The organism is Ruegeria sp. D7 (assembly GCF_056534355.1).
Genome location: NZ_JBQFPG010000008.1, coordinates 1 through 55,213, shown reverse-complemented (window position 1 = coordinate 55,213; position 55,213 = coordinate 1). Strand labels below are relative to the sequence as shown.

General features: G+C 57.7%; 57 protein-coding genes (1 of these 57 cut by a window edge). 30 read left to right on the top strand and 27 right to left on the bottom strand.

Annotated features, from left to right (window positions below):
- On the top strand, positions 1-216 hold the final stretch of the coding sequence (rpoH, locus tag ACRZ9U_RS12690; protein WP_170393423.1) for an RNA polymerase sigma factor RpoH. 681 nt of this gene lie to the left of the window's left edge; 216 of the gene's 897 nt are visible here — the last part of the coding sequence; its start codon lies beyond the left edge, outside the window; its stop codon occupies positions 214-216.
- 46 nt (positions 217-262) lie between these two features.
- On the opposite strand, the gene ACRZ9U_RS12685 is transcribed toward rpoH, so the two are convergent.
- Complete coding sequence (locus ACRZ9U_RS12685; protein ID WP_480901990.1) at positions 263-1,330, bottom strand: fasciclin domain-containing protein; 1,068 nt, start codon at positions 1,328-1,330, stop codon at positions 263-265.
- A gap of 339 nt (positions 1,331-1,669) precedes the next feature.
- Between ACRZ9U_RS12685 and ACRZ9U_RS12680 the strand changes: the two genes are divergently transcribed.
- Genes ACRZ9U_RS12680 through ACRZ9U_RS12670 form a run of 3 tightly spaced genes read left to right on the top strand, consistent with a single transcriptional unit; the run spans position 1,670 to position 3,879 of the window.
- A complete protein-coding gene (locus ACRZ9U_RS12680; RefSeq protein WP_170405077.1) occupies positions 1,670-2,644 on the top strand; it encodes a Gfo/Idh/MocA family protein in 975 nt (324 codons plus the stop codon).
- Positions 2,645-2,700: 56 nt separating this feature from the next.
- Positions 2,701-2,970, top strand: a complete 270-nt coding sequence (locus ACRZ9U_RS12675; RefSeq protein WP_170405080.1) for a DksA/TraR family C4-type zinc finger protein — start codon at positions 2,701-2,703, stop codon at positions 2,968-2,970.
- A 15-nt stretch (positions 2,971-2,985) separates the two neighbouring features.
- Entirely contained in the window at positions 2,986-3,879 is an 894-nt protein-coding gene (locus tag ACRZ9U_RS12670) for a DMT family transporter (protein WP_170393415.1), read from the top strand.
- A gap of 27 nt (positions 3,880-3,906) precedes the next feature.
- Here ACRZ9U_RS12670 and ACRZ9U_RS12665 read toward each other — a convergent pair whose 3' ends face one another.
- The 3 genes from ACRZ9U_RS12665 to ACRZ9U_RS12655 form a co-directional block, all read right to left on the bottom strand.
- Complete coding sequence (locus tag ACRZ9U_RS12665) at positions 3,907-5,727, bottom strand: M3 family oligoendopeptidase (protein ID WP_170405083.1); 1,821 nt, start codon at positions 5,725-5,727, stop codon at positions 3,907-3,909.
- Between the two features lie 79 nt (positions 5,728-5,806).
- Positions 5,807-6,778 (bottom strand): alpha/beta hydrolase, encoded by a 972-nt coding sequence (locus ACRZ9U_RS12660; RefSeq protein ID WP_170405086.1) that lies wholly within the window; start codon positions 6,776-6,778, stop codon positions 5,807-5,809.
- Positions 6,778-7,068, bottom strand: a complete 291-nt coding sequence (locus ACRZ9U_RS12655; RefSeq protein WP_170393409.1) for an SCP2 sterol-binding domain-containing protein — start codon at positions 7,066-7,068, stop codon at positions 6,778-6,780. The genes ACRZ9U_RS12660 and ACRZ9U_RS12655 overlap by 1 nt, the downstream gene beginning before the upstream one ends.
- A 30-nt stretch (positions 7,069-7,098) precedes the next feature.
- On the opposite strand from ACRZ9U_RS12655, the gene ACRZ9U_RS12650 reads away from it, so the two are divergent.
- The 6 genes from ACRZ9U_RS12650 (at position 7,099) to ACRZ9U_RS12625 (ending at position 13,003) form a co-directional block, all read left to right on the top strand.
- A complete protein-coding gene (locus ACRZ9U_RS12650) occupies positions 7,099-7,707 on the top strand; it encodes a tetratricopeptide repeat protein (protein ID WP_170405089.1) in 609 nt (202 codons plus the stop codon).
- Between the two features lie 23 nt (positions 7,708-7,730).
- The gene (locus ACRZ9U_RS12645; RefSeq protein ID WP_170735254.1) at positions 7,731-10,547 is read left to right on the top strand and encodes a helicase-related protein; all 2,817 of its coding nucleotides are present in this window, start codon (positions 7,731-7,733) and stop codon (positions 10,545-10,547) included.
- Positions 10,548-10,553: 6 nt separating this feature from the next.
- Positions 10,554-10,919: an RNA-binding S4 domain-containing protein gene (locus ACRZ9U_RS12640; protein ID WP_170393403.1), complete on the top strand. Its 366-nt coding sequence runs from the start codon at positions 10,554-10,556 to the stop codon at positions 10,917-10,919.
- A gap of 65 nt (positions 10,920-10,984) precedes the next feature.
- The gene (gene fdxA / locus ACRZ9U_RS12635) at positions 10,985-11,323 is read left to right on the top strand and encodes a ferredoxin FdxA (protein ID WP_010439399.1); all 339 of its coding nucleotides are present in this window, start codon (positions 10,985-10,987) and stop codon (positions 11,321-11,323) included.
- Positions 11,324-11,607: 284 nt separating this feature from the next.
- On the top strand, positions 11,608-12,117 hold the full coding sequence (locus ACRZ9U_RS12630; RefSeq protein WP_010439402.1) for a CarD family transcriptional regulator: 510 nt from the start codon (positions 11,608-11,610) through the stop codon (positions 12,115-12,117).
- 124 nt (positions 12,118-12,241) lie between these two features.
- Positions 12,242-13,003: an ion channel gene (locus ACRZ9U_RS12625; protein WP_170406404.1), complete on the top strand. Its 762-nt coding sequence runs from the start codon at positions 12,242-12,244 to the stop codon at positions 13,001-13,003.
- On the opposite strand, the gene cobS is transcribed toward ACRZ9U_RS12625, so the two are convergent.
- Positions 13,000-13,764 carry an adenosylcobinamide-GDP ribazoletransferase gene (cobS, locus tag ACRZ9U_RS12620; RefSeq protein WP_170405095.1) on the bottom strand — a complete coding sequence of 255 codons (765 nt, stop codon included), beginning with the start codon at positions 13,762-13,764 and terminating at the stop codon, positions 13,000-13,002. The genes ACRZ9U_RS12625 and cobS overlap by 4 nt on opposite strands.
- Before the next feature lie 79 nt (positions 13,765-13,843).
- Here cobS and cobT point away from each other — a divergent pair, with 79 nt between their 5' ends.
- Positions 13,844-14,854 (top strand): nicotinate-nucleotide--dimethylbenzimidazole phosphoribosyltransferase, encoded by a 1,011-nt coding sequence (gene cobT, locus ACRZ9U_RS12615; protein ID WP_170405098.1) that lies wholly within the window; start codon positions 13,844-13,846, stop codon positions 14,852-14,854.
- Here the strand turns inward: cobT and ACRZ9U_RS12610 are convergent.
- The gene (locus tag ACRZ9U_RS12610) at positions 14,851-16,734 is read right to left on the bottom strand and encodes a monovalent cation:proton antiporter-2 (CPA2) family protein (RefSeq protein ID WP_170393396.1); all 1,884 of its coding nucleotides are present in this window, start codon (positions 16,732-16,734) and stop codon (positions 14,851-14,853) included. The genes cobT and ACRZ9U_RS12610 overlap by 4 nt on opposite strands.
- A gap of 20 nt (positions 16,735-16,754) precedes the next feature.
- Positions 16,755-17,258: an Lrp/AsnC family transcriptional regulator gene (locus tag ACRZ9U_RS12605; RefSeq protein ID WP_370644441.1), complete on the bottom strand. Its 504-nt coding sequence runs from the start codon at positions 17,256-17,258 to the stop codon at positions 16,755-16,757.
- 99 nt (positions 17,259-17,357) lie between these two features.
- Between ACRZ9U_RS12605 and hppD the strand changes: the two genes are divergently transcribed.
- Positions 17,358-18,455, top strand: a complete 1,098-nt coding sequence (hppD, locus tag ACRZ9U_RS12600; RefSeq protein WP_170393394.1) for a 4-hydroxyphenylpyruvate dioxygenase — start codon at positions 17,358-17,360, stop codon at positions 18,453-18,455.
- A 56-nt stretch (positions 18,456-18,511) separates the two neighbouring features.
- Here hppD and ACRZ9U_RS12595 read toward each other — a convergent pair whose 3' ends face one another.
- Positions 18,512-20,398, bottom strand: a complete 1,887-nt coding sequence (locus tag ACRZ9U_RS12595) for a hypothetical protein (RefSeq protein ID WP_170405104.1) — start codon at positions 20,396-20,398, stop codon at positions 18,512-18,514.
- A 164-nt stretch (positions 20,399-20,562) separates the two neighbouring features.
- On the opposite strand from ACRZ9U_RS12595, the gene ACRZ9U_RS12590 reads away from it, so the two are divergent.
- Positions 20,563-21,258, top strand: a complete 696-nt coding sequence (locus ACRZ9U_RS12590; RefSeq protein ID WP_170405107.1) for an SIMPL domain-containing protein — start codon at positions 20,563-20,565, stop codon at positions 21,256-21,258.
- A 1-nt stretch (position 21,259) separates the two neighbouring features.
- Here the strand turns inward: ACRZ9U_RS12590 and ACRZ9U_RS12585 are convergent, their stop codons facing one another.
- The 3 genes from ACRZ9U_RS12585 to ACRZ9U_RS12575 all read right to left on the bottom strand — a co-directional run bounded on the left by ACRZ9U_RS12585 (position 21,260) and on the right by ACRZ9U_RS12575 (position 24,335).
- On the bottom strand, positions 21,260-21,970 hold the full coding sequence (locus ACRZ9U_RS12585; protein WP_170735250.1) for a GNAT family N-acetyltransferase: 711 nt from the start codon (positions 21,968-21,970) through the stop codon (positions 21,260-21,262).
- Between the two features lie 4 nt (positions 21,971-21,974).
- Positions 21,975-23,267, bottom strand: coding sequence for an O-acetylhomoserine aminocarboxypropyltransferase/cysteine synthase family protein (locus ACRZ9U_RS12580; protein WP_170405113.1), 1,293 nt, complete (start codon positions 23,265-23,267; stop codon positions 21,975-21,977).
- A gap of 72 nt (positions 23,268-23,339) precedes the next feature.
- The gene (locus ACRZ9U_RS12575) at positions 23,340-24,335 is read right to left on the bottom strand and encodes a hypothetical protein (protein WP_170405116.1); all 996 of its coding nucleotides are present in this window, start codon (positions 24,333-24,335) and stop codon (positions 23,340-23,342) included.
- Positions 24,336-24,487: 152 nt separating this feature from the next.
- On the opposite strand from ACRZ9U_RS12575, the gene ACRZ9U_RS12570 reads away from it, so the two are divergent.
- The 3 genes from ACRZ9U_RS12570 (at position 24,488) to preA (ending at position 27,964) form a co-directional block, all read left to right on the top strand.
- Positions 24,488-25,120, top strand: coding sequence for a cupin domain-containing protein (locus ACRZ9U_RS12570; protein WP_170405119.1), 633 nt, complete (start codon positions 24,488-24,490; stop codon positions 25,118-25,120).
- A 159-nt stretch (positions 25,121-25,279) separates the two neighbouring features.
- Complete coding sequence (locus tag ACRZ9U_RS12565) at positions 25,280-26,614, top strand: NAD(P)-dependent oxidoreductase (protein WP_480901980.1); 1,335 nt, start codon at positions 25,280-25,282, stop codon at positions 26,612-26,614.
- Between the two features lie 45 nt (positions 26,615-26,659).
- Positions 26,660-27,964: an NAD-dependent dihydropyrimidine dehydrogenase subunit PreA gene (preA, locus tag ACRZ9U_RS12560; RefSeq protein ID WP_170405125.1), complete on the top strand. Its 1,305-nt coding sequence runs from the start codon at positions 26,660-26,662 to the stop codon at positions 27,962-27,964.
- Positions 27,965-28,015: 51 nt separating this feature from the next.
- On the opposite strand, the gene ACRZ9U_RS12555 is transcribed toward preA, so the two are convergent.
- The gene (locus tag ACRZ9U_RS12555; RefSeq protein ID WP_480901977.1) at positions 28,016-28,237 is read right to left on the bottom strand and encodes an N-(5'-phosphoribosyl)anthranilate isomerase; all 222 of its coding nucleotides are present in this window, start codon (positions 28,235-28,237) and stop codon (positions 28,016-28,018) included.
- 37 nt (positions 28,238-28,274) lie between these two features.
- A complete protein-coding gene (locus ACRZ9U_RS12550) occupies positions 28,275-28,883 on the bottom strand; it encodes a TetR family transcriptional regulator C-terminal domain-containing protein (RefSeq protein WP_170393378.1) in 609 nt (202 codons plus the stop codon).
- A 171-nt stretch (positions 28,884-29,054) separates the two neighbouring features.
- Here ACRZ9U_RS12550 and ACRZ9U_RS12545 point away from each other — a divergent pair, with 171 nt between their 5' ends.
- The 10 genes from ACRZ9U_RS12545 to ACRZ9U_RS12500 all read left to right on the top strand — a co-directional run bounded on the left by ACRZ9U_RS12545 (position 29,055) and on the right by ACRZ9U_RS12500 (position 38,381).
- Entirely contained in the window at positions 29,055-30,305 is a 1,251-nt protein-coding gene (locus ACRZ9U_RS12545) for a Zn-dependent hydrolase (protein ID WP_170405131.1), read from the top strand.
- A 92-nt stretch (positions 30,306-30,397) separates the two neighbouring features.
- On the top strand, positions 30,398-31,852 hold the full coding sequence (hydA, locus tag ACRZ9U_RS12540; RefSeq protein WP_170393377.1) for a dihydropyrimidinase: 1,455 nt from the start codon (positions 30,398-30,400) through the stop codon (positions 31,850-31,852).
- Positions 31,853-31,907: 55 nt separating this feature from the next.
- A complete protein-coding gene (locus tag ACRZ9U_RS12535) occupies positions 31,908-32,705 on the top strand; it encodes an ABC transporter ATP-binding protein (protein ID WP_170405134.1) in 798 nt (265 codons plus the stop codon).
- The gene (locus ACRZ9U_RS12530; RefSeq protein ID WP_170405139.1) at positions 32,705-33,136 is read left to right on the top strand and encodes a GNAT family N-acetyltransferase; all 432 of its coding nucleotides are present in this window, start codon (positions 32,705-32,707) and stop codon (positions 33,134-33,136) included. The genes ACRZ9U_RS12535 and ACRZ9U_RS12530 overlap by 1 nt, the downstream gene beginning before the upstream one ends.
- Positions 33,133-34,050: an ABC transporter permease gene (locus tag ACRZ9U_RS12525; protein WP_170405143.1), complete on the top strand. Its 918-nt coding sequence runs from the start codon at positions 33,133-33,135 to the stop codon at positions 34,048-34,050. The genes ACRZ9U_RS12530 and ACRZ9U_RS12525 overlap by 4 nt, the downstream gene beginning before the upstream one ends.
- Positions 34,047-34,892 (top strand): ABC transporter permease, encoded by an 846-nt coding sequence (locus tag ACRZ9U_RS12520; RefSeq protein WP_170405146.1) that lies wholly within the window; start codon positions 34,047-34,049, stop codon positions 34,890-34,892. The genes ACRZ9U_RS12525 and ACRZ9U_RS12520 overlap by 4 nt, the downstream gene beginning before the upstream one ends.
- Before the next feature lie 59 nt (positions 34,893-34,951).
- Positions 34,952-35,941 carry an ABC transporter substrate-binding protein gene (locus ACRZ9U_RS12515; RefSeq protein WP_170393369.1) on the top strand — a complete coding sequence of 330 codons (990 nt, stop codon included), beginning with the start codon at positions 34,952-34,954 and terminating at the stop codon, positions 35,939-35,941.
- A gap of 161 nt (positions 35,942-36,102) precedes the next feature.
- The gene (locus ACRZ9U_RS12510; protein ID WP_170405149.1) at positions 36,103-36,816 is read left to right on the top strand and encodes an ABC transporter permease; all 714 of its coding nucleotides are present in this window, start codon (positions 36,103-36,105) and stop codon (positions 36,814-36,816) included.
- The gene (locus ACRZ9U_RS12505; RefSeq protein WP_170405152.1) at positions 36,809-37,543 is read left to right on the top strand and encodes an ATP-binding cassette domain-containing protein; all 735 of its coding nucleotides are present in this window, start codon (positions 36,809-36,811) and stop codon (positions 37,541-37,543) included. The genes ACRZ9U_RS12510 and ACRZ9U_RS12505 overlap by 8 nt, the downstream gene beginning before the upstream one ends.
- 22 nt (positions 37,544-37,565) lie before the next feature.
- Positions 37,566-38,381 (top strand): substrate-binding domain-containing protein, encoded by an 816-nt coding sequence (locus ACRZ9U_RS12500; RefSeq protein WP_170405155.1) that lies wholly within the window; start codon positions 37,566-37,568, stop codon positions 38,379-38,381.
- Between the two features lie 39 nt (positions 38,382-38,420).
- Here ACRZ9U_RS12500 and ACRZ9U_RS12495 read toward each other — a convergent pair whose 3' ends face one another.
- From ACRZ9U_RS12495 to ACRZ9U_RS12450, 10 genes are all read right to left on the bottom strand, one after another.
- Complete coding sequence (locus ACRZ9U_RS12495) at positions 38,421-39,293, bottom strand: helix-turn-helix transcriptional regulator (protein WP_170405158.1); 873 nt, start codon at positions 39,291-39,293, stop codon at positions 38,421-38,423.
- Positions 39,294-39,419 (bottom strand): hypothetical protein, encoded by a 126-nt coding sequence (locus tag ACRZ9U_RS12490; RefSeq protein WP_255612119.1) that lies wholly within the window; start codon positions 39,417-39,419, stop codon positions 39,294-39,296.
- A 13-nt stretch (positions 39,420-39,432) separates the two neighbouring features.
- Positions 39,433-40,695: a c-type cytochrome gene (locus ACRZ9U_RS12485; RefSeq protein WP_170405161.1), complete on the bottom strand. Its 1,263-nt coding sequence runs from the start codon at positions 40,693-40,695 to the stop codon at positions 39,433-39,435.
- A complete protein-coding gene (locus tag ACRZ9U_RS12480; protein WP_170405163.1) occupies positions 40,696-41,904 on the bottom strand; it encodes a formate dehydrogenase subunit gamma in 1,209 nt (402 codons plus the stop codon).
- A gap of 73 nt (positions 41,905-41,977) precedes the next feature.
- Positions 41,978-42,571 (bottom strand): formate dehydrogenase FDH3 subunit beta, encoded by a 594-nt coding sequence (gene fdh3B / locus ACRZ9U_RS12475; RefSeq protein ID WP_037307340.1) that lies wholly within the window; start codon positions 42,569-42,571, stop codon positions 41,978-41,980.
- A gap of 11 nt (positions 42,572-42,582) precedes the next feature.
- Positions 42,583-45,477, bottom strand: a complete 2,895-nt coding sequence (locus tag ACRZ9U_RS12470; RefSeq protein WP_170393362.1) for a formate dehydrogenase subunit alpha — start codon at positions 45,475-45,477, stop codon at positions 42,583-42,585.
- A gap of 105 nt (positions 45,478-45,582) precedes the next feature.
- Entirely contained in the window at positions 45,583-45,771 is a 189-nt protein-coding gene (locus tag ACRZ9U_RS12465) for a ubiquinol-cytochrome c reductase iron-sulfur subunit N-terminal domain-containing protein (protein ID WP_170393361.1), read from the bottom strand.
- Between the two features lie 56 nt (positions 45,772-45,827).
- Positions 45,828-46,439 (bottom strand): molecular chaperone TorD family protein, encoded by a 612-nt coding sequence (locus ACRZ9U_RS12460; RefSeq protein ID WP_170405167.1) that lies wholly within the window; start codon positions 46,437-46,439, stop codon positions 45,828-45,830.
- Positions 46,440-46,443: 4 nt separating this feature from the next.
- Positions 46,444-47,025 carry a DUF3306 domain-containing protein gene (locus tag ACRZ9U_RS12455; protein WP_170405170.1) on the bottom strand — a complete coding sequence of 194 codons (582 nt, stop codon included), beginning with the start codon at positions 47,023-47,025 and terminating at the stop codon, positions 46,444-46,446.
- On the bottom strand, positions 47,022-47,576 hold the full coding sequence (locus tag ACRZ9U_RS12450) for a DUF3305 domain-containing protein (protein ID WP_170393358.1): 555 nt from the start codon (positions 47,574-47,576) through the stop codon (positions 47,022-47,024). Before ACRZ9U_RS12450 ends, ACRZ9U_RS12455 begins: the two co-directional genes overlap by 4 nt.
- Positions 47,577-47,826: 250 nt before the next feature.
- On the opposite strand from ACRZ9U_RS12450, the gene ACRZ9U_RS12445 reads away from it, so the two are divergent.
- Entirely contained in the window at positions 47,827-49,782 is a 1,956-nt protein-coding gene (locus ACRZ9U_RS12445) for a 4Fe-4S binding protein (protein ID WP_170406408.1), read from the top strand.
- On the opposite strand, the gene ACRZ9U_RS12440 is transcribed toward ACRZ9U_RS12445, so the two are convergent.
- Positions 49,776-50,504, bottom strand: coding sequence for a cytochrome c family protein (locus ACRZ9U_RS12440; RefSeq protein WP_170405173.1), 729 nt, complete (start codon positions 50,502-50,504; stop codon positions 49,776-49,778). The genes ACRZ9U_RS12445 and ACRZ9U_RS12440 overlap by 7 nt on opposite strands.
- A gap of 132 nt (positions 50,505-50,636) precedes the next feature.
- Here ACRZ9U_RS12440 and ACRZ9U_RS12435 point away from each other — a divergent pair, with 132 nt between their 5' ends.
- The 3 genes from ACRZ9U_RS12435 to ACRZ9U_RS12425 are packed head-to-tail and all read left to right on the top strand — an operon-like array spanning position 50,637 to position 52,869.
- On the top strand, positions 50,637-51,698 hold the full coding sequence (locus ACRZ9U_RS12435; RefSeq protein WP_170405176.1) for an Mrp/NBP35 family ATP-binding protein: 1,062 nt from the start codon (positions 50,637-50,639) through the stop codon (positions 51,696-51,698).
- Positions 51,695-52,393: a biotin/lipoate--protein ligase family protein gene (locus ACRZ9U_RS12430; RefSeq protein WP_170405178.1), complete on the top strand. Its 699-nt coding sequence runs from the start codon at positions 51,695-51,697 to the stop codon at positions 52,391-52,393. Before ACRZ9U_RS12435 ends, ACRZ9U_RS12430 begins: the two co-directional genes overlap by 4 nt.
- A complete protein-coding gene (locus ACRZ9U_RS12425; protein WP_170405182.1) occupies positions 52,390-52,869 on the top strand; it encodes a DUF6505 family protein in 480 nt (159 codons plus the stop codon). The genes ACRZ9U_RS12430 and ACRZ9U_RS12425 overlap by 4 nt, the downstream gene beginning before the upstream one ends.
- On the opposite strand, the gene ACRZ9U_RS12420 is transcribed toward ACRZ9U_RS12425, so the two are convergent.
- From ACRZ9U_RS12420 to ACRZ9U_RS12410, 3 genes are all read right to left on the bottom strand, one after another.
- Positions 52,866-53,366 (bottom strand): flavin reductase family protein, encoded by a 501-nt coding sequence (locus ACRZ9U_RS12420; protein WP_170405186.1) that lies wholly within the window; start codon positions 53,364-53,366, stop codon positions 52,866-52,868. The two genes, ACRZ9U_RS12425 and ACRZ9U_RS12420, sit on opposite strands and share 4 nt — an antisense overlap.
- Positions 53,367-53,452: 86 nt before the next feature.
- Positions 53,453-54,865 (bottom strand): 3'-5' exonuclease, encoded by a 1,413-nt coding sequence (locus ACRZ9U_RS12415; protein ID WP_170405188.1) that lies wholly within the window; start codon positions 54,863-54,865, stop codon positions 53,453-53,455.
- 2 nt (positions 54,866-54,867) lie between these two features.
- A complete protein-coding gene (locus ACRZ9U_RS12410; protein WP_480901966.1) occupies positions 54,868-55,134 on the bottom strand; it encodes a hypothetical protein in 267 nt (88 codons plus the stop codon).
- Positions 55,135-55,213 lie beyond the last annotated feature (79 nt).

Genomic DNA, 55,213 nt, shown 5'->3' with positions numbered 1-55,213 from the left:
TTGCTCGCTGCTGCGCTGGATGTTCTGAATGATCGCGAGAAAGACATCCTGACTCAGCGCCGTCTGATGGACCAGGCTGTTACGCTGGAAGAGCTGAGCACGCAGTACAATGTCAGCCGTGAACGTATTCGTCAGATCGAAGTGCGCGCGTTCGAGAAGCTGCAAAAGAAGATGCGAGAGCTTGCGCGCGAAAAAGGTATGCTGGGTTCAAACTGACCCCAGACTGATATCAGCCCGCCATATGAGCGGGCTGATTTTTTTGTTATGCGAAAATGAAATCGGACTCGGACAGGTGGCTTGCCCAGACGCCTGACAGATAGATGCTGTCTCCGTCGTCCAACTCGATCTTGGTCCCGAAGAACTTACCGTCGATATCGTCTTCGATGTCCTCAAAGCTGTTGATGCCATCGTATTCGGACAGGTCGATCTTGTCCTTGCCGACGCGGAAATCGACAATCCAGTCGTGACCGTCGCCTTCATCGAATACAAACGTATCCTTACCGCGCCCACCAAAGAGTTTGTCATTGCCTTCGCCGCCGTCGATGATGTCTTTCCCACGACCTCCGAAGATTTTGTCATGGCCTTCATCGCCACGCAGAATATCCTTTCCGCGCCCCCCGAAGATTATGTCGTTCCCGGCACCGCCAAGCGCCACATCATTGCCCGAGCCGGTGTTGATCACGTCATTGCCACCATCACCGTGAACAAAGTCTTTGCCGCGTCCGGTAAAGATGAATTCATCGCTGCTGTCACCCAGGATAAAGTCCGTGTTCTTTTTGCCCAGAATGCCCGACACCGAGACGGGTAGAAGTACGCCGTCAAGTACGTGAATGATACCGTTTGACGCATCCACGTCGAACGCGATCAAGCCGGGATCGTCGATGCCCGGATCGGCATCGCCCAGGCTGGGAGGATCGCTTTCAAGGTTCAGTTCGACTGACGGCCCAAGCAGAGTTTGGATTTCAGCCCCGTCGCCTAGACCGACCACTGTGGTGCTGTCGAACTCACCATCGACCACGTGATACTTCAAAATGTTGGTTAGCAAAGGGATAGGGTCTCCGCCGCCAAGCAGGGTGAGCGCCTTGATGATGTGGCCCAATGCTCCAGCCTCGTCATCCCCTTGATACCCAAGTGTTTGTGCCAGAGCAATAAAGGCGGCGTCATTTGGGGCAAAGACGGTCAGTTCTGCCTCAGGATTGTCCAGCGTTTCCGCCAGCCCGGCTGCAATCACCGCTTCGCGGAGAATGTCGAAATCCTGATTGTCGCTGTCAAACGTTCCGGGATCACCGCTTTTTAGCACTGTTCCTGTAATCGTATGTGTTGCTGGCATTTCAGTAAGCCTCCCACCCTGTTTGCCGTTGCTCCGGATGTTGCCAGAGCACCATCCGAGCATGATTCAGTCGATGTTTGAGCTACGGCGGCAGTATCAGACTGGATCAACAAAACTGATTTGCGAGGGCAGGTTTGACGCTGATCGATTTTAGATTATCGATATAAAGTATAAGGTTATCGGGGTCTTTTAATCTCATCAAAAAATTTATTGAGGCGTATGATTTTCAAATAGATAGAGATAGGACTGACTTATTGGCAGGTGGTTGATAGACAGATCAGGAACTGAATTACATTGAGCTCGCCGTGGGCGGGTTACATCAATTTTTAGGGGGCGCGCATGCATAAACCGGTCAATTGGGGTGTTCTGGGTGCAGCCAGATTCGCACGACAACACATGGCGCCCGCCATCCATGCGGCAGAGGGCGCGCGGCTGGCGGGGTTGGCGACCTCGGATACGGCCAAGGCCGAGCCCTTTGCTAGATATTGCCCTGATTTGAATGTCTACAACAGCTATGAGGCATTGCTAGCCGATCCTGAGATTGAGGCGGTGTACATCCCGCTGCCCAACCATCTTCACGTCGAATGGAGCCTGAAGGCGCTGGATTCGGGCAAGCATGTGCTGTGCGAAAAGCCGATGACCATGCGGGCCGATGAGTTTGACGCGCTGATCGCAAAGAGGGACCAGACGGGTTTACTGGCTGCCGAAGCATATATGATCGTGCATCACCCTCAGTGGCTTCTGACCCATAAACTGATCGCGGACGGAGCGATCGGCCGGCTGGTCCATGTCACCGGGGCGTTCAGCTATGACAACCGGGCGGACACGGGCAACATCCGCAACCGTGCGGAAACCGGTGGGGGCGGGCTGCGTGACATCGGGGTGTATGTTATCGGCAGCGCTCGGTTTGCGACTGGGCAAGAGCCGGTCTCGGTCAGCGGTGCGATCCGGTGGGAAAATGACGTGGATGTCTTCACCGAAATACGCGCGCAGTTTCCCGAATTTACCTATTCCGCCTACGTCTCGACACGCATGCATCCACATCAGGAAATGGTGTTTCACGGAGAAGGTGGCATGATCCGTCTAACCGCTCCGTTCAATGCCCGTGTGTTCGGCGAGGCGCGGGTTGAACTGCACCGACCGGGCCTTGAAGTTCTGGTGCCCCGGTTTCCTGCGGACAACCACTATCAATTGCAGGTCGAAGCGTTCTGCCGATCGGTTCGCGAAGGGGTTGAATATCCCTGTTCGTTGGAATTCGTGAGGGGCACACAAGAGTTTATCGATCAGGTCTTTGACGCCGCCGTTTCGCTCTAGCTTGCCACCCCTGTGGTGTCTCGCGTATCCTGTCCCGACCGGATCAGGAGGGCTAAATGGCGGGCGGCTGGGCGCGCGATGGCGCGGTGAGTGAACAGATCGAAGCTTCGATTTCAGATGAACTGGCGCGGATGCAGGCACAAAAGCGACCTGTGGGCGAAAGCCTTACCCATTGTGCTGAATGCGAAGAACCGATCCCCGAAAAACGCCGCCTTGCTCTGCGCGGCGTAAAGCTGTGCCTGGATTGCCAGCAAGAGCGTGACAGCAGCTTCAAATCTCGCGGCGGGATCAATCGGCGGGGTTCGAAAGACAGTCAGTTGAAATAACGCGAGGAGCACCCGGTGAAGGATCAGCCGCAGAGATCAGTACTGCAAAACGGGTTGGTTCTTGGGTTCCTAGCCGCGTTTCTATGGGGCACGCACAGCGTTATCGTGCGATATTTGACTAGTGATCTCGGCGGGTTACAGATTGCCGTGTCTCGCCTGTTCATTGCTGCTTTTGCGATTTACTGCATGTTGCGGGTGATGGGCGCACGGGTTTCAATCCAGTACAGGGATTGGAACTTCCGGCTGGCGGTGTTGTCGACGGTGGTGAACTATATCCTGTTCCACATAGGTTTGGAACATACAGGTGCTGCTAATGCGATGGTGCTTGAGAATACCGCGCCGTTCTTCGTGTTGATATTTCTGTATTTCTTCGCGGATACCACCGTTGGCCGGACTGATGTATTGGCAACCCTGCTGGCGATCCTCGGTGTGTTTCTAACCGTCTATCGGGATTTTCAAGGAGGGGGAGAACCCCTGCTGGGCGATCTGATGGAAATCGGGGCGGGACTTAGCTGGGCGGTGTTCCTGATTTCCAGCAGCCGCGCGATGCAGTCATCGGAGACCACTGCCGAAAGGTTGAACTTCCTGTTTGGCATCTTTTTGTGTTCGGGCGTTTTGCTGGTGCCACTGGCGGCTTTTTCTATTCAGATGCCGACCGCAAACGACGTGATCTTCTTGATCCTTCTGGGCGTTTTGCCGACCGCGCTTGCCTATTATCTTTGGTACGAGGCCGCCGCCCGCGTGTCGACTTTGACGGCGACGTTGCTATTCGCCGCCTCGGTTGTGTTTACCTTTGTCAACTCGGCACTGTTTCTGGGCGCAACGATCACACCGCTTTCGATTGTTGGCGCGGTATTGATTGTCACGGCCATTTTCGTGACGACGATGAAATCAGCCAAAGAGAAATGAGGCAGCCATACAGGCTGCCTTTCAACTTTAGCTTTCCATCGCTTCCAGTTCGTCAATAAATCCCGAGATCATCGACAGGCCTTTGTCCCAGAACTCGGGATCACTGGCGTCCAGTCCGAACGGGGCCAGAAGCTCTTTATGGTGCTTGGAGCCACCGGCACGCAGCATTTCGAAATACTTGTCCTCGAACCCGTCCGCACCGCTTTCGTAAACCGAATAGAGCGCGTTCACCAAGCCGTCGCCAAACGCATAGGCATAGACGTAGAACGGTGAGTGGACGAAGTGCGGGATATAGGCCCAGAAGGTCTCGTACCCGTCCATGAATTCGAATGCGGGGCCAAGGCTTTCAGCCTGAACGCTCATCCAAAGGGCGTTGATGTCGTCTGGTGTCAGCTCGCCCTCACGACGGGCGGCGTGCAGTTTGCATTCGAAGTCGTAGAAGGCGATCTGGCGAACGACTGTGTTGATCATGTCCTCGACCTTACCGGCCAGAAGCACCTTGCGCTGTTCCGCTGTCTCGGCCTGATCCAGCATTTTGCGGAAGGTCAGCATTTCACCAAAGACCGAAGCAGTTTCGGCCAAGGTCAGCGGGGTCGATGAAAGCATCTCGCCCTGATCGGCGGCCAATACCTGATGCACGCCGTGGCCCAATTCATGCGCCAAGGTCATCACATCGCGCGGTTTGCCCAGATAGTTGAGCATCACGTAGGGATGAACTTCGGTCACGGTGGGATGCGCAAAGGCGCCAGGCGCTTTGCCGGGCTTCACGGCCGCATCGATCCAACCCTTCGAGAAGAAGGGAGCTGCGATCTCACCCATCCGAGGATCAAACGCGTTATAGGCGTCCATCACCGTCTTCTCGGCCTCGGACCAATCGACGATGCGGGTGTCCTCCATCGGCAACGGAGCATTACGGTCCCACACTTGCATCACGTCCAGACCAAGCCATTTGCGTTTCAGTTCGTAGTAACGATGGCTCAGCTTGGGGTAGGCGGCCACAACGGCTTCGCGCAGGGCTTCGACCACTTCGGGCTCGACATCGTTCGACAGGTGACGACCGGTCTGGGCAGATGGCATTTTGCGCCAGCGGTCAACGATTTCTTTTTCCTTGGCCTGTGTATTTTGCACGCGTGCGAAGGTTTTGATATTGCTTTGGAAAACGCTGGCCAGTTCGCGCGCGGCAGCTTCACGTTTGGCGCGATCCTGCTCGGTCAGCAGATTCAGCGTGCCTTCGATATTCAACTCTTCGCCATCAACGGTAAAGGTCAGGCCCGCAATTGTCTCGTCGAACAGGCGCTCCCATGCATCGCCGACCACGCCGAGATCGTGCAGAAATTTCTCAAGCTCGTCGGAAAGTTGATAAGGCTTCATCGCGCGGATACGGCGGAACACGGGTTCATACCGGGCCAGATCAGCATTGGCGGCGAAATGCGCGGCCAGCGCGTCGTCATCAATACGGTTCAGTTCCAGCGTGAAGAACACCAGCGGCGTAGTGAAGACGGTGATCTTCTCCTGCATGTCCGACAGGAACTTGGCGCGATCCGCGTTAGTGGTCAGTTGGTAATAGCGCAATCCGGCAAAGGACATGATCCGCCCGGCGATGGCGTTGATCTTTTCGTTGCGCAGCACGCAGGTCAGCAGGCCAGCTGCGTCCAATTCGGCCAGCTTACCCTCATAATCTGTGGCAAAGGACGCACATTCGCCTTCCAGCCAGTCCAGATCGCGGGCCAGTTCGGGTGCATCTTCCGAGGCATAGAGGTCCGTCAGATCCCATTCCGGCAAATTGCCCAGATCATCGGCACCGCCGCCTGCATTTGCATCACGGACGGGAAAGGGAAGGTCGCGCATGGAACACCTCGAATAAACTGCGTTGGCAAACATTTAGGCGCGGCGCGTCCGGATCACAAGCAAGCTGTCTGGTCAAACCTTAATGACAGGGCTCGGGTTTTGGTTTCGCCGCGGCTGCCGCGAAATGTGCAGCAAGTTGATCAAAGACCGGCCCGCGCACCTCGGGTGCCTCCATCAGAACTTCGTGTTCGCCGTTGGGAATCTCGACCAGAGTACCGCTAGGCCAGTTGGCCATACGTGCCCGAATGGCCTTGCGGTCCACGATCTGTTCATGGCTACCCAAGAAGGTCAGGGCAGGGATCTCGGGCGCGGCCTGTTCCACCAGCCAGGTGCATTCATCCAGCGCCTCGCGCAGCCAGATGGTAGACGGTGCGCCCAAAGCAAGTTCAGGGTGTGCGGCCAACTGATCCTGCATCATTCGGTACATCGCCGGATCGCGTGTCAGCACGTTTCCTTCGAAGGGCTGTGAGGCCACATAGCTCTCTAGCGTGGTGGTGGGCGGGGTTTTCTCGCCCAAGCCCAAGCGTGGCCCCCAATAGGCAGTTAGCTGGCTGAGTGGCTTCATGATTGGTGTAAAGAAAATCCCCCACATCGGGCCCGTAAAGGCGCAAGCCGCAAAATCAGCCCCCTCCAAAACGGCGCGAAGCCCGATAGCTCCGCCCATGGAATGGCCTATGACGTACCAGGGCTTGGGCAACTCCAGTTGTTCGGCCAGTTTCAGTATTGAGCGAACGTCGTGCTGGTAATCGGTGAATTGTTCGACATGACCGATCCGCGGATCATCCAGCAGGCGATCTGCAAGCCCTTGCCCGCGCCAATCGACCGCGAGACTTGCAAAGCCCCGGTTCACAAATTCCTTGGCGGTATCACCATATTTTTCGATGTATTCCGTGCGACCGGGGAAAAGCATCACCGTGCCGTGCGCATCGCCGTCGGGCAGCCAATGTGCCACGCGGATACGTTTGCCATCTTCGGTGATCAGCCAATGCGCCGCACCATCGGCAGGGCCGCCGGCCACGTCTTCGAATAAGGGGGCCGGCGAAAACTCCATCAGGCCAGCACCGAGGCGAGTTTCATGGCAATACCCATGTCTCCGTCAACGCTCAGCTTGCCGGACATGAACGCACCGGTTGGGTTCAGGTCACCGCTGAGGATCTGTTCAAAGGTGTCCGCATCGGCGCTGAGGGTCACATCAGCATCTTCGTCGCTTACCCGCGCACCGCTTGCATCCAGAATGATAGAACCCAGATCGGCAATGGCAAATTTGGCTGACGCATCGAAATCGCCGCCCGACAGTTTCTCATTCAATGCCGCCGCGGCTTTTTCCAGAATATCGCTCATGGTCTTCCTCATATTGTTCATGCGCCGTGAATGGACATCCCCGGTCGCTACGCTACACTGACCATTGTTATGGGTATTGCAATCACCAATCTCAAACGTACCGTCGCGGCACTTGCCGTCATAGTCACGTTTTCCACCAGTTGCATCGCGCAGCAGGCGGATTCGCGGGACGAGGCATCACTGTTGCAGCAACTGGCGCAATCGACGCCCGAACAGGCCATCGGATTGGATCGGCAATTGCAGGCGCTGTGGTCACAATCAGGTTCGGCTTCGGCGGATTTGCTATTGGAACGCGGACGCGAAGCGCTGGATGACGGGGATGTCGAGGCCGCGCTTGATCATTTGACGGCGCTTACCGATCACGCACCCGAATTTGCCGAGGGTTGGCATGTGCGCGCTTCGGTTTTCTTCGGCATTGACAGGTTTGGCATGGCTGCGGCGGATCTTGAACAGGCATTGACGCTGAATCCGAACAACTACGACGCTATCTACGGCCTTGGCCTCATCTTTGAGATCGTGGGCAAGCCAGAACAAGCACTTGAGGCCTATTCACGTGCGCTGGCTATACATCCCCATCATGAAGAAGTAACCAATGCCGTGAATCGGCTGAAGCCTCAGGTTGAAGGCAAGGCGCTGTAAGTCTCAGGGCGCAGGGGGCAAAGGTGAGCGGGTCATCCCGAATCGTGGCCGTACTTGGCCCGACGAACACAGGTAAAACTCACTACGCGATTGAACGTATGCTGGGGTACCGGACCGGTGTCATCGGTCTGCCGCTGCGGCTGCTCGCGCGCGAGGTCTATGACAAGATTGTCGCTATTCGCGGTCCGTCTGTTGTGGCGCTGGTGACAGGCGAGGAACGGATCGTACCGCCGCGCACGCAATACTGGGTCTGTACAGTTGAGGCGATGCCAGAAGGCATGGGCACTGATTTTGTGGCGATTGACGAAATTCAGCTTTGCGTGGATCCCGAACGCGGCCATGTCTTTACTGATCGCCTGTTGCGGTCGCGCGGCACCAATGAAACGCTGTTTCTCGGCTCTGACACAATGCGCGGCCCCATCGCGGCCCTTGTGCCCGAAGCGCAGTTCATCCGGCGTGAACGGATGTCTCAGCTGGTCTATTCCGGTTCGAAAAAGATCAGCCGAATGCCTGCGCGCAGTGCGATCGTCGGATTCTCGGTCGACAATGTCTATGCCATCGCCGAGCTGCTTCGTCGCCAAAAGGGCGGGGCGGTGGTCGTCATGGGGGCGCTCAGCCCTCGCACGCGGAATGCGCAGGTTGACCTCTATCAAAACGGTGAGGTTGATTATCTGGTGGCTACGGATGCCATCGGTATGGGGTTGAACCTGGATGTGAACCATGTGGCGTTCTCATCTCTGACCAAGTTTGATGGCCGCCGAATGCGGCCTCTGGCCCCCAACGAGTTGGCCCAGATCGCAGGACGGGCCGGGCGCGGAATGTCGGATGGCACGTTTGGTGTGACGGGCGAGGCTCCGCCGCTGGATGAGGGCGTAGCCCAAGCCATTATGGACAGCCGGTTCACGCCTATGAAAAAGTTGAATTGGCGGAATGCCGCTTTGCGGTTCGGCTCAATCGACGCACTAATCGACTCGCTTGAGGTCAGCCCAGACAATGAGCACCTGATCAAAGCGCGGCCAGCTGACGATCTGAACGTCCTGAAATCTCTGTCCCAAGTCACCGAAGTCGTTGCCCGTGCCAGCGATGGACCGTCGATCCGTTTGCTATGGGATGTGTGCAGAATCCCCGATTTTCGCGGCATCAGCCATGCCGAACATGCCAGCCTGCTTGAGGTGATCTATGGCCATCTGCATGAGCGCGGAAGTATCCCCGATGATTTCATGGCGCGGCAAATCCGCCGTATCGACCAAACCCATGGCGACATTGATGCATTGTCCAAAAGGTTGGCATATATTCGCACTTGGACATATGTTGCGCAACGAAACGGTTGGGTGCGTGACGAATCCCATTGGCGCGAGGAAACGCGCACTGTAGAAGACAGGCTGTCGGACGCTCTTCACGACCGTTTGACTCAGCGATTTGTGGACCGGCGCACGTCAGTGTTGCTGCGCCGGCTCAAACAGAAGGAGGCCCTTTTGGCCGAAGTAAATGACAAGGGTGAAGTGACCGTCGAAGGTGAATTCGTCGGTCGTCTGGAAGGGTTCCGGTTTACCCCGGACAAAAGCGCGCAGGGGACTGAAGCGAAAGCCTTGAAGTCAGCCTCTCTGCAAGCACTCGCGCCGCAATTCCATCTGCGTGCCGATCGCTTCTACAATGCGCCCGATACCGAAATTGATTTCACCGATCAGGGTGGCCTGATGTGGGGCGAGTATGCCGTGGGCAAACTTGTTGCCGGTGCCGAGCCTCTCAAGCCTGTGGTCGAGGTTTTTGTCGATGAGGCCGCCGGGCCGGACGTGGAACAGAAGGTTCAGCGCCGCCTGCAGCATTTCATCGACCGCAAAGTGGCAGCCCTGTTCGAGCCGCTGCTGAACCTGTCGCGGGATGAAGAATTGACGGGCCTGGCGAAGGGCTTTGCCTTCCGTATGGTCGAGTCGTTGGGCGTGCTGCCCCGTGTGCAGGTTGCGCAAGAGGTCAAGGATCTGGATCAGGACGCCCGTGGTGCGCTGCGCAAACATGGCATCCGGTTCGGTCAATTCACCATCTTCATGCCGCTGCTGCTGAAACCCGCGCCAACGCGCCTGCGTCTGGTACTATGGGCATTGTCCGGCGGCTTGCAGGAGTTCCCCGAAGCACCACCTCCGGGTCTGGTTACCGTTCCGGTCGCCAAGGATGCGCCGCAGGGCTATGACACCATGTGCGGCTACCGCGATGCGGGCGAACGCTCAATCCGGATCGATATGCTGGAACGGCTGGCCGACATGCTGCGGTCCGAGGATAGCCGCGGTGGGTTCGAAGCCAAACCCGACATGTTGTCGATTACCGGCATGACCTTGGAACAGTTTGCAGACCTGATGCAGGGACTGGGTTACAAGGCCGAACGCGGCGAACGTGAGAAGGCCAAGCCGGTCCCCACGGAGCAGCCTGTGGCGGAAGCCGAGGAACAACCTGTCGTCGATGAGACACCGACCGCAAATGCCGAAGCGGATGACGTCGGTATAACCGCCGAGGCGTCAGCCGAAGCCTCCGAAAGCACCGAGGCGGCAGCAGAGGTTACGGCCACTGAGAAATCAGCAGAGTCCAAATTGGATGAGCCCGAAATTGAGGTGTTCTACACCTTCACTTGGGGGCGCCAACGTCAGCAAAACCGTGGTCTGCGTCGCGAGCAGGGGCAGGGCAAGGGCAAGCCGCGTGGTAAACCTCAGGGCAAGCCGCATGGCAAGAAGGGGGGCAAGCCTCAGGGCGCCAAGACCTTCTCGTCACGGCCACCCAAAAAGGAAAAGGCAATCGATCCCGATAACCCGTTTGCGGCAGCGTTGATGGGTCTGAAGGACGGCAACTGATCCGCGATGGCCGAGGCCAAGCTGCGGATCGACAAATGGTTGTGGCAGGCGCGGTTCTTCAAGACCCGTAGCCTGGCCGCCAAACAGGTCAGCGGCGGCCATGTGCGTCTGAACGGAAATCGGGTGCTGAAACCGGCGCAAGCCGTGGCACCCGGAGATGTCCTGACCTTTCCGCAGGGGCGTATTGTTCGGGTTGTACGTATTGAAGCGCTTGGCGTGCGTCGCGGCCCGGCCCCCGAGGCGCAAGCTTTGTACTTCGATATGACCGAAAAGCAGGACGTATCGCCCAAGAATCCTGCGTTTGAGGGAAAAGGTCGTCCAACCAAGAAAGAAAGACGCGCGCTTGATCTTTCTCGCATCCCAAAGGGGTGATCTGACCTTGAAGCGGCGGTCAGACTGGATTAGCTAGTCGCCAAAGCGCAAACGGGAAATCCAACATGACCTACGTTGTCACCGAAAACTGCATTGGCTGCAAATACACCGACTGTGTCGAGGTTTGTCCGGTGGATTGTTTCTACGAAGGTGAAAACACATTGGTCATTCACCCCGACGAATGCATTGACTGCGGTGTCTGCGAACCCGAATGCCCCGCCGACGCCATCCGCCCCGATACCGAGCCGGGGATGGAGCAGTGGGTCGAGTTCAACCGGAAATACTCGGAAATGTGGCCGGTGATCGTGACCAAAAAAGACCCCTTACCCGAGGCCGAGGAACGCGACGGCGAAGAAGGCAAGATGGAGAAATATTTCTCGGAAGCCCCAGGCGAGGGCGGTTGACCGATTCGGCAGCCGGTTACCGTTCATTTGGCATCAATCTGTGCATTAATTAGTTGAGGTAGAAAGGGAATTTCCCATTTACCTCGGCGCGGTCTTTTGAGTGTCGCAAATTTGTGATATACTTAGGACCGAATGATGACTGTGATTGGGATGTGCTCCGTAAGTATGCTCGCTTTGGAGTTCTGAATTTATGACAAATAAGCCGCCTGACGGGGCCATGCAGGGCCTCGGCTGTGGTGCTTTTGTCGTCTCATATCCCGATCAGTAATGAAGGATGAATATGAATGTCGAAATCGAAAAAGCTTGAGTTCCGCCCGAACGATTATGTCGTCTACCCGGCTCATGGCGTAGGTCAGATCGTGTCAATCGAAGAGCAGGAAGTTGCGGGCTTCTCGCTTGAGCTGTTCGTGATTTCTTTTGAAAAAGACAAAATGACCCTGCGCGTGCCGACTAACAAGGTCACTGAATCGGGGCTTCGGTCGCTCAGCTCACCGGATGTGATCAGCCAGGCAATGAAGACGCTGAAGGGCAAAGCCAAGGTCAAGCGTGCCATGTGGTCGCGCCGGGCGCAGGAATACGAGCAAAAGATCAACTCGGGTGACCTGATCTCGATCGCCGAAGTGGTCCGCGACCTGCACCGCACCGACGACCAGCGCGAGCAGAGTTATTCCGAACGTCAGCTGTACGAAGCCGCGCTGGAACGTCTGACACGCGAAGTGGCCGCAGTTTCTGGCGCCGATGAGATTTCGGCTGCCAAACAGGTCGATGAGGTTCTGACCTCACGCGCAGCCTGATCGCGTTCAAGCCAATTTAAGGGTCGTCCCGATATCCGGGGCGGCCCTTTTTCGTGACTAGGCGCTTGGTCTTGTGGTGTGTGTCGGGTATTTTTCTGTAACTGCAGGAAGATACGGGGACATGATGAAGCAAACTGTCAAGTTTCTCTACATCAGCCACGAGCCGGTCTCGGTCTGGTTTCGCTATGGGCTGATCCTGTTCGATATCGCCTCGATCATCTTTTTTGTCTCCACGGCGAATATCCCGCATGGGCCTGGGCTGACGGCGGCAAGTTTGGGTGTCGGGCTGATCATCCTAATGGATTTCTGCGCGCGGATGTGGATTTCCAAAGACCGCTGGAAACTGCTGCGCCAGATTTACACGATGGCAGACATCGTTGTGATCGTGTCGCTGCTGCTTGACCCGTTCCTGACCGGCAATCTCGCGTTTCTTCGGATATTGCGCGCGTTGCGGCTGATCCATTCCTATCATCTGCTGCGGGATTTGCGCCGAGATAGTCCTTTCTTCCGAACCCACGAGGACGCGGTGATTGCGGCGATCAATCTGATGGTCTTTGTTTTTGCAACCTCGACTGCAGTACTGGTCTTTTTCGTCCCCGAAGATGCGCAGACCCCCTATATCGACGCACTTTATTTCACTATGGCGACCCTGACGACAACGGGGTTCGGAGATATCACGCTGGGCACACCAGCGGGAAAGCTGTTTTCCGTTTTCATCATGGTTGTTGGCGTGGCGTTGTTTGTCCGTCTGGCGCAGGCGATCTTCATGCCGCAGAAAGTGCGCTACAAATGCCCAAGCTGCGGCCTGTTCCGGCACGATCCGGATGCTGTGCATTGCAAACACTGTGGCGCGACGCTGCGCATTGAAACCGGTGGGGCGTCTTAGATTGAGGCTGTCAGCGCCAGGAGGAAGGTGATTTCCGAGGTCTGCTGCGTGGCCCCCAGAATATCACCGGTTTGGCCACCGATCTTGGTCTTGGCGATGCGAGCGACAAAAGCCGCTGCAAGCAGGGCGCAGAGCACCGGCGGAATAGCTGATCCGCCCAGCAGCACTAACGACAGTACGACGGCCAACCCGATGCCAGCCAGAACCGCTGACACAGGGGGCGCACCAACAGAATGGCTCAGCCCCGATTTGCGGGCATTGGGCAGCAGGCGCATCAGCGCGGGCAGCATGGCGCGTGAGAACAGGCAGGCGGCCAACACGCCCGTCAACAGACCTGCACCGATCAGCGCCATGACAGCCGCAATTCGGAGCAGTTGGGCCAGCAGCAAGGCCAGCACGCCGTAGGTGCCGATATGGCTGTCTTTCATGATCTCCAACCGACGTTCGGCTGTAAAGCCGCCCCAAAGCCCATCGACTGTATCGGCTAGCCCGTCTTCGTGCATCGCTCCGGTTGCGATGATCAACGCGGCGACCAGCAGGGCGGCGGTGGCAAGGGTTGGCAGCTGCGCCCAGATTGCAATCCAGGCGACTCCGTAAGCCAGCGCCCCCACAACAAGCCCGGCAAGGGGATAGGCCCAAGCCGCACGCGACTGGCGGGTGAACGCTTGATCGGGCAGGCGCGGTAGGGGCAGGCGCGTCAAAAGGACCAGAGCCAGCGGGATATCCCACAGGGAAAACGGGGCGGTGTCGTTTTTGGTCACTCCCAGGCCTTTCCGGGTCTTGTTGCTTTGCCAGCATTGGTTAAACACACACAACCACTCTGATGCAACGAGGCTTTCCATGCTGCCCGAACTCAATGACCTGAACAGTTTCCGCAATGCGCTGACCGGCGCACCCGGTCCGGACACCGCTGCCAAGCAGGGCGCGGAAGAGCGCAACGGTCAACTAACCAAACCGCCCGGCGCGTTGGGGCGGCTTGAGGATCTGGCGATCTGGTATGCAGGTTGGCGCGGGGATGCGCGGCCTCGGATCGATGCGCCGCAGGTCATCGTGTTTGCTGGCAACCATGGCGTAACTGCTCAAGGTGTCTCGGCGTTCCCGCCCGAAGTGACGGTGCAGATGGTCATGAATTTCGAACATGGCGGCGCGGCGATCAACCAGTTGGCAAAGGCTGCGGGCGCGAAGATGGACGTGCACGCGCTGGAGCTGGACCGTCCGACCGCAGATTTTACCCAAGCCCCCGCGATGAGCGAAGAGGAATTGCTAAGCGCACTGCGCACAGGATGGCAGTCGGTTGATCCGCAGGCCGATCTGCTGGTTGTTGGAGAGATGGGGATCGGAAATACCACGCCGGCTGCCGCCATCGCTTGCGCGCTGTTTGGCGGGGATTCTGCCGACTGGACCGGCCGCGGGACCGGTGTGGATGATGCAGGTCTGGCGAACAAAACCCGGGTTGTTGCGGAAGGCGTCGCTCTGCATGGTCAGGGCGATGGACTTCATATTCTAAGGTGTCTCGGCGGACGCGAGATTGCGGCTATGGCTGGTGCGATAGCCGCCGCGCGCGTATTGCGGATACCGGTTATTCTGGATGGATTCATCTGCACCGCAGCTGCAGCCTGTCTGGCGCAGATTTCGGAAACAGCACTGGATCACACCATCGCGGGCCACCAAAGTGCCGAGGGCGCACATGCCGCGATGCTGGACAAGCTGGGCAAAGAGCCGTTGCTGAGCCTCGGCCTGCGCCTGGGCGAAGGCTCGGGCGGAGCGTTGGCGATCAACATTCTGAAAAGCGCGGTTGCTTGTCATTCCGGCATGGCGACATTTGCTGAAGCGGGTGTGTCGGACGGTTAAGCCGACTTCTTGGCGTGTTCCTCGGCCAGTTCCAGCAGCGCGGTTTCCAGATCTTTTTCCAGTTGCCGCGCACGCTCGATGTATTTCTTGTTTTCGGCTGTCGGCATGCCGGGGATCCACAGTTCTGCAAGCTCGCGCACCGATCCCCGGTCGTGGTGATAGAAGGTCTGCTCGGCCTGTGCGGCCTCGTATTCACTGAGGCCGATATTCTCCAAAACATAGCGGCCCGCGCGTAGCGATCCGTCGAACATCTCGCGGACAATGTCGTTGGCCCCGGCCTGATAGAGTTCATAGACGTGGTTGCGGTCGCGGGCGCGGGCGATGATGTGCAGATCGGGCCGCTGGCGGCGGGCATATCCGACGAGACGGGTGACCTGTTTGTAGTCATCCATGGCCGCGACAAGGACCGCTGCCTTTTCGATTCCAGCAGCGCGCAGCAATTCGGGGCGAGTGGGGTCGCCAAGGAAGCCTTTGACACCGAACCGTCGCATCAGCTGGATCGTTTCGATATCGTGGTCCAGAACAACTGTTTTAAACCCACTTGCCTGTACCAGCCGGTTGACGATCTGCCCAAAGCGACCGATCCCGGCGATGATGACAGGGCCTTTTTCGTCAATCTGATCGGGTTCAACCTGCGGATTGCTCTCGCCGAGAAAGCGCGAAAGTACGTCGTAGACGATAAACAGAAGCGGTGTGATCAACATGGTCAGCGCAATGATCATCAACAGTTTTTGCGACAAACCCGGCGGAATCACGTTCTGCTGCGTAGAAAACGCCAACAAGACAAAGCCGAATTCACCGGCCTGGGCCAAACCCAGCGTGAACAGCCAGTGATCGCGCCCGCGCAGCTTGAAGGCGCGCCCGACGATGAACAGGATGATCCCCTTGGCCAGTATGACCAGCAAGGCCAAACCGATCAGGTCAAACGGGTCGGCGAAGAAATACCCGATATCGATCCCAGCGCCCACGGTGATGAAGAACAGGCCCAGCAACAGCCCCTTGAACGGCTCAAGGTCGCTTTCCATTTCGTGTCGGAACTCCGAACTGGCCAGAACCACTCCGGCCAGAAACGCGCCAAGAGCGGGCGACAGGCCCACAAGGGTCATCAGGAACGAGATGCCGACCACGATCATTAGCGCCAGTGCCGTATACATCTCGCGCAGGTGGGTGGCGTGGATGAAACGGAACAGTGGGCGGGTCAGGTAGATGCCAGCCAATACGACAAACGCGACGGCGCCAATGGTGACAAGCGTAACGGCCCAGCCGGGCAGACCTTCGACCAGCGAGAGTTTGGCGTGATAATCCGCGTCTTTGGCTATGCCTACGCCACGGCTGATGGAGCCGTCATCTTCGATGTGGATACTTGCGGGCAGGGCAAGCAGCGGCAGGAAAGCTAGGATCGGGATTACGGCAATGTCCTGCGTCAGCAGGACCGAGAAGGTCGCTCGACCTCCGTTGGTTTGCATCAGGCCCTTTTCGGACAGGGTCTGCAGCACGATTGCCGTTGAAGAAAGCGACAAGGTCAATCCAACCGCCAGCGCCACCGACCATTGATGACCCGCATAGAACGCCACAGCTGCGATTGCTGCGGTCGACAGGCCGACCTGCAGCCCGCCCAAGCCTAACAATTTGTCCCGCATATCCCACAAGGCACGGGGCTCAAGCTCGAGCCCGATCAGGAACAGCATCATCACGACGCCGAATTCGGCCACATGCTGCAGGCTTTCCGTCTCGGCCCCGACAAGGCCCAAAATTGGGCCAATGGCGATGCCCGCAGCTAGGTAACCAAGCACCGATCCCAGACCCAGACGGGCGGAAAGCGGCACCGCGATCACCGCAGCTGCCAGATAGATCGATGCCTGATAAAGGAACTCGTTCATTATTGTCCTCTTAAATCCGCTCAGGTCGGGAGCGGCGCGTCGCGTTTCAATTGGTCCATTACGATCTGGCTTTGCACCCGTGCAACTGCAGGATGCGGCAGGATCACTTCGTGAAGCAAGGTATTGAGTGCGGATAAGTCGTCACAATAGACGTGAAGCAGATAATCTGCCTCACCTGTCATCGTCCAGGCGCTGGTGATCTCGGGGCGGGTGTTGACCATGCGGGCGAAGCCTGCGGATTGTTCGGGACCATGAGTGCCCAGATGCACCTGAATGAACCCCTGAACCTGTAGCCCCAGCCTCAGCGGGTCCAGTCGTGCGGTGTACCCTGTGATGTAACCCTCGGCCTCAAGGCGCTGTCGGCGACGGCCCGCCTGACTGGCGGATAGATTCAGCACATCACCCAATTGCTGCGACGTCAGATGCGCGTCGCGCTGCAAAGCTGCGAGTATTCCGATATCAATCCGATCCAGCACGTGCGGCGTTTCCTCAAGATTTGCAATCAATATGCGGAAAGTACGCATCTAAACTTAGTTTATACGAAAACAATGCGCAGAAACAGCACTCATTAAGGCGTATTTTTGAATCAGCAAAGAAATTCCTGTTTTCCGAGGAGACGCGCCATGGGTCCTTTCCCGCATAACGCCCCGAAATCTGTCATCAGCGAAGAAAACCCAGCCGGTACCGACGGGTTTGAGTTTGTTGAATTCGCACATCCCGAGCCGCAAGAGCTGCGAGACCTGTTTGCGCGAATGGGCTTCGACTATGTCGGCTATCACCGCAACACCCCCAAGGTCGAGCTTTGGCAACAGGGTGATGTAACCTACATCCTGAACGCGGATCCTGATAGTTTTGCAGCCAAATTCGTGGCCGAGCACGGCCCCTGCGCCCCTGCCATGGGCTGGCGCGTTGTTGATGCTCAGAAGGCTTATGAGCACGCGATCGCCAAAGGGGCTGAGCCTTATGATGGCGCAGACAAGACCATGAACGTTCCGGCGATCAAGGGCATTGGTGGTTCGCTGATCTACTTCATCGATCAGTATTATGACACCTCGCCCTACAATGAGGAATTTGAATGGCTGGAGCAGTCAAAACCGCGCGGCGATGGGTTCTACTATCTCGATCACCTGACCCACAACGTGTTCAAGGGCAACATGGACAAGTGGTTCAAATTCTATGGCGACCTGTTCAACTTCCGTGAAATCCGCTTTTTCGACATTCAAGGTAAGTTCACCGGGCTTTACAGTCGCGCGTTGACTTCACCTTGTGGTCGCATCCGCATTCCGATCAATGAAGATCGTGGAGAGACCGGACAGATCGTCTCCTACCTGAAGAAGTACAATGGCGAAGGCATCCAGCATATCGCGGTGGGCAGCGACGATATCTACGCCTCGACCGATGCCATTGCCGAGAAGGGTCTGAAGTTCATGCCCGGTCCGAACGAGGCCTATTATGACATGTCTTACGACCGTGTGTCCGGCCATGATGAGCCCAAGCATCGGATGATGAAGCACGGCATTCTGATCGACGGCGAAGGTGTAGTTGATGGCGGTGAGACCAAGATTCTGCTGCAGATCTTTTCGAAAACAGTCATTGGCCCGATCTTCTTTGAGTTCATTCAGCGTAAAGGGGATGACGGGTTTGGTGAGGGCAACTTCAAAGCCCTGTTTGAATCGATCGAACGCGAGCAGATCGAGTCGGGTGAAATCTCGGCAGCCTAAACATGAATCAATGAAATCAACCGAGCGCCGTGTCTGACCGACATGGCGCTTTTTCTTTACCCGCGCGGCATCTTGAGCGTGATGTTCTTGCCGCGCTTCTGATAGCGCAACTCGCTGTCGCCGATGGCGATGACATTACCTCCGTCGATGCGATCGCCCACCTTCAGCTTTTTGTAGCGTCCGCTGGGCAGGCGGACCAAAGCACGGCGGTTTGCCGGGGTGCCGTACACGCCGATTAGGTTCAACTTGCGCAGGTTAATCGCGTTGTCGATGGTTGCTTGTCTCGCAACTGACGCGGAAGACGGAATTTTGGGATTGACCGTTCTGGGCTGGAACGAACCAACTTCATCGGCATTACTGGCCACATTTGCGGTCGAGGCCAGCGCTGCACTCCCAGAACTAGGTTGCCGTGTCGCGCGCGCCGTGATGCTGGCAGGCCTGATTTTTGGACGGGGTACCCGTACAACAGCCAGCGCAGTCGGGGTTTCATCGACCTGCGGAGGGGTTTGCAGAGACTCGGGCCGCAGCTTAGGCCGGACCGAGGCCAGCTCTTGCCGGGATCGACCGCCAAGTTGCTGGCGTTCGAATTGATCCACCAGATTTTCCGGGCGTGGCCGTGGGCGAAACGCCGCGAGTCTCTCATCGACCTCTTCTATGACATCGGGTTCTGTTTCGAACCTGGTTGGGGGTTCGGGGGGCACGGATGCGGGACGACCCAGATAAACCATCACACCGGCCGGGTTCAGCGTGCCTTCGGCACTTGGCGTCACAAGTCCGCGTTCATCCAGGTTGAACCGCTGCCCCGCTTGGCCTGGCAAAGAGATCGACTCAAAAGACGCATCTGTGTCGAGGCTGGCAAGTTCGGGTAGTGCGACGGAATCGGTCGACAGGTCCGAGCGATCGACCGATGTGAGATATTGATTATCCACGCCAGCCACAGGCGCTGGCTCCAGGCCTGAAGGTTCAACGGGGGCGGTGCCGGTAAACTCACGAAACTCGGTTCTGCTCTCTGGCAGATCAGCGATGTCTTCGACCGGCTCCGGTTCAATCTTCAGTGCTTCGAGAATGGCCTCGTCCGTGGGGGTGAGCACCGGTTCTTCCTCTGCCACTTCAGGTTCTTGTGGGAGGCTTGCGATCTCGGTTTCCTGAGGTTCGGGTTGTGCCTGCGGTTCTGCAGTTGCAGTTTCTGGCTCTGGTTGCAGCTCGGGCTCTAACGGTTCGGCCACTTCGACAATTTCGGGGTCAGAGCTGTTGTAAGACCAGACACCCAGCAACATTCCAACCACAACCGACGCTGCGATCGCAGGAATTGCAAAGCGTTTCAGATCCGTTCCTGTCTTGGCAGACGAGGGCAGTGCTTTGGTAGCAGGCTCAAATGCAGGGGGGGCTGCATCTTCAGCGATGGCGTGAACCGGTATGTCCGGCGTATCAACGGGTTTGGGGGCCGCAATCACTGCGTCCTCATCCACAATGATCGGCAGTTCCAGAAATGGCGCGTCCAGAGCATCGTTGCCGGTTGCGCTGACCCAGAATGCCTCGGGGATAAAGCCATGATCGGTGGCAAATGCGCTGGCTTCGTCCAGCGTTTGCTGGGCCACAGCGGCAACCGGGGTCTCAGTCCCCACGTCGCCCGCGACATAAGCCAGCTCTGAGAGCTCATAGGGCGTGGCTGCGGCCAACGTATCCTTGACCTTTTTCGCCGCTGCATCGGTGTCCAAACCATCGGTGTCGACAACCAAGAGGCGCACCTGATCGGATGGAATAACAAGCTTGCAACTCAGGTCATTTTCCAGCGCGAATCCCTGATCCCGAAGGGCCTGCATCTGGTCCGCGAAATCTGACGCATCTAATGGAACGGTTCCAATGCAGTACCAGTCTCCATCCGACTGATGATGCAAGGAAATGCCGTTTTCAGAAAATGACAGCGCAAAGGCGGGTTTCATAATCGCGATGAACCATAATTGTCGGCTTTTATGCAAACGCTTAGATGTCTGCCCGCCGAGATTAGAGCAGGAACTCGCCGAGGGAAAGAAAAAGGCACGTTTCCCCCTTGCCGTGTACGGGCCCGACCACCCATCTTGAGAGCAAGCATCAAGGAGGGATCATCTTGAAGACACTTGCTTTTTTGGCCGCCATGGCCGCTGCCACCGCGACTCTGCCCGCCCATGCGGAAGAACGTCGCATCTCGGTCAGCGGGACCGGTACGGCTCTGGTTGCACCCGATATGGCAACGATAACACTGGGCGTGACCAATCAGGATGCGCAGGCATCGGTAGCGATGCAGGCGACCTCGGATGCGGTGACGCAGATCCTCAAACGACTGGACGAAATGGGATTGGAGGCGCGCGATGTTCAGACGCGCGATCTTTCGCTTTCACCGGTCTGGTCGGGGCGCAGCAATTCCAGCAATGAGCCACCCAAGATCACTGGGTTCACCGCGTCCAACCGCGTTTCGGTTCGCGTGCGGGATCTGGATAATCTGGGCCAGATCATGGATGCGGTCATCAAGGATGGTGCGAATGATTTCGGCGGTCTGAGCTTTGGCGTGCAAGAGCCCAAACCGCTTGAGGCTGAAGCACGGGCCAAAGCTGTGGCAGATGCGACCGAGAAGGCGCAGCAACTAGCGCAGGCGTCCGGGGTTACGCTGGGTCCCATCCTATCGATCAACGACCACGGCGGAGGTGTTCGCCCGATGGCTCAGATGCGCGAGATGGCGATGTCGGACGCCGGTGGCGTGCCGGTCGCAGGCGGAGAGATTTCCGTTTCGGTCAATATCGCGATGGAGTTCGAAATCGCGGAGTAAGCTACGATCCAACGCGGGCTTGCAGCGGTTGGCGCTGCTGGCCCGATGCATCGAAATTCCCCGGCGCAAGCCAGTTCTCGAATGCCGCGCGAATGCGCGGCCACTCGCTGTCGATAATCGAAAACCACGCCGTATCCCGGTTGCGCCCTTTGTAATGGGTCGCCTGCCGGAAGACGCCCTCGAACGTGAAACCCAAACGTTCAGCTGCGCGTTTTGATGGCGCGTTCAGGGCGTCGCATTTCCATTCATAGCGGCGATAACCAAGCTCATCGAACACCCGGCGCATCATCAGATACATCACTTCGGTTGATTGCGGTTTACGCTGCAGCAAGGGTGAGAAATGGATGTGGCCCACTTCTATTGCACCCGCGGCTGGTTCGACTCGAAGGTACGAGGCCATCCCGACGGGTACCTCATCCGCGTCGAACACTGTATGGAACATCGGGTCCGCATCCATGCAATTTGACTGCGCCCATGCGGTGAAATCCGCCTCAGAGTCGAACGGGCCGTAGGGAAGGTAAGTCCAATTGCGGCCGTCCATGTCATTGGCAAACGCCCGGTACAAGCCGGGCGCGTGCCTGTTTACATCCAATGGCACAACGGAACAGAACCGGCCCTGCATCGGTGTGTAAGGTGGCGTGGGGCGAGGGAACTCGCCCGTGACCGAAAAACCGATGGGTTGACCCAGTTCATTTGTGTTGTGCCCGGTCATCGGATCAGGCGCTGGCTTTGGACAGAGCCTGATCGAGATCAGCGATCAGATCGTCTGCATCCTCGATCCCGATGGACACGCGCACCACTCCAGGGCCTGCGCCTGCAGCTTCCTGCTGCTCGGGCGTCAACTGACGGTGTGTGGTCGAGGCCGAGTGGATGATCAGCGACCGTGCGTCGCCAAGGTTGGCCACGTGGCTGAAGATCTCAAGCGCGTTCACCAGCTTGACGCAGGCGTCATAGCCACCCTTCACCGCAAAGGTGAACAGGGCACCCGCGCCGCGCGGGTAGTGCTTTTTTACCCTGTCGCTATAGGGCGAGGATGGCAGGCCAGCATATGTCACGTAATCCACACGGTCGTCTGCCTCGAGCCACGCTGCTATTTTCTGCGCGTTTTCGACATGGCGCTCCATCCGTAGCGATAGCGTTTCTATCCCCATCAGCGTGTAATGCGCCGCCTGAGGGTTCATCGTCATGCCCAGATCGCGTAGACCGATCGCGATGCCGTGGAATGTAAAGGCGAGCGGGCCGAAGGTCTCGTGGAATTTCAGGCCGTGATAGGCGGGTTCGGGTTCGCTGAGCGAAGGAAACTTGTCATTTGCCGACCAGTCGAACTTGCCCGAATCCACGATGCAGCCGCCGGTCACGGTGCCGTTTCCGGTCAGGTACTTGGTGGTCGAATGCACGACCAGCGTCGCGCCCTGTTCAATCGGGCGGCACAGGTAGGGCGTGGCCGAGGTGTTGTCGACGATCAGCGGAATGCCTGCTGCATCGGCTAAATCCGCCAGAGCACGGATATCAGTGACATAGCCGCCGGGATTGGCGATGGATTCGCAGAATACTGCACGGGTGTTTTCGTCGATAGCGGCCTTCACAGCGTCCAGATCATCGGTATCAACGAATTTGGCCGACCAGCCGAAACGTTTGATCGTCTGGCTAAACTGCGTCACCGTCCCACCGTAGAGGCGGGTCGAGGCGACAACATTGCAGCCCGGCCCCATCAGCGGGAAAAGCGCCATGATCTGCGCTGCGTGTCCCGAGGAACAGCAGACCGCACCGACACCGCCTTCAAGCGTCGCCACACGTTCCTGCAGCACCGCAACAGTCGGGTTGGTCAGGCGCGAATAGATAAAACCCACTTCCTGCAGGTTGAACAACGCGGCGGCGTGTTCCGCGTCGCGAAATACATATGCCGTGGTCTGGTAGATCGGTGTCTGGCGCGCGCCTGTGGCAGGGTCGGGGCGAGCCCCGGCGTGAATTTGCAGCGTGTCAAAACCGTAGGTGGGTCCGTCAGACATCGAGGAAATCTCCTGTTGGAATGTGTGTTGCTGAATCTCTAGGACATTGGCTCGCCCGGCACAATGTCCGCTTCACCGTAGCCAAAGCCCCTTGGACTTGATCGTTTTGCGAATGACCTGTTCGCGTGCGGGCAGGTTGTTTCGGTCGAACAATGCCCGGATCTTCGCACCCTTGCGCTGTATCACGAGCTTCTTCAGTGGATCATAGCCTTTGAGCACTTTTTTGATCTTGTTCGGGGCCACGACGGTTTCCAATATCTCGACCACATGATCGCTTTCGCGGGCGTAGAGCATCGGGAACAGGCGATAGTGGCAGCTGATCCGACCATCCAGCAGGCCCTCGGGCAGGGCATCCCGTCCGCCACCGAAGGAATGGATGACCAGCGGCAAGGCGATCTGATCTAGCCACGGGTTCAGAACTTGCCCGGTCAGTTCGGGGATTTCCTCGTCGCGAATGGTGCGGGCATAGCCCATAAACCGCTCACCAAATTGGCGGGGGCATTTGTAGAAGAAATAACCGGCGTTAAAATACAGGTAGCGCCGCCAATAACCCTCGGGCTGGCTGGGATCGAGAGAGCTTTCGAAATCCAACCCGAACCGGTCATACAGTGCGCGCCAGATACCCTCATATCCTGGGCCGTAGAGCGTGGGTTTGGGCCATGTTCCCTCGACCCGAAGTGAGGCGCCGGGCTGTTCGAAATCGAACGGGACGTCGGAAATTTCGCCGGTGATCAGAGTGTCGGAGTCGAAAAAGACAAAGGGCTCGCCCTCTGGCATCGCCAGCAAAGCTTCGATCTTGTTGCCATTGGGATAGCTCGAGCCAAAAGCATGAGACTCAAAAGGCAGAATCTCGGCACCCAGATGCTGCAGGGCTTCAAGAACTTCGGCATCCTGAATGCTGGGGTTCTGAGGCCAAAGAGGGCCGGGCTGTGGTACCCCCACGAACAGCCGACCTTTGAACCCTGATGAGCTGTGGCGCAGCGAGGCGGCGAACAAAAGCGCCTCGTATTGCAGCCGGTTGTTTTGCCCGATGATGAGGATGTTGAATGTCGCCGGGCTTGCCTGCATCGTGTTGCGCTTTCTGATCGGGCCGGTATTCGGCCGCTGCCTCAACCGGAAGTACAACAAGCTGTGAAGGGCGTCAAAACCCCAAGCATGACCGGTTTGCAAATCCGGCTCGTGCTCCCATCTAATGCTACAGCAACGCAGGAGGATTGCATATGCTGGTCAATGCAGATTTCACACAGCGGGCCGCCGTTCACTTTGATCAGACCGAATGGGTCGCGTCACCGGCTGCTGGCGTCGAACGCAAGATGCTGGACCGCATTGGCGAGGAAGTGGCGCGTGCCACAACCATCGTGCGCTTTGCCCCCGGCAGCGCGTTTTCGGCGCATACTCATGACGGGGGTGAGGAATATCTGGTGCTGGACGGTGTGTTCCAGGATGAAACCGGAGATTTCCCTGTCGGCAGCTATGTACGCAATCCCCCGACGTCCTCCAATACACCTTCGGCCAGCGAAGGCGCGACTATTCTGGTCAAACTGCATCAGTTCGACCCCGATGACCGCACTGAGGTTCGGCGCTCGATCAACGGGGGCGGAAATATCGATTTGTTCAAGGATGCGCATGAGGATGTCCAGGTGCAAACCTGGGGCGCGGGCGAACATATTGAATTGGACGCAGATAAGGGGTTTGAGGTCTTTGTTATCGAAGGTGGCTTTGCCGAGGCGGGCGAAGAATTTGGCACTTGGGACTGGTTGCGCTTGCCGCCTGGATCACGCTTTGCTGCTGTAGCAGGTGAGGGCGGAGCCCGTGTTTGGATCAAATCCGGCCACCTGGGTGGGATGGTCTGAGCCACCGCTGCCAACAATATAGGCAATTTCTGACTGAATCCGGACCATTCCGCCCGGATTTTTCATTTTTTGACCATTTGGCAAATTTTACCAATTGATAAAAAATCAGATTGTGGCAAGCTGGGGTCCATAACAAACATATCTACAGGGAGTAGAGTGATGGCACAGGGCCAGATGGCACCCGGGATCGTCTCCGGGCGGCTTTCCAGCGATGAGCTGACCTCGAATTTCACCGATCTGCATCCGCCACTGGCCCCGCACGAGGCCGCTGTGGCCGCCGATCGATGCTATTTCTGCTATGACGCGCCATGTGTGACGGCATGTCCTACGGATATCGATATTCCGTTGTTCATTCGCCAGATTCAGGCCGGGCAACCGCAGGCGGCAGGGCAGACCATTCTGGAGCAGAACATTCTGGGCGGCATGTGTGCCCGGGTTTGTCCGACCGAAACTTTGTGTGAAGAGGCTTGCGTGCGTGAGACGGCCGAAGGCAAGCCGGTCGAGATCGGACGCCTGCAGCGTTATGCAACCGATGATGTGATGGCCTCGGGTGCGCATCCGTTCGAGCGCGCCGCATCAACCGGCAAGACAATTGCCGTAGTTGGGGCAGGGCCCGCCGGTCTGGCCTGTGCGCATCGTCTGGCGATGCAGGGGCACGATGTGGTGATCCACGAAGGCAAGCCCAAGCCAGGCGGTCTGAACGAATACGGGATTGCGGCGTATAAATCTACCAATGATTTTGCACAGGCCGAGGTCGATTGGCTGCTTAAAATAGGCGGGATCGCGATCGAGACCGGTTCGATTCTGGGAGAGACGATTTCTCTGGAAGGGTTGCAGGAGAACTATGACGCTGTTTTCCTGTCAATAGGACTTGCGGGGGTGAACGCACTGCGGGCTGATGGGGTCGATAAAGACGGGGTGCGCCCGGCGGTCGACTTTATCTCGGATGTGCGACAGGCCAGCGATCTGGTTGATCTACCTGTGGGTCGCAATGTCGTTGTGATTGGCGGTGGTATGACTGCCGTAGATGCGGCAGTGAAATCGAAACTGCTAGGCGCTGAGCACGTCACCATCGCCTATCGCCGAGGTCGCGACGCGATGGGTGCAAGCCGGTACGAACAGGATTTGGCGGCATCGCATGGTGTTCGGATTCTCTGCAATGTTCAGCCGGTGGCTATTCACGGAAATGCTGCCGCAGCAGAGATCGAATTGGAGTATACTGCTAGCCATGATGGTCGACTGACCGGAACGGGTGAAACTGTCCGTGTGCCCGCCGATCAGGTTTTTAAGGCCATCGGTCAGACGCTTGACGGTGCGCCGGAAGGCCTAACGCTGGATGGCAATAAGATTGCCGTGACCGGGGCGGGACGCACTTCAATGACCGGTGTGTGGGCTGGCGGAGACTGTGCGGCAGGAGGCGAAGACCTGACCGTGACCGCCGTAGCCGAAGGTCGCGATGCCGCGATGGATATCCACGCTGCTCTGAGCGCGTGAAACTCAAAGACAAAGATGCAGAACAGCATCAGGGAGGCCGGATAAATGGCTGATTTAACATCAAACTTTATTGGAATATCAAGCCCGAACCCGTATTGGCTGGCCTCCGCGCCACCGACGGATAAGGAGTACAATGTTCGCCGCGCCTTCGAGGCCGGATGGGGCGGCGTAGTGTGGAAGACCTTGGGGGCCGAGGGGCCTCCGGTCGTGAATGTGAACGGCCCACGCTATGGCGCGATTTATGGCGCGGACCGCCGGTTGTTGGGACTCAACAACATCGAACTGATCACAGATCGGCCGCTTGAGGTGAACCTTGAGGAAATGGCCCGCGTAAAGGCGGATTATCCAGATCGCGCCCTGATCGCCTCGATCATGGTGCCCTGTGAGGAGGCTGCTTGGAAGGCCATTCTGCCGCGTGTGGCCGAAACCGGTGCGGACGGGATCGAGCTGAATTTTGGCTGTCCGCACGGGATGAGCGAGCGGGGTATGGGATCTGCCGTGGGGCAGGTGCCGGAATACATCGAAATGGTGACCCGTTGGTGCAAACAGTATTACGACCGCCCAGTTATCGTGAAGCTAACGCCGAACATTACGGATATCCGCAAACCTGCGGCGGCGGCGAAGAATGGGGGCGCGGATGCGGTATCGCTGATCAATACGATTAACTCGATCACCAGCGTCAATCTGGATACGTTCAGCCCCGAACCCTCGATTGACGGTAAAGGCAGCCATGGTGGCTACTGCGGACCGGCGGTGAAACCAATCGCGTTGTCGATGGTGTCCGAGATTGCGCGGGCCGAAGCCACGCATGGGCTGCCGATCTCAGGCATCGGTGGCGTCACCACTTGGCGCGATGCAGCAGAGTTTATCTCGCTGGGTTGCGGCACTGTTCAGGTCTGCACTGCAGCGATGACCTATGGGTTTAAAATCATCGATGAATTGACGGCTGGCCTGTCGGAATGGATGGATGAGAAAGGCTATGCCAATATCGACGAAGTGATCGGACGCGCAGTGCCCAATGTGACTGATTGGCAATATCTGAACCTCAACTACATCGCCAAAGCGAAGATCGATCAGGATCAGTGCATCAAATGCGGTCGCTGTTTTGCAGCCTGTGAAGACACCAGCCATCAGGCGATTTCGATGTCGGAGGATCGGGTGTTCGAAGTGATCGACGAGGAATGCGTAGCCTGCAATCTTTGCGTGGATGTGTGCCCTGTAGAGGGGTGTATTTCCATGGAGCCGATGGCCGCCGGAGCGGTTGATCCGCGCACAGGCAAGGTCGTTGATCCTGAATATGCCAATTGGACGACACACCCCAACAACCCCATGGCGAAAGCGGCGGAGTAGTCAGAGATTTTTCGTCGAAAAATCTTGGCGTAGAAAATTCGGCGAATTTTCTCAGAACAGAATGTCGATGGGTCCGTTGTGGCAGATGATGACATATTGATTGGCGGTGCGGATCAACTGGTATCCGCGCCGTTTCACTTCTGCCTGAAAAGCCGCGTGACCAACCTCGCGTTCGACCCAAGCAACTGAGCGTCGTACAACAGCTCCCGTTCGAGCAGATCGGGACGAGAAAAGCTGGGTGATCCAAGGCTCGGGATCTGAGCGATACGTCATCATGCTCCGAGCTTTTCTCAATAGGGTTAAGTGTTTCTTAAGGTGTAAGCAGTTTTCGATAGAGCGTTTCCACGAACGGAACTGCGCCTTCGAATGGGTCTTCTTCCCCAAGAATTGCCCGGACTTGAACATCGAAATCCGCATAATGCTGTGTCAGTGCCCAGATCGAGAAAATCAGATGATAGGGATGGACTCGTGCAATTTTGCCCTGAGCCATCCAGCTTGTCAGAATCGTGGTTTTTTCATCGACCAGTTTTTTGAGATCGCTGGACAAAGCTTCATGAATGCGCGGCGCGCCCTGAACAAGCTCATTGGCAAAGAGGCGGCTCTCGCGCGGCAGATCGCGGCTCATCTCAAGCTTGCGTTGGATATAAGACAGTATTTCTTCCAGCGGGTCGCCATCCTCATTCAACGCGTGCAGGGGAGCGAGCCAGACTTCAAGCAGACCCGACAACAGGGCTGTATGGATCGCTTCTTTCGATGGAAAATAATAGAGCAGGTTGGGCTTGCTCAGCCCCGCCTCAGCTGCAATTTGGTCGACGGTTGCGCCGCGAAAACCGTGGGCTGAGAACACATTCAGGGCCGCCTCGAGAATCGCTGCTCGGTTCTTTTGCTGAATCCGGGTTGGGGCGCGGTCTTTGGGCATGTTCACCTGTTGTCCTTTTTTCGGCCAGTTGGGTGTCAATTATGTCGAAAATTCCGGCAGGCCACTGCAATTTCTTGACTGATGTCGAACCCGTGATAGCGTGAGTTTGACCAGATGGTCAAATCAAGACACCAAAAGCGAGCCAAATCGCAAGCAACAGGGAAGAACAAGATGGCAGCTCCGGCGCAGAATCTCAGGATCAATGGCGACAGGTTATGGGACAGCCTGATGGAGATGGCCAAGATCGGCCCAGGCGTCGCGGGTGGGAACAACCGTCAGACGCTAACGGACGAGGACGCCGACGGGCGCGCGCTGTTTCAGAAATGGTGCGAGGATGCCGGTTGCTCGATGGGGCTGGACCAGATGGGCAATATGTTTGCCCGACGAGAGGGAGCGGACCCCGAGGCTCTGCCGGTTTATGTAGGGTCGCATTTGGATACGCAGCCCACAGGTGGCAAGTATGATGGCGTTCTTGGCGTGCTTGGTGGGCTGGAGATCATTCGCACGCTGAATGACCTGGGCATCAAGACCAAGCACCCTATTGTGGCCACCAATTGGACCAACGAAGAAGGAACGCGATATGCCCCGGCGATGTTGTCTTCGGGGGTGTTTGCCGGAATGCACACTCAGGACTGGGCTTATGCACGTGAGGATGCCGAAGGAAAGAAGTTCGGGGATGAACTGAACCGCATCGGTTGGCGCGGCGATGAAGAGGTTGGCGCGCGCAAGATGCACGCTTTCTTTGAGTTGCACATTGAACAGGGCCCGATTCTGGAAGCTGAGGGTAAGGATATTGGCGTTGTAACCCATGGTCAGGGTTTGAGCTGGACCCAGGTTACCGTGACCGGCAAGGATGCGCATACTGGGTCTACACCGATGCCGATGCGCAAGAATGCCGGGCTGGCGATGGCGCGTATTCTTGAGAAAGTGGACGAGATTGCATGGTCGCATGCACCTCATGCCGTGGGTGCGGCGGGGCATATCGATGTCTATCCGAACTCACGCAATGTGATCCCTGGAAAGGCAGTGTTCACGGTCGATTTTCGCTCGCCCGAGTTGGACGTGATCACTGATATGGAGAACCGTCTGCGGGTCGCAGCTGAAGACATCGTCGAAGAGATGGGGCTGCAGATCGAATTCGAGAAGGTGGGCGGTTTTGATCCGGTGAAGTTTGATGAGGGTTGCGTGGCGGCGGTGCGCGATGCGGCTGAGCGGTTGGGGTATTCGCATACGGATATCATCTCGGGCGCCGGACATGATGCCTGCTGGATCAACCGGGTGGCGCCAACAGCGATGGTGATGTGCCCATGCGTTGATGGGTTGAGCCATAATGAAGCTGAGGAGATCAGCAAGGATTGGGCTGCAGCTGGGGCGGATGTTCTGTTGCATGCGGTCGTTGAGACGGCTGGGATCGTGGAATAGGGGGCTCTGCCCCCGTCGCCCGATGGGCGGCTCCCCCGGGATATTTTTAGCCAGATGAAGCAAGCGGCGCAGACCGCATCAGGGAGTTTAACATGAGCACTGTAATCAAGAACGGAACCGTTGTGACCGCTGATCTGACCTATAAGGCGGATGTAAAGGTCGAAGGTGGTGTGATTACTGAGATTGGGCCGGACCTGCGAGGTGATAAGGAACTTGATGCATCGGGCTGTTATGTCATGCCCGGAGGGATCGACCCGCACACGCATCTGGAAATGCCGTTTATGGGAACCTATTCCAGCGATGATTTCGAAAGCGGCACACGCGCAGCGCTGGCAGGCGGGACCACGATGGTGGTGGATTTCGCGTTGCCCAATCCGGGCGAAAGCCTGTTGGACGCCCTGAAGCGTTGGGACAACAAGTCAACGCGCGCGAATTGTGATTATTCGTTCCATATGGCGGTGACCTGGTGGGGCGAGCAGGTGTTTGATGACATCAAAACCGTCATCGAGACGCGTGGCATCAACACCTTCAAGCATTTCATGGCCTATAAAGGCGCGCTGATGGTGAACGACGATGAGCTGTTTGCTTCGTTCAAGCGTCTGGCCGAGTTGGGTGGCACTGCGATGGTCCATGCCGAGAATGGCGATGTGGTCGCTGAACTGAGCGCGAAGTTGTTGGCCGAAGGAAACACAGGGCCAGAGGCGCATGCCTATTCCCGCCCACCACAGGTGGAAGGCGAGGCAACCAACCGCGCGATCATGATCGCGGATATGGCGGGTGTGCCGCTCTATGTGGTGCATACTTCCTGTGAGGAGGCGCACGAGGCTATTCGACGCGCCAAGATGCAGGGCAAACGGGTTTGGGGCGAGCCTTTGATCCAACACCTAACATTGGATGAAAGCGAGTATTTCCACCACGATTGGGAGCATGCGGCACGGCGAGTCATGAGCCCTCCGTTCCGGAACAAACAGCATCAGGATAGCTTGTGGAACGGTTTGCAGTCAGGAACGCTGAGCGTCGTAGCAACGGACCATTGTGCCTTTACCACCGAGCAGAAACGATATGGCGTGGGTGATTTCACCAAAATACCGAACGGGACCGGAGGGCTGGAGGATCGGATGCCGATGCTTTGGACACATGGGGTGAATACAGGTAGGTTGACACCGAATGAGTTCGTGGCTGTTACTTCAACTAACATCGCCAAGATATTGAATTGTTATCCGAAAAAAGGTGCGGTTCTCGTGGGAGCGGATGCTGATCTGGTGGTTTGGGATCCGGATAAGGCCAAGGTGATCTCGGCTGATACGCAGCAGTCGTCGATCGACTACAACGTCTTCGAGGGCAAAGAGGTGCGAGGGCTGCCTCGGTTCACGCTGACCCGCGGTGCGGTGGCTGTACATGATGGCGAGATTCAGACTCAGGAAGGGCACGGTAAGTTCGTGGCACGTGAGGCCAATACCCATGTGAACAAGGCGCTGAGCACCTGGAAAGAGTTGACAGCGCCCCGGCCTGTTGAGCGGACAGGTATACCGGCAACGGGAGTATAAACCCCTTGGGTCGCCTTTCTGGCGACTCGGGTCTGAGCTTCTTCAAGGCAATCGAATGAATACAGAAAATACTACTCAGCCCGTTATTGAGGCAAGGCAGCTGGATCTTACATTTCAGACGAATGATGGGCCTATTCATGCGCTGAAAGATGTGAACTTGTCGATTGGCAAGGGGGAGTTCGTTAGTTTTATCGGCCCCTCGGGCTGCGGCAAGACGACGTTCCTGCGCTGTATCGCAGCACTGGAAACACCGACCGGCGGGGCCCTGACCGTGAATGGCATGACGCCTGACGAAGCACGGCGAAAGCGCGCTTATGGGTATGTGTTTCAGGCGGCCGGGCTCTACCCGTGGCGGACCATTGCAAAGAACATCAAGCTGCCGCTTGAGATCATGGGCTATTCCTCTGCCGAGCAGGAGGAACGCGTTAGAAAGGTTCTGGAACTTGTTGATCTTGATGGATTTGGCGGTAAGTTCCCCTGGCAGCTCTCGGGCGGGATGCAACAGCGGGCCAGTATTGCGCGGGCCTTGGCATTTGATGCGGATATTCTGCTGATGGACGAACCGTTCGGTGCGCTGGATGAGATTGTGCGCGACCATCTGAACGAACAGCTTCTGGCATTATGGGCGCGCACCGAGAAGACCATCGGTTTCGTAACACATTCGATCCCCGAAGCGGTGTATCTCAGCACCAAGATCGTGGTGATGAGCCCTCGGCCTGGCCGGATCACGGATGTGATCGATAGCCCTCTGCCGAAAGAGCGGCCTCTGGATATCCGTGATACGCCCGAGTTTATCGAAGTCGCCCACCGCGTGCGAGAAGGATTGCGAGCGGGTCATGGGGATGAAGTGTGATGGCGGGTAAAGGCATCAGGCGGGCATCCCGCGAAGATGTGGGGGATTGCGCGCGTATTATCGCGACCTGGGCCGCCCAGACCGATTGGATACCCGAGGAATTGCCAGAAGAAAAGCTGGCGGATCTGATCCTTGAGGCGTTTCCGAACAGGGACATCTGGATCGCAGGTGATCCGATTGATTGCTATATGTCTGTCGATCCGGTCGAACATAAGGTTGGTGCGCTGTATTGTTTGCGCACTGGGCAGGGCATCGGCAAGCAATTGCTGGATAAGGCGAAGGAGGGGCGCGACCATCTTTGGCTGACCACACATGTGCCAAATGTCGACGCGCAACGGTTTTATCGGCGCGAGGGCTTTGTTGAGACGGGAAGAGAGCCTCCGGTACCACCTGACACAGTGCCTGTCATTCGGATGGAGTGGCACGCATGAAGCAGATCATTGCAGTCCTCACCGTGATCGCCGCCATTGTCGTTGTCTGGTACGCGGCCTGTATTCCTATGAATATCAAAGGGGTTCTGACTGAACAGGAGCGCGCGGGTGCTGAAGTCCAGCCACCTTCAGCCAAGGATCGCCGGGACATGGGGGAGATCGGTCTGGCCTTGAACAACGCGTTTGCAATTCCAGCCACATGGGAGCAGGACCGCCCCCGTCTGCCTGCACCCCATCAAGTTGGGATTGAGTTGTGGGAAACCACGATTGAGAAAAAAATCACCTCGAAACGCTCTCTGATTTATCATGGCTGGGTCACGCTGAGCGCTACGATGCTGGGTTTCGCTATCGGAACCGGGTTGGGCATCCTACTGGCGGTCGGGATCGTGCACAGTCGGGTGATGGATCTGTCGGTGATGCCCTGGGCGATCGTCAGCCAGACCATTCCTATCATTGCGTTGGCTCCGATGATCATTGTTGTTCTGTATTCTGTTGGGGTTCAAGGGATCATTCCGAAGGCGATCATTTCGGCGTATCTGAGTTTCTTCCCCGTCGTCGTAGGCATGGTAAAAGGGCTGCGCAGCCCGGATGCTATGCAGTTGGATTTGCTGCGAACCTACAATGCCAGCCGTTCGCAAGGGTTTTGGAAACTGCGGCTGCCGGCCTCGATGCCCTATCTGTTTACATCGCTGAAAATTGGCGTCGCTGCGTCGCTGGTCGGGGCCATTGTTGGAGAACTGCCGACCGGGGCTGTTGCCGGGTTGGGTGCACGGCTGCTGGCCGGTAGCTACTATGGCCAGACGGTACAGATCTGGTCGGCGCTGTTTGCTGCAGCCATTCTCGCCGCCTGTCTCGTCGGGTTGCTGGGGCTGATCGAGCGGACCGTCCTGAAACGAATGGGGATGGCACAATGATACCTATTCTTGGTGCAATCGCTGTCTGGTTATTGGGCTGGTGGTTGAACAGCCGTCTGGCCAGCGGACCCTATTCTGACACACGGATGGTGCGGTTTCTTGCGCCCCTGATCTTCGGTCTGACCGTGATTGGCATCTGGGAGCTGGTGGTGCGTGGACTAGAAGTGCCCTTGGTCATTCTGCCCTCGCCATCAGTCATCTGGGACCGTTTCTGGGACAGTTTGCCGACACTTTGGGCTGACTTTGTTCAAACGATCATCAAGGGAGCACTCAGCGGCTACATCATCGGCTGCGGTTCGGCCTTTCTCATGGCAATTGCCGTGGATAGATGGGATTTCCTGCGCCTCGGGCTTCTTCCCGTCGGCAACTTCGTTGCAGCGCTGCCGATCGTGGGCACCGCACCCATTCTAGTGATGTGGTTCGGGTTCGACTGGCATTCCAAGGCGGCGGTCGTCGTAGTGATGGTGTTCTTCCCGATGCTGGTGAACACGGTGGCAGGGCTGCGCGAAGCCACAACGATGCAGCGCGATCTGATGGAGACCTATGCCGCCACCTATTGGCAGAGCTTCCTGAAACTTCGCCTCCCCGCCGCGATGCCGTTTATTTTCAACGGGCTAAAGATTTCTACCACTCTGGCGCTGATCGGCGCTATCGTGGCTGAGTTCTTTGGCTCCCCCACATTGGGCATGGGCTTTCGGATATCGACCAGCGTCGGGCAATTGTCGCTGGACATGGTGTGGGCCGAGATTGTGGTGGCCGCGCTGGCGGGGACGGCCTTCTATGGCGTAGTGGCGATGATCGAAAAGGCGGTGACCTTCTGGCATCCGTCGCAGCGAGGATAAAGGAATAACTCAACAGACCCCATAAACGGGGCAAACATAAGCAACTAGGAGATATGAAGATGAAGAAGCTACTCAGTGGGGCGGTTGCGGCCTTTAGCCTGGCAGCCAGTGCGACACTTGCTGCGGATGAGGTGACACTGCAATTGAAGTGGGTCACGCAAGCGCAGTTTGCGGGCTATTATGTGGCAAAAGATAAAGGGTTCTACGAAGAAGAGGGGCTGGACGTCACCATTCTACCCGGCGGTCCTGATATTGCGCCTACACAGGTGATCGCAGGTGGCGGAGCAGACGTTACGGTGGAATGGATGCCGGCTGCACTTGCCGCGCGCGAAAAGGGTCTGCCTCTGGTGAACATCGCGCAGCCTTTCAAGAGCTCGGGCATGATGCTGACCTGCTGGAAAGATGCGGGGATTGCCTCGCCCGAAGATCTCAAAAATCGCACGCTGGGAGTCTGGTTCTTCGGCAACGAATTCCCGTTCATGAGCTGGATGAGTCAGCTAGGAATCGGTACCGATGGCAAAAGCGACAGCGGTGTCGAAGTGCTGAAACAAGGCTTTAACGTCGACCCGCTGCTGCAGCGTCAGGCCGATTGCATCAGCACCATGACCTACAATGAGTATTGGCAGGTCATTGATGCCGGTGTCACGCCTGAAGAACTGGTAACCTTCAAATACGAAGATCAGGGCGTCGCCACGCTTGAGGATGGTCTATATGTGCTTGAAGAAAATTTGAGCGATGCGGCCTTCACCGACAAGATGGAACGGTTTGTCCGTGCCTCGATGAAGGGTTGGAAATACGCCGAAGAGAACCCGGATGAAGCCGCCGAGATCGTTCTCGAAAACGATGCGACCGGTGCCCAGACCGAAGAGCATCAAAAGCGCATGATGGGCGAGATTGCCAAGCTGACCGCAGGGTCGAACGGGGCGCTGGATCCAGCCGATTTCGATCGCACGGTTGATACCCTGCTGGCGGGTGGATCTGATCCGGTTATCACCAAAAAGCCTGAAGGGGCATGGACACATCAGATCACCGACGCTGCGCTGAACTGAACCAGCTACAGCAAAAGACGTGCCAATCAAACGCGGCCCTGACGGGGCCGCGTTCTTAGTTTTGAATGTCGAATTTGTGCCTGTACTTGCTGGCCAGAACCTTTAGTATTTCCCTGTAATTTATAGCATTTTGTCACAGCATACGGCATGAATGGTAGAAAATGCAGGGATTTGCATCAGAATTCACTCAGGCGCTCTCGCTGATCCTCGAAGGGGATGCAGAGCTGTGGGCAATTGTGTTGTTGTCGCTGCGTGTTTCGATCTTTGCTGTTCTGATTTCGGCGGTCATCGGGATGCCTATTGGGGCAGCTTTGGCCGTCGCGCGGTTTCCGGGACGGCGGGCGCTGATTATCCTTGTGAACGCTCTGATGGGGTTCCCACCAGTCGTCGTCGGTTTGCTGGTCTACCTGATGTTGTCCCGATCCGGTCCTCTGGGGGTGCTGGAACTTCTCTACACTCCTACCGCAATGGTCATAGCGCAGGTGGTGCTGGTGACGCCGATCATGGCCGCACTTACCCGGCAGGTAGTCGAGATGCTGGCCGAAGAGTATTCTGAACAGCTTCGCTCGCTCGGCGTATCGCGGTTGGCTTCGATCCCGGTGCTGTTGTGGGACGCGCGTCTGGCTCTGGTCACCGCATTACTGGCCGGGTTTGGCCGGGCAATCGCCGAGGTAGGCGCAGTGATCATCGTCGGCGGCAATATCAATCACGTGACGCGCGTGATGACGACCACGATTGCGCTTGAGACTTCGAAGGGGAACTTGGCGCTGGCGCTGGCCTTGGGTGTGATCCTGATCGGTTTGGCCGTGGCGGTAAACGCGATGGTCAGCGCGTTGACCCTGCGGACCGAGCGGGAAGGGCTGCGCCATGCGTGATGTCGTGACCGAGGCGCCGGGTATGTTAGAGGTCCAAGGGTTGCACATTGCACGCGAAGGCAAGGTGCTGCTCGATGTCCCGCATTTGTGCCTGGATGGCCCGGGTCCGACCATGATCTTAGGTCCAAACGGCGCTGGCAAAAGTCTGTTGCTGCGTTGTCTGCATGGTCTGATTCAACCCGAAAGCGGGCGTGTCTGTCAGGACGGTGTTGTGTTGAATGCAGCCCACAAAGCGCGGCAGGCGATGGTGTTTCAAAGCCCCGTGCTGCTGCGCCGCTCGGTCGCGGCCAATCTGGACTTTGTGCTAAAGCGGAAATCGATGCCCCGTGCCTTGCGCAGGCATCGTATCGAAGCTTTGCTGGCCGAAGGAGGACTGGATGGTAAAGCACGTCAATCCGCGCGTTCGCTGTCTGGTGGCGAGGCGCAAAGGTTGGCGATCCTGCGCGCGTTGGCCTTAGACCCCAAGACCTTGTTCCTGGACGAACCCACCAGCGCATTGGATCCAAGTGCTATGCAGATGATCGAACGGATGGTCTTGCGCGCCTCGGCCCGGGGTGTGCGCATCGTGATGGTGACGCATGACATCGGGCAGGCGCGGCGCCTGGCATCTGACATCGTGATGATGCAGGCAGGGCGTGTGGTGGAACACGGAAGGGCGCAGCAGGTTCTGGAAGCCCCCAAAAGCAACGAGTCGCGCCGGTATCTGGCTGGCGGTCTGGTAACCTGATGAACAGAGATGGAGACTTCGAATGATCCCTGATTTCGTTCGGGCATCAATTGTCGCGCTTGGGCTGACCGCAGGCGCAGGTTTGGCCGAAGAACCCTTTATCGTTGTGCAATCAACGACCTCGACGCAGAATTCGGGTCTGCTGGACTATATCCTGCCGGGGTTCGAGGCCGAAACCGGTATCGATGTACGGGTTGTGGCCGTCGGGACCGGTCAGGCAATCAGGAACGCAATCAACGGGGATGGCGATGTTCTTCTGGTTCATTCCAAGCCCGCCGAAGAGCAGTTTGTGGCAGACGGTTGGGGCATCGAACGGTTCGATGTCATGTACAATGATTTTGTATTGGTTGGCCCGAAATCTGATCCAGCCAAAATTGCCGGTGGCAACGACATTGTAACCGCTTTGACCGCTTTGGCCGAAGCGAAACTGCCGTTTGCCTCGCGCGGTGATGATAGCGGCACTCACAAAGCCGAGATGCGCTATTGGGAGGCGACCGGCGTTGACCCGACGGAGGCGTCGGGGACTTGGTATCGCGAGACCGGATCGGGGATGGGGGCAACGCTGAACGTGGCCAGCGGCATGGACGCGTATGCTCTGACCGACCGGGCAACCTGGTTATCCTTCGGAAACCGGGGCAATCTGGAGGTCTTGGTCGAGGGCGATCCGCGCCTGTTTAACCAATATGGTGTAATCCTCGTGAACCCTGAAAAGCACTCCGGCGTTCGCGCCGCTGCCGGGCAAAGGTTTATCGACTGGCTTATCGGCCCTGATGGACAGGCGGCGATTGCGTCTTACACGCTGGATGGTGAGCAGTTGTTTTTTCCAAACGCACAGTAAGTTCGCCTTGGGTTAGCGCAACCGCGAATAGACGACAGATCAGCCACTGGCGCCGTTGTGGTGGATCCGACCCAGATTTGCGAGATCATAGCCGCCTAGTTCATCAGCGCGTTCGGTAAAACGCTCGGATTTCAAAAACTGGGTCAGCGTCTGCATGGGGGCCTCGAAGAAGGCGCGGCGCCAGATTGCAAGGTCCAGACGCTCGGAATGGGTGGGCACGAAACTCAGCCCATACGGGCGCGCCAGTGCACCGAGGCCAAAACCAACCTCTGCCTTGCCGTCACGCAGGGCGGTGGCCAGCTCTTCTTCGGTGCGGGCGCAAACAGGCAGGGTGTTCAGATCATCACGACCCAGACCGTGGGCGTCGAGCAGTGCATCGAACAGACGCTGGCTGGCGGCGCTGTCTTGCCGCAGAATGATCCGTATGCCTTTCAGATCCTGAAACCCCGAGATGTCCGAGGTGCCAGGTGCCAGCAACAGGCCGCGCTGCCGGTTGGCAATCTGGTAGAGGATCACAGGTGCTTCGCCAATCGTGTCGCGCAGGGTCTGAGTGTTGAAGCCTTCCGGTTCGTGGATATGCAAGGCCGCCGCCTGTGCGCTGCGCTCCGCAAGACGATTCAGCCCGTCGAAAGACCCATCATAGTAAGTCGCAAGCCCAGAGCCGCTTTCCCGCAAAGCCCAGTCCAGCAGGGGATCGTGGCTACCTGCCACGATCGGCGGCAGGGGTGGTTCGACGACATCGGGGCCAGAGCGTGAGGCGTTGAGCCACGCTATGATCTCGGTTTTTGGGAACAACAGCTTGCCCATGGCGCGTACACAGGGGATTTCGCCCGAGGATGCCAGATCATAGGCCTTCCGCTCACCAATGCGCAGCAGATCCGCCAATTCGCGGGTGGTCAGGTATTGCGGCATTCAGTCGAGGCGTACAGCCGAACCGGACGTTTTGTCGGCGGCGCTGAAACCGAATTGATCCAGCGTGTAAGGAGCGGCGACAGTGATCACGACCATCGCGGCGACGGCGGTCAGAAAGGCTTTCATGTTCTCCTCCGGCTCAATCCTGCGGTGCGGTGGCGCTGCGCAGGAACGCGACCAGGTCTATCCGGTCCTGTGCTTGCGTGATCCGCTGCATCGGCATCTTTGACCCAGGAATGTAGTGGTCCGGGCCTTCGTCGAAAAGGGCATTTATGGTCTCTTCATTCCAAATGATATCAGAGTCTTGCAGCGTATCCGAGTACAAATAACCGGGCAATGTGCCCGCTTTCCGCCCGAAGATGTCGTGCAAGGTAGGACCCGCACGTCGACCCCCATCCGGCGTCAGGCTGTGACAGATCGAACATTTGCGCGCAAATTGCCGTTCTCCGTTGCCCATCTCGCTTGGGTCTTTCAGAAAGCTGGGTTCGGCAGCGGCCATCTGTTCGCGATCGCCCAGCGCTGAAACGGGCCAGCTGTACATTGCCTCATCAATGCCGCCTGCGTGAAGGTTTTGACCATCGGCAGAAAAAGCGAGCGCCCAAACCGGACCGCGCAGGGTGGCGCGGAAATCTTGTGCAATGCGCCATTCAGCCGTGTCGATGACCATTATAAAGCCCTCACCATCACCGACAGCCAACAGCTTGCGATCGGGGCTCAATGCCATGGCGAGGATCGGGCGCCGATCCAACGTAAAGTCATGTTCTTCTTCGGTGGCGAGGCTCAGGATGCGTGTCACTCCATCGACGGTGCCATAGGCGATCCAGTTGTCATGTGCGTTCAGGACCAATTCATTGATGCCAAAACCATGCTCGATCAGGCGATTTGTTTCCTGACCGCTGGCGACATCCCAGATACGCAACGCTCCGTCGACACCTGCCGAATAAAGCTGCTTTCCGTCCGGCGTAAAAACAACTGCATTCACCCCGCTGCCGATTGGCCCAAGCAGGGTCGGCTCGGACCCGTCCACCGGCCACAGGCCGATGGTGCCATCCCAGCTGGCCGTCGCGATATGAGTTTTCGACGCTGCAATGCCGATAATCTTGCCTTTGTGCTGCCCGACTACATCCCCGCCGGGCCAGCGGCGGAGGGTGAAGTCATCCCCGGCAGAATAGATTGCAGTGCCATTGAAAACGACCGAGTTCACTGCCGCTTCGTGCCCCTCCAGCCATTCCGGTGTCTGTCCGGTCCAGAGACCGACCGAATTGTCGAAACTGGCCGTTGCGATACGCCCATCCGGCGCCGAAGCGATCCCCATGATCGGCCCGCCATGGCCTTTGAGCGTGAAAAACTCGGACCAGGCGGGCAGGGGGGTCAAAACAAGCGCAAGAGCGAGCCAGCGCATCTATTCTGCAGGTGAGGCCGATGCCTTGCCAGCCTCTTTTTCTTGCACCTCTTCCAGCCACAGCGAGTGGTGCTCGCGTGCCCATTGTTCTTCGACTTCACCGGTGCCCATGGCGTCAAACGCACCCTCCATGCCCACCGAGCCAAGGTAGATATGGGCGATGATGATGGCGATGAACACGTAGGCGACCATGACATGCCAAACTTGGGCATATTGCATCTCTTCCTGCGGTGACATCTGCACTGGCAGGTTCAGACCCAACGCCTGCGGAATACCTGTCGAATTGGCGATTGAGAAGGTTTTGGCGAACATCGGCAGCTCGAACGGGAATAGCAGCGACAGGCCTGACAGGCTGATAGAGACACCCAGTAGAATGCAAGCCCAGAAGATTATCTTTTGACCCGCATTGAATTTCTTGGCTGGTGGATGGCTGTCTTTGGTGAACAAGCCCCCTCCGGCGGCCAACCATTTCAGGTCGGTCTTGTTGGGGATGTTATGGGCAATCCAGTTTATGGTGATGATTATCAGACCCAACATGAAGGCCCATGCGAGGTTGTTGTGAAGCCACTTGCACCCTTGCGCGATAGTGGCGAACCCTTCTTTGCCAAAGACCGGGATCAAGAAATCGCGGCCATAAAGGGTCAGCAGGCCTGTGATGCCGAGCACAAGGAACGACCCGGCAAAGAGCCAGTGACCGAAACGTTCGAAACTATTGAAACGAAGGACCGTGCGGCCGGTTTTTTCTCCGTCGATGCGGATTTTTCCTCGGATCAGAAAGAAAAGCACAATGATCGCAAGCATTCCGCCCAGAATGTAGGTTCCATATTCACGCAACGGGCCAGTTCGGAAGTTCAACCACCACATGCCGCCGTCTTGAATCAGCACGCTGTCCGCAGGTCCCTGGGATGAAACGGTGACGTCCGCAGATCCGTAACGCAGCGCGCGGTAGACGTCACTGTCAGAGGCAACACCATGGGTGCCGAACTGTCCCAGCAGGCCTTCAACATTGCCCTGACCGGTGTTTTCAGACCTGTAGCTGTTGTCGACCTTCTCGCCACGCTGGCGGGCCAGAATGTCCTCAAGCGTGGTCGCGCCGCCGGTTGTAGACCGGTCGGTCGAATCCGCAGGGGCGGCCCCCTCACTGGTTTGAGCGCCCGCAACTTGGGTCAGCGTTAGCGAAAGCAGGAAAGCGATGAATAAGCGCAACATCGGAACCTCAATAAAAATCCAATGCAGGATGACCCACATCTGCGGGTCATCCGTTTTGCTTTAGTAGACGGGGTCAGCCGTCTTTCTGATCGTAGGCCGTGCCCCAACCCCAAGCGCCCGAACCAAATCCGCGCGCGACGACACGCTCGCGGTAAATAGCCGAGACCACGTCGCCATCGCCGGCGAGCAGGGCCTTGGTAGAACACATCTCGGCGCAGATGGGCAATTTGCCCTCTGCGATCCGGTTGCGACCGTATTTGGCGAACTCTGCGGTCGAGTGCGTTTCCTCGGGGCCGCCAGCACAGAAGGTACATTTGTCCATCTTGCCTCGCGATCCGAAGTTGCCCGCCTGCGGGTATTGCGGCGCGCCGAAGGGGCACGCATAGAAGCAATAGCCGCAGCCAATGCACAGGTCCTTGGAGTGCAGGACGACCCCTTCTTCGTTCTGATAGAAGCAGTCGACCGGGCACACCGCCATGCAGGGCGCATCCGAACAATGCATACAGGCCACCGAGATCGAGCGTTCACCCGGATTGCCGTCATTGATCGTCACCACCCTGCGGCGGTTGATGCCCCACGGCACCTCGTGCTCGTTCTTACACGCGGTTACGCAGGCATTACACTCGATGCAGCGTTCAGCGTCGCAGAGAAACTTTGCTCTAGCCATTATCGTCCTCCTTACGCTGACCAGATTTTGCAGAGAGTCGCTTTGGTCTCTTGCATCTGGGTCACTGAATCATAGCCATAGGTCTGGGCGGTGTTGGTACTTTCACCCAGCACATAGGGGTCTGCACCGGCAGGATACTTGTGCCGCTGGTCTTCGCCCTGGAAATGGCCGCCAAAGTGGAAGGGCATGAAGGCGACACCGGCGCCGACTCTGTTAGTCAGCATCGCCATCACCTTGACCTTGCCGCCCTCAGGACCTTCGACCCAGACCTGTGATCCGTCCCGAATACCAAGGTTGTTGGCATCGCGCGGATTGATCTCGACGAACATGTCCTGCTGGAGCTCAGCCAGCCACGGGTTCGACCGCGTCTCATCGCCGCCACCCTCATACTCGACCAGACGACCAGACGTGAGGATTATCGGGTAATCCTTTGAAAAGTCGTTCTTTTGGATCGACGCATAAAGGGTAGGTAGACGATAGGCCTGACGGTCATCGTAGGTTGGATAGTCCTCCACCAGATCGCGCCGGTTTGTATAGAGCGGCTCGCGGTGCAGTGGGATCGGATCCGGGAAGGTCCATACGACCGCGCGTGCCTTTGCGTTCCCGAAGGGCGCACAGCCATGGGCAATCGCGACCCGTTGGATACCGCCGCTAAGGTCGGTTTTCCAGTTGGTCTCTGGTCCCGCAACGGCGTCGATGGCCGCACGTTCCTCAGCCGTCAGGTCACCGTCCCAGCCAAGATCCATCAGCATCTGCATCGTGAATTCCGGATAACCATCCTGGATTTCCGACCCAACGCTATAGACCCCTTCGGCCAGCAGGTTGTCACCATCCCGTTCCACGCCGAAACGGGCGCGGAAGGTCAGGCCACCTTCGGCCACCGGTTTGGACATATCATACAGGTTTGGTGTCCCCGTATGACCCATCTCAGCCGTTCCCCAGCAGGGCCAGGGCAGACCGTAATACTCGCCGTCGTTGGGGCCACCAATGGCTTGCAGCGTGGTTCTGTCGAACGTGTGCTGGTTGGCCATATGGCTTTTCAGACGTTCCGGCGACTGACCGGTATAGCCAATTGTCCAAAGGCCGCTGTTGAACTCACGCGTGATGCTTTCAACATTCGGGGTTTCGGGATCTTCCATCTCGATATTGCGGAAGAACCGATCCGCCCAGCCGAACTTGTTGGCGAACTTGGCCATGATGACCTCGTCCGGCAGGCTTTCGAACAGAGGTTCGACCACGCGGTCCCGCCACTGCAGCGATCGGTTCGAGGCCGTGACCGAGCCACGGGTTTCGAACTGCGTACAGGCGGGCAGCAGATAGACGCCATCGGTGCGGTCATGCAGCACGGCCGAGACGGTGGGATACGGGTCGATCACGACCAGCATGTCCAGCTTCTCCATCGCCGTCTTCATTTCCGTCATCCGGGTCTGCGAGTTGGGCGCGTGGCCCCACAGAACCATGGCGCGGACGTTGTTGTCCTGATCCATGTTAGCTGGGTCTTCGAGAACACCGTCGATCCAGCGGGAAACCGGGATGCCGCGCTCATTCTGCAGCGGTTTATCCTTGCCTTCCTTATCCTTGATCGTGGCGAACTGGCCTGCAAGCCACTCGGGCTCTTCACCCCAGACTCGTGCCCAGTGACCCCATGCGCCTTTGGATAAGCCATAGTAGCCGGGCAGGGTGTGGGACAGAACACCAAGGTCCGTCGCGCCTTGCACGTTGTCATGGCCGCGGAAGATGTTGGTGCCACCACCCGAGGTGCCCATGTTGCCAAGCGCAAGCTGAAGCACGCAGTAGGCGCGAGTGTTGTTGTTGCCGTTGGTGTGCTGCGTACCACCCATGCACCATACAACGGTACCGGGGCGGTTGTTCACCATGGTCCGTGCGACGCGGCGCAGCTGCGAGCCGGGCGTGCCGGTGACACGTTCGACCTCATCCGGGTTCCACTTGGCAACCTCTTCACGGATTTGGTCCATCCCCCAGACACGGGTGCGGATAAACTCTTTGTCCTCCCAGCCGTTGTCGAAGATGTGCCACAGGATACCCCAGATCAGCGCAACGTCTGTGCCGGGGCGGAAGCGGACATATTCATCCGCATGGGCCGCGGTGCGCGTAAAGCGCGGGTCGCAGACGATTAAAGGCGCATTGTTCTGCTCTTTCGCGCGCAGGATATGCAGCAGCGAGACGGGGTGCGCCTCGGCCGGGTTACCACCGATGATGAAGATGGCCCGGCTGTTGTGCATGTCGTTGTACGAATTGGTCATGGCGCCGTAGCCCCATGTATTCGCAACACCCGCGACAGTGGTCGAGTGGCAGATACGGGCCTGATGGTCCACGTTGTTCGTGCCCCAATAGGCGGCGAACTTGCGGAACAGATAGGCCTGTTCGTTATTGTGCTTCGCAGACCCCAGCCAGTACACGCTGTCCGGCCCGGATTCTTCGCGGATGCTCATCATGCCATCGCCGATCTCGTTGATCGCCTCTTCCCAGCTGATGCGCTTCCACTCGCCACCTTCCTTTTTCATCGGATATTTCAGGCGGCGCTCGCCATGGGCGTGCTCGCGGACCGAGGCCCCCTTGGCGCAGTGTGCACCCAGATTGAATGGGCTGTCCCAGCCGGGTTCTTGCCCGATCCAGACTCCGTTCTGTACCTCGGCAACGACCGTGCAGCCGACCGAGCAGTGAGTGCATACGGATTTGATATTCTCAACGGCGGTGTTTGCCGCTGTCTGGGCACTGGCGGGCGTCACGGTTCCACCCGTGGCGCTGATCGCGGCAAGGCCGCCGATCGTCAGGCCCGAGCCACGCAAGAATGCGCGGCGATCGACGGTTTTCTCGCCGACCTGGGACAGGATACTTGTCCGCTGGGGGCGTCTCGCAACCCCGTTGGTCTTTTTCCTAAGCATTTCTTTCCTCCCTTGCTGGCCATGTAACCCATGGCTGGCTTGGTACTTCGCGAAACCGACTTCAGGGCCAATCGCAACCGTCAGTCGGGTATGACTACGTCCGGGTCAGAACCGGGCGCTGTCGAGGTATGCGCGCGTGTGCGCGGTGTCCTGCATCCGGGTTTCGTCCGTCGGCAGTTCGGCTGCTTCGGCTTTCCCAGACAGGCTGGCGGCGGCTACAGCAGCGGGCGCTGCGGTACCGGCCAGTTTCAGGAAGTCGCGGCGGGTTGCGCCTTCTTCCTTGGTCTTGCTCATGGGCTCCTCCTGTCCCAATTGCGGTTTGGTGCCTAAAGGCACCGGCGAATGGCGGGCTAGGCCGCCGTCATTCGAAAGGCTTCACGTTCGATCTCCATGAACACCCGACCAGCCGTGCCGACCGAGGCGTAGAGAACCGAGTTCTCGGCACCTTCCAAATCCGAATAGAAATGCGCGGCCCAGGGCCCGATATGTTTGCTCCAGAACGCCTTTTGATCTTCCAGCGTGGCGGGCGCGCCGAACCGACCGACGATCATGCCCGCCATCATTTCCATTAGCGAGGCGATGTTGTCTTCGGGTTCATAAACATTCTTCGCCCGGGTGATGCCCCGCGCGGCCATGTCATTGCGCAGCTGCGCCAGGGGTTTTTCGTTCAGAAATCCCGTCAGGTAGAAAGAGGCATAAGGCAGCAGTTCGCCTCGGCCCAATCCGATGAACAGTGCGTTGAATTCGCGCTCTGCGGCGGCAGGCTTGGTCACCTTGGCCACCCGTGCCATTGCCTGAATGGCCTGACCTAGAACCGAGTCATCACCGCTTAGCCCGGCCATCTGATCCAAAAGCAACTGATCGGGTGGACCGGCCAATAGCAGGCCAAGAAAATTATAGAAATCCGCACGCAGACGATCCTCAGTCGAGATATCCAATGTTTGCGCGTTGTCTGCGGTCATAGAGTTATCCTTCGAATTCGAATTTCATACGGCGTGGAGCAGGGGGGAGTTCGATTTCCTCTGGCTCTTCCATTTCAACCATCTGTGGGGCTTCCGGTTCTGGTTCGACGGCGTTGATCGGTTCTTCACCTGACTCGATCGCCTCGGGCATGTCAGCTTCTGTTTCTGCTTCGGACACTTCTGCCTCGGTAGCGAGCGCTTCGACATGCGCCAACATACCCTTGCCAACCTGATACGCGGTCTGGATGTTCTCAATCACGCAGGCCGCATCGGTATAATCCTCGCCGTAATCGACCAGCCCGTCGACATTGGCCAGAACAGGATTCAACCGCCATAGGCGCCGCAAGGCGCGGCGGCGCAAACGGTTAGGTACAGCTTTGGCCATGAAGCCCGAGACATCATCGCCGGCTTCCAGCGTGTCGGGATCGGGCAGATCAAACTCGGCCAGAATTTCGGCGTCGCTTTTTTCCTCCAACTCAGCTTGCCGCGTTGTGATAATCTGTTCCTCTGCGGCCAAAGCTTCTGCTTCGGTCTCGGCCTGAACGGCGGCCTTGCGGCGGGACCAGAAATCGCGGGCCTGGGTCATTGCAGCACCCGACGCGGAGCCCGGTAGACATCTGAATCCTGCCGGATTCGTGCATCGCCCTTGCCGTCTTCCACCAGATCGGTGCGTTTCTTGTCCCGTTTACGTTTTATGAACACCTCGTCCTGATGATGCTGCAGGGTGAAATCGCGGAGCCATGCAATCAACCCTTCGGTCATCGGAATCTTCTCAACGATCTCTTCGCCGGTATCCGCATAATCCTGACCCTCGAACGGTGAGGCGGTGATCAATACGGCATTCAGGGGTGTTTCGCCTTTCAGCTCATCCCGCAAAACCAGGTACAGCGAAGGTTGACCGTCCGACAGGTTGACCATGTAGGCTTCGGTTTCATCGGCCCACAGGGTGAGGGGCAGGGTGGCTGCATGGTATTCGATGGCCTCACCTTCACGTCGCAACTCTTGCCAGTCGGCAGGCTTTGCACCTGGCAAAACAGCGACCGCGCGCCAGTTCCAACGCGCCCAGCGTGTCACCCCGGGTGTTCTGCGCACGACGACGCCAATTGTCATTTCAGTCCGGCTTGCGGCCTTGGCCACTGGCTCCTCCCCGGAAGGCTCTCCCCTGCCTTCCATTGATGTACTATGTTACATAAATTGGCGACCTGCCAAGTCTAGTTTCGCCTAATATGAGACATTCACTTAGAGTTTATTTCCAACTTCAGGTTTTGATGGCGATTTGTGATGAAAAATAATGCACATATCGGGATTTTCTCTGATGCTTCGCATTGCCTCGGCGCGGATTGGGTCTAAGCTGCTGATGGGGCAGAACGCAGCGTCGGGAGGGGAAATGGCCAGCAAGCTCATATTGTGTGATTGCGAGGGGACGCAGTCCCTGAACGCAGATGGTATTTCTGCAGCCTGCGATACGGAGTGCTCGAAGGTGCATACCGCCCTTTGTACGCGCCAGATTCAAACTGCCGCCGAGTTGATGACGGGCGATGAGCAGGTGGTGTTTGCCTGCGCTCAGGAAAGTGCAGTTTTTAGCGAGCTTGCCGAGGAACTGGGTGTTGAAGCGCCCGGATTTGTCGATCTGCGCGACCGAGCTGGCTGGTCCGAACAGGGGACCAATGCAACCCCCAAAATGGCTGCGCTCGCGGCTGAGGCATTACTGCCGCAGCCAGTGACCCCAAGTTTCGATGTCATCAGTGAAGGTACCTGCTGTATTGTGGGGCCCGGAGAGGTTGTCTTTCCGTTGGCCGAACAGCTGTCCGCTGTGTTGGCCGTGACTGTGCTTTTGGTTGACGATGCAGAACTGCTAAGCCGCAACTATGACGTTGCGCGCGCACGAATACGCAGACTGACCGGCGCGCTGGGTGGATTTGTTTGGCATCTGGATGAAGTGCAGCAACTGGATCCCGGCGGACGCGGAGAATTTGGTTGGAGCGCACCCCGTGACGGTGCAACGTCGCGTTGCGACATTGTTGTTGATCTGACCGGAGCAACACCTTTGGTTAATGCCCCCGAAAAGCGCGAGGGGTACTTGCGCGCTGATCCCAGAGATGCGGTGGCCGTCGCGCGTCTTGCTTTTGAAGCGGTGCAACTGGTCGGGACCTTTGAAAAACCGCTCTATGTCCGATTGGATGAGACGCTTTGCGCCCATTCGCGAGCGGAACAAACGGGGTGTTCAAACTGTCTGGACGTCTGCCCGACCGGTGCGATCACACCGGCTGGCGATCATGTAGCCATTGATCCGATGATTTGCGCCGGGTGCGGTGAGTGTTCGGCGTTGTGCCCGTCGACTGCCATCACATATGAAGATCCTCCGGTCTCGGCGGTATTGTCGCGGATGCACATACTGGCCCGGACCTTCCGGCGCGCGGGCGGCGTTGCACCGCGACTGCTGGTGCACGACGCCCATGGGGCGCAGATGATCCGGATGGCGGCCCGGTTTGGACGAGGACTGCCAGCGGATGTCATTCCGCTGGAGCTGAACGTGGTTTCGGGCTTTGGACATGCCGAGATGCTCGCAGCGCTGGCGCATGGCTTTGCGCGCGCCGATATCCTGATTAGCCCTAAGACCGAACGGGACGCGCTTGATCGTGAATTAGAGCTGGCTCGGGCTATCGCAGTGCAAGACGCACTGAGTCTGATCGATGAAACCGACCCGGATGCGCTGGCAGATCTGCTTTATGCGCAAGATGTTCCGCAGCCATTGATTGATCCGGTGCTTCCACTGGGTAATCGTCGTCAAATAGCGCGTCTGGCGGGGCAAGCTTTGAACCCGGAGGTCGAGGTGCCGCTGGCCTTGCCCGAGGGCGCGCCTTATGGCGCGATTGCAGTGAATACCGACACCTGTACATTGTGCCTGAGTTGCGTGTCCCTTTGCCCATCGGGGGCGCTGATCGATAACCCGGACAAGCCGCAGTTGAATTTCCAGCAGGACGCCTGCCTGCAATGCGGGATTTGCCGAACGATCTGCCCAGAACAGGCGATCACACTAGTGCCCCAGCTTGATCTGAGCGACCAAGCGCTGTCACAACAGGTGCTGAATGAAGAGGAACCCTTTGAATGCGTCGAATGCGGCGCAGCGTTTGGCGTTAAATCAACGGTTGAGCGGATCATGGAAAAGTTGTCGGGCACACATCCGATGTTCGCGACCTCGGATCAGGCGCGGATGATCCAGATGTGCGACAATTGCCGGGTGAACGCCCAGTTCCATAGCGCTGACAATCCATTTCAATCCGCCCCCAGACCACGGGTTGTCACAACGGATGATTACCTTTCAAAGCGCAAGGATCACTGAAGTTGCAGTGGCGCGCCCAGATCGGCGGCGCGCATGGCGGTCACGAAAGCCAGAATTGCTTCGAGGTCATCCAGGCTCATCTCGACCGGATGGATCGGCGAGGGGCGCTCGGGCGGGAAAGGTTCGGTGACGCCCTCGATCTGCGTGAAAGCTGGGTGTGGGTTCAGGGCAAAGAACGCCTGAAACCGTTCCGACCAGTCGGGCATTGCGCGCAGCACTGCGAAAGACGGGGTCGAACCCAGCCCGTTCATCCGATTCTTTGGGCCGATTACGTGGCACCGGCCACAATGGGTCATCGACAGATCTTCGCCAAGCAGCGCGTTTCCGTCGACCACGACCTCTTTGGTAACAGTGGCAGTTTCGAAACTTGCGCTAAAGGGCGTGCCCTCGTCGGGGATGAAGTTTTCAACCGTCCGTCTGCCAATGTCGGAAAGTAGCCATTCACGAAACCTTACCTGCTTGGCGCTGTCGTCGATTCTTAGATGATAGACCACCCCGTCACGGGCAAAGACCGGATCGCCGGGCGAACTTGGGGCCAGTGACATGACGCCGCTTTCATCCGCAACAACACGTATTCCGGTCTTGAGAGAAAAGCGCGGAAGAATATGTTGCAAAAGACCTGAGTTTGTCACCTCATCCGGGGCGGCAAGGCCCAATGCCTCTTGCGACCAAGAGGGGGTGGCGGTGAGCGTCAGGCTCAGGCACAACAGGACAAAGCGCATGGTTAAGCCTAACGGTGGCTGACCCGATGCGTCAAATGTACAAAATGAGACGGAGACACATGCAATGAGCGGCGACTATATTCTGTCGATACGCAAGGCGCCCAGCGCGGGGCGGATCAAGGGGAAGACGGCATGAGCATCCGTGATGCAGTTCTAGCAAACTTGAAGAAGATTACCGATCCGGTTTCTGGTCAGGATATTGTGAGCGCGGGTATCGTGCGTGCATTGAATGTTGAAGGCGATACCGTTCGGTTTGTGCTGGAGATCGATCCCAAACAGGCCGAGAAGATGGAGCCCGTACGAGCCACAGCCGAACAGGCGGCGCAGATGGTTGATGGTGTTTCCAAGGTCTCGGCAATGTTGACCGCGCATTCGGACAAAGCGCCGCCTGATTTGAAGCCCAAGCCCAAGCCCTCACAAACCGGACCGCAGGCCGTTCCCGGTGTGGACCGGATCATCGCGGTTGCGTCGGGCAAGGGTGGCGTGGGCAAGTCCACCGTGTCGGCCAACCTTGCCTGCGCGCTGGCAGCTGAAGGCCGTCGCGTAGGCCTGTTGGACGCAGACGTATATGGCCCTTCACAACCCCGGATGCTGGGCGTGTCGGGGCGACCGGCCAGCCCAGATGGCAAGACGATCCTACCGCTGCGCAATCACGGTGTCACCATGATGTCGATGGGGTTAATGACCAACGAAGGGCAGGCGGTTGTCTGGCGTGGCCCCATGCTGATGGGCGCCTTGCAGCAGATGATGAGTCAGGTGCAATGGGGCGCATTGGATGTGTTGATCGTTGATCTGCCCCCCGGAACCGGCGATGTGCAACTGACGCTGAGCCAAAAGTTTCAGGTGGATGGAGCCATTGTCGTCTCAACCCCACAGGATGTTGCTTTGATCGACGCCCGCAAGGGGATCGATATGTTCAACCAGCTCAAGACGCCCATTGTTGGGATGATCGAAAATATGTCGACGCATATTTGCTCGAATTGCGGACACGAAGAACATGTCTTTGGCCATGGCGGTGTTGCCTCAGAAGCCGAGGCGCTGGGCGTGCCATTGCTAGGGGAAATTCCGCTGCATCTGGATATCCGAGTTGCCGCCGACGGGGGTGCCCCCATCGTTGTCAGCAAACCTGACAGCCCGCAAGCCGAAGCCTTCCGCAAGATCGCCCGCGACATGATTGCCAAGGGCAACGCGTGACCCAGCCGGTCTTTCCCCCATTGCTCAAAGGGCAACCTGCCAAGGCTGGCGAAGACCCGTTCGAGCGTGCCCAGGCGATGGCAGCGCTGGGCTGTGACGCGGGAACTGTGGTCCACAATATTCAGGCGGATCGTCTGCGCGTTGCGATTGTATTCGCGCCCGAGGTTCCGTTGCAGGATGCTATGGCGATGCTGCCGCTTTGTGTTGTTGGGTTCCAGAATGCGCTGGGCGCGCTGGCCCCGCCCGAGGTCGCGGTGCACTTTGGTTGGGATGGGCTGATCTGTGTAAACGGTGCAAAATGTGGGACAATAAAAGTCTCAGCCTCGTCTGCCGAGGTGGATGAGGTTCCCGATTGGCTGATCGTTGGTTGGGAACTGGCCTTGCTTCAAACCAGCGATGCACCGGGGGAAACACCGGATGTTACCTCGCTCTATGATGAAGGATGCGCCGAGGTTTCTGCGACGCAGTTGGTCGAGAGCTGGTCGCGTCACATGTTGACCTGGTTGAACCGCTGGAACGAGGACGGTAACGCGCCGCTTCACGCTGAGTGGATGGGGCTGCTGCGCGGTGTCGGAGAACCTATTGGAGAAGGGGGTGTCTTTCTGGGCACCGATGAGCGCTTCGGTATGCTGATCCGCGACGGCGCGGACACACATATACGCCCGCTGACAGAATTATTGGAGACCGCCAGATGAAACTCGCCCGTGCTATCCATTTTGATGAAAGCGATATGAACGTGTTTCATTCACCCGCAAGAACCGGTGAATGGTGCATCTCGGGCGGATTCGAGTTTTCGAACTGGAGTGAGGCTGATCTGGAAGGTAAGGCGCGTCAGGCCTTTGCCAATGGATGGCTGGGGCTTGAAACCTTCGGGCGCGTTACATTTGTTGCCGTTACGCGGGTCGAGCAGGCCGAGATTAACCAGATCACGCAATATCTGGCCGAGCATTTCGTGCAATTCTACGGCGCGCCTTCGGTTGAAGCCGCGTTAGAAGTGGCGCAGGCCGAAATCTCGCATATGTCCGAGCTGTGCGAAGATCATGCCCCGAACACATTGCTGACCGTCGCCCGAGAGCTGACGGGTGCAGGCGTGCACGAGGCATTCCGCGTGATCGCCCCGCAAGAGGCGCAACTTGAAGCGTTGGCCGTCCACGGCTCGCTGGACGATTAGATCAGATCGGCGAAGCCGCCGAATTGTCCGCGCTTGAAGATCAGCCCCTGACCTGGGCGATGCATGACCTGTTCAACATGACCAACAAGGATCAGGTGGTCACCTGCCTCATGACGGGCCGAAAGACGGCAATCGAAGCGGGCGAGGCATTCCGCAAGTCGGGGACGCCCGGCGTCATCCTCCTGCCAATCCGCATGGGAAAAATCGAACCCGTTTCGCGCGAATTGCAATGCTTGGTCGTGCTGGTCCTGCGCCATTACGTGGATCGCGTAATATTCGCAGTTGTGGAACGCGTCGTACCGGTTCGAATCCCGATCAAGACACCACAGGACCAGCGGCGGGTCCAGCGATACAGACGCAAATGAGTTCACCGTGATTGCTGCAGGGCCCTCGGAGGTATTTGTGGTCACAACGGTGACGCCGGTGCCGAAACAGCTCAGGGCCTCGCGAAAGGCGAGGCTTTGCTCGGGGCTGGGAATGAAGGTCTTTTCAGTCATCGCGCGCTCGTACATGGGCCTGTCTCAGGTGCCACGCGACGCCAGAATTGTCTACGGAAAGCTGCGGTGGTGGTAGCAATTTCTGGTCAGTTCAGGTCTTCAAGCAACCGTCCGTGTTTGCGAGTCTCGGTGATGACGTCGCCAAAGGTCACCAAATTACGGGCCGTAAGCATTGGTAGCATCCGAACCAGCACTTCGGCGGTCGCGACGGCATCACCCAAGGCCGTGTGACGCAGGGCTTCGGGAATTGTTATGCCAAGCCGTTCGCAGACAGCGTCCAGCGTATGCGTTTCGCTTGCCCCGAACAGCACCGCCGACAGCAGGACCGTATCCAGAATGGGGTGGCTCCATTCCACCCCCATACGCTCGGCATGGCGGCGCAGGAAAGCCATGTCGAATGGTGCATTGTGGGCAACAATGACGGCATCCCGGGCAAATTGGTGAAAGCTGCGACCGGCCTCGGCAATATCAGGCGCACCCTGAACCATCCGGTCGCTGACCTTATGCACTTTGGTTGAAGCTGGGGGGATCGGGATGCCGGGGTCGACCAGGGTATCAAGCCGTTCGCCTTCGACGATTTTACCCTTTACGACGCGCACAGCACCGATCTGTACGATCTCATCCTTATGCGGGAGCAGCCCCGTGGTTTCGGTGTCAAAGACTACGAAGCAGAGGTCCAACAGGGGTCTATCTTCAAACGCGTCGTCACCGGGTGTGTCGAGAAGTTCGAAATCGTAAACCAGCGGGCGGGCCGCGTCGGGATCGATTTGCGCGGCACTGTCATCGAAGACCAGCATGTAACCGGGGGCATCGCCCAATGGTTTCATACGGGCTGAATACGATTGCCGCCCATCGACACTGGTCAGTGTGCAATGGACGTCTTTCCCGGTTTTTATCAGTTTCGCATAGGAATCCGTCAGACCGGTTGCTTCGAGGTAGTCAAACAGCGAGGCGTTTAGCCGGGGATGTGCGATCTGTGCCAAAACCTCAGCCGCCTGCGCGTCATATAGAACGATCTGATGCTTCGGTCCGGCTAAAAGCATTGCAACCGGAATCTCGGTCAGCAGCGCCGTTAGACGTTGTTTTTCCGAGGCCAGATGGGCCGTTTCCGCGGCCACGGCCTCAGCCGTGGTCATGGCGTTGGCAGCCAGTTGTTCGGCCAGTCCAGCGGCGGCTGGGGCCAGATCGCCCAAATAACGCGCCGCCTGAAGGTCCAAATCCGTGCTGACCCCGGCGTGTGCGCGCGCCCGGAGTTGGGCCGAGAGCCGCTCGATCGGTTTTGCAACGTTGTCATCAAAAAGAAGCCAGACTCCGGCAACTAGCGCCAACATTCCAAAAGCGATCAGTATCTCTGCGAAGATGAACGCATCCATAAGAGCAGGATCACTTGCCCTCTGATAACCGACCCACAAAGCCAGGGTGCTGATGATCAGCCCTCCTGCCGCAAGTAATAGGAAGAACAGGAACACCCTCAGGCGCAGGCTCAGATGGTTCAACATGGTCAGACCCCGCAGGTTGCCTCGATTACCGGATCTTCAGCGTCGATCTTGATCCAGCTGGCGTTCAGCAAACGTCCGTCATCGGCGAATTCGGCCCCGTCTGCCAGGTTGGCGCGGCTGTTTTCGGCGCAGTTTACAGCGACCGGCATCTTCGAGACCGGTGCCCAGCGACCAAAAAAGTAAAGATCAACCAGACGCTCGTCCGGCAAATTGGCATTGGTGCGTACCGATGTGGCGTCGATCGCAGCAAAGCGGTCGACAAAGGGCACGGCATACGTCCGGTGCTGAAGCCAGGCGCACTGTCAACGGGGCCTCGTCGTTCAGCAACCAGCCCGCCACTTTCATCTG

Excerpts from the sequence above, each read along its gene's own strand:
- ACRZ9U_RS12545 (WP_170405131.1), top strand. The coding sequence starts at position 29,055 with ATGGCAGCTCCGGCGCAGAATCTCAGGATCAATGGCGACAGGTTATGG.
- ACRZ9U_RS12610 (WP_170393396.1), bottom strand. The coding sequence starts at position 16,734 with ATGAACGAGTTCCTTTATCAGGCATCGATCTATCTGGCAGCTGCGGTG.
- preA (WP_170405125.1), top strand. The coding sequence starts at position 26,660 with ATGGCTGATTTAACATCAAACTTTATTGGAATATCAAGCCCGAACCCG.
- cobT (WP_170405098.1), top strand. The coding sequence starts at position 13,844 with ATGCTGCCCGAACTCAATGACCTGAACAGTTTCCGCAATGCGCTGACC.
- ACRZ9U_RS12510 (WP_170405149.1), top strand. The coding sequence starts at position 36,103 with ATGCAGGGATTTGCATCAGAATTCACTCAGGCGCTCTCGCTGATCCTC.
- ACRZ9U_RS12415 (WP_170405188.1), bottom strand. The coding sequence starts at position 54,865 with ATGTTGAACCATCTGAGCCTGCGCCTGAGGGTGTTCCTGTTCTTCCTA.
- ACRZ9U_RS12555 (WP_480901977.1), bottom strand. The coding sequence starts at position 28,237 with ATGACGTATCGCTCAGATCCCGAGCCTTGGATCACCCAGCTTTTCTCG.
- ACRZ9U_RS12595 (WP_170405104.1), bottom strand. The coding sequence starts at position 20,398 with ATGAAACCCGCCTTTGCGCTGTCATTTTCTGAAAACGGCATTTCCTTG.
- ACRZ9U_RS12575 (WP_170405116.1), bottom strand. The coding sequence starts at position 24,335 with ATGCAGGCAAGCCCGGCGACATTCAACATCCTCATCATCGGGCAAAAC.
- ACRZ9U_RS12640 (WP_170393403.1), top strand. The coding sequence starts at position 10,554 with ATGGCCGAGGCCAAGCTGCGGATCGACAAATGGTTGTGGCAGGCGCGG.
- fdh3B (WP_037307340.1), bottom strand. The coding sequence starts at position 42,571 with ATGGCTAGAGCAAAGTTTCTCTGCGACGCTGAACGCTGCATCGAGTGT.
- ACRZ9U_RS12440 (WP_170405173.1), bottom strand. The coding sequence starts at position 50,504 with ATGCGCTTTGTCCTGTTGTGCCTGAGCCTGACGCTCACCGCCACCCCC.
- ACRZ9U_RS12495 (WP_170405158.1), bottom strand. The coding sequence starts at position 39,293 with ATGCCGCAATACCTGACCACCCGCGAATTGGCGGATCTGCTGCGCATT.
- ACRZ9U_RS12660 (WP_170405086.1), bottom strand. The coding sequence starts at position 6,778 with ATGGAGTTTTCGCCGGCCCCCTTATTCGAAGACGTGGCCGGCGGCCCT.
- ACRZ9U_RS12680 (WP_170405077.1), top strand. The coding sequence starts at position 1,670 with ATGCATAAACCGGTCAATTGGGGTGTTCTGGGTGCAGCCAGATTCGCA.
- ACRZ9U_RS12565 (WP_480901980.1), top strand. The coding sequence starts at position 25,280 with ATGGCACAGGGCCAGATGGCACCCGGGATCGTCTCCGGGCGGCTTTCC.
- ACRZ9U_RS12515 (WP_170393369.1), top strand. The coding sequence starts at position 34,952 with ATGAAGAAGCTACTCAGTGGGGCGGTTGCGGCCTTTAGCCTGGCAGCC.
- ACRZ9U_RS12470 (WP_170393362.1), bottom strand. The coding sequence starts at position 45,477 with ATGCTTAGGAAAAAGACCAACGGGGTTGCGAGACGCCCCCAGCGGACA.
- ACRZ9U_RS12650 (WP_170405089.1), top strand. The coding sequence starts at position 7,099 with ATGGACATCCCCGGTCGCTACGCTACACTGACCATTGTTATGGGTATT.
- ACRZ9U_RS12485 (WP_170405161.1), bottom strand. The coding sequence starts at position 40,695 with ATGCGCTGGCTCGCTCTTGCGCTTGTTTTGACCCCCCTGCCCGCCTGG.
- ACRZ9U_RS12435 (WP_170405176.1), top strand. The coding sequence starts at position 50,637 with ATGAGCATCCGTGATGCAGTTCTAGCAAACTTGAAGAAGATTACCGAT.
- ACRZ9U_RS12425 (WP_170405182.1), top strand. The coding sequence starts at position 52,390 with ATGAAACTCGCCCGTGCTATCCATTTTGATGAAAGCGATATGAACGTG.
- ACRZ9U_RS12520 (WP_170405146.1), top strand. The coding sequence starts at position 34,047 with ATGATACCTATTCTTGGTGCAATCGCTGTCTGGTTATTGGGCTGGTGG.
- ACRZ9U_RS12625 (WP_170406404.1), top strand. The coding sequence starts at position 12,242 with ATGAAGCAAACTGTCAAGTTTCTCTACATCAGCCACGAGCCGGTCTCG.
- ACRZ9U_RS12570 (WP_170405119.1), top strand. The coding sequence starts at position 24,488 with ATGCTGGTCAATGCAGATTTCACACAGCGGGCCGCCGTTCACTTTGAT.
- ACRZ9U_RS12505 (WP_170405152.1), top strand. The coding sequence starts at position 36,809 with ATGCGTGATGTCGTGACCGAGGCGCCGGGTATGTTAGAGGTCCAAGGG.
- ACRZ9U_RS12535 (WP_170405134.1), top strand. The coding sequence starts at position 31,908 with ATGAATACAGAAAATACTACTCAGCCCGTTATTGAGGCAAGGCAGCTG.
- ACRZ9U_RS12685 (WP_480901990.1), bottom strand. The coding sequence starts at position 1,330 with ATGCCAGCAACACATACGATTACAGGAACAGTGCTAAAAAGCGGTGAT.
- ACRZ9U_RS12525 (WP_170405143.1), top strand. The coding sequence starts at position 33,133 with ATGAAGCAGATCATTGCAGTCCTCACCGTGATCGCCGCCATTGTCGTT.
- fdxA (WP_010439399.1), top strand. The coding sequence starts at position 10,985 with ATGACCTACGTTGTCACCGAAAACTGCATTGGCTGCAAATACACCGAC.
- ACRZ9U_RS12460 (WP_170405167.1), bottom strand. The coding sequence starts at position 46,439 with ATGACCGCAGACAACGCGCAAACATTGGATATCTCGACTGAGGATCGT.
- ACRZ9U_RS12655 (WP_170393409.1), bottom strand. The coding sequence starts at position 7,068 with ATGAGCGATATTCTGGAAAAAGCCGCGGCGGCATTGAATGAGAAACTG.
- ACRZ9U_RS12605 (WP_370644441.1), bottom strand. The coding sequence starts at position 17,258 with ATGCGTACTTTCCGCATATTGATTGCAAATCTTGAGGAAACGCCGCAC.
- ACRZ9U_RS12490 (WP_255612119.1), bottom strand. The coding sequence starts at position 39,419 with ATGAAAGCCTTTCTGACCGCCGTCGCCGCGATGGTCGTGATCACTGTC.
- ACRZ9U_RS12665 (WP_170405083.1), bottom strand. The coding sequence starts at position 5,727 with ATGCGCGACCTTCCCTTTCCCGTCCGTGATGCAAATGCAGGCGGCGGT.
- ACRZ9U_RS12675 (WP_170405080.1), top strand. The coding sequence starts at position 2,701 with ATGGCGGGCGGCTGGGCGCGCGATGGCGCGGTGAGTGAACAGATCGAA.
- ACRZ9U_RS12455 (WP_170405170.1), bottom strand. The coding sequence starts at position 47,025 with ATGACCCAGGCCCGCGATTTCTGGTCCCGCCGCAAGGCCGCCGTTCAG.
- ACRZ9U_RS12465 (WP_170393361.1), bottom strand. The coding sequence starts at position 45,771 with ATGAGCAAGACCAAGGAAGAAGGCGCAACCCGCCGCGACTTCCTGAAA.
- ACRZ9U_RS12550 (WP_170393378.1), bottom strand. The coding sequence starts at position 28,883 with ATGCCCAAAGACCGCGCCCCAACCCGGATTCAGCAAAAGAACCGAGCA.
- ACRZ9U_RS12630 (WP_010439402.1), top strand. The coding sequence starts at position 11,608 with ATGTCGAAATCGAAAAAGCTTGAGTTCCGCCCGAACGATTATGTCGTC.
- ACRZ9U_RS12585 (WP_170735250.1), bottom strand. The coding sequence starts at position 21,970 with ATGACCGGGCACAACACAAATGAACTGGGTCAACCCATCGGTTTTTCG.
- ACRZ9U_RS12580 (WP_170405113.1), bottom strand. The coding sequence starts at position 23,267 with ATGTCTGACGGACCCACCTACGGTTTTGACACGCTGCAAATTCACGCC.
- ACRZ9U_RS12530 (WP_170405139.1), top strand. The coding sequence starts at position 32,705 with ATGGCGGGTAAAGGCATCAGGCGGGCATCCCGCGAAGATGTGGGGGAT.
- ACRZ9U_RS12420 (WP_170405186.1), bottom strand. The coding sequence starts at position 53,366 with ATGACTGAAAAGACCTTCATTCCCAGCCCCGAGCAAAGCCTCGCCTTT.
- hydA (WP_170393377.1), top strand. The coding sequence starts at position 30,398 with ATGAGCACTGTAATCAAGAACGGAACCGTTGTGACCGCTGATCTGACC.
- hppD (WP_170393394.1), top strand. The coding sequence starts at position 17,358 with ATGGGTCCTTTCCCGCATAACGCCCCGAAATCTGTCATCAGCGAAGAA.
- ACRZ9U_RS12480 (WP_170405163.1), bottom strand. The coding sequence starts at position 41,904 with ATGTTGCGCTTATTCATCGCTTTCCTGCTTTCGCTAACGCTGACCCAA.
- ACRZ9U_RS12445 (WP_170406408.1), top strand. The coding sequence starts at position 47,827 with ATGGCCAGCAAGCTCATATTGTGTGATTGCGAGGGGACGCAGTCCCTG.
- ACRZ9U_RS12500 (WP_170405155.1), top strand. The coding sequence starts at position 37,566 with ATGATCCCTGATTTCGTTCGGGCATCAATTGTCGCGCTTGGGCTGACC.